The following is a 53,768-nucleotide window of genomic DNA, read 5'->3' on the forward strand; positions in this document are numbered from 1 at the left end:
GCCGTGTGTGGAGAAATCATTACGCAGAACATGATTCAGCAGTTTGAGGAATACAACATTACAAAAGTGTCAGTGCTTGTCAAAGAATAATGCATTTGCTATACTCGAAATGGCATGGTAAACCGTGCTTAGAGATGAACTGCTGATAATGGGATGGATTGGAGGAAATTATGGGAATCGAAAAAGAAAATTATGGTGTAACAAAAGAGGGGAAACAGGTCACAAAATATACATTGACCAATGGACAGGGAGCCAGTGTTTCGTTTTTGGATTATGGTGCAGTGATCCAAAGCATTATTGTACCGGATAAGGATGGAAAATTAGAGGATGTAGTACTGGGCTATGATACATTAAGTGGCTATGAGAGCAATGTGCCGAGTTTTGGATCGCCGGTAGGACGTTGTGCAAACCGTATTTCAAACGCTTGCTTTGTATTAAACGGTAAAGAGTATCCATTGGATAATAATGATGCTACAAACTGTTTGCATGGCGGTTTCTTACGTTACAACTATTTGATGTATGATGCAGAATGTGCGATAAGTCAGGATGATGCAAGTGTATCATTTTCAAGAGTTAGTCCGGATGGCGAGCAGGGATTTCCGGGGAATCTGACATTTACGATCACATATACTTGGAATGATGCCAACGAGTTAATGATTGAATATAATGCGGTGAGTGATGCCGATACAATATTAAATATCACCAATCACAGTTATTTTAATATTGGTTGTGGTGGACAGGCTGCCGGAGATGTGTTGGGTGCACAGGTGCAGATTGCTTCAGCAAAATATACACCGATCAATGAAAAACGACTGCCAACGGGAGAAATTTGTGACGTTGCAGGAACAGCAATGGATTTTAGAGAGTTTCATGACATTGGTTCCAGAATCGGTGAAGATGATGCAAATGTTCAGACAGTATCCGGATATGATCACAATTATATTTTACCGGGCAATCCGGGCGAGATCTGCTATGCAGCTGCTGTGAGAGATCCGGAAAGTAGACGTATTGTGGAAGTGTATACAGATATGCCGGGTGTACAGTTGTATACGGCGAAAGAGCTTGTAGAACAAGGTGGAAAAGGTGGCATTACCTATGGAAATTTCGGTGGTTTATGCTTTGAAACACAGCAGTACCCAAATGGAATTAATGAGCCGAAATTCCCATCACCGATCCTTAAAGCAGGGGAAACCTTTGAATCAACGACAGTGTTCCGATTTGGAATTTATTAGTTGAAGCACGTATTTTTGGAATTTATTTATTGATTTGTGTTTTTTTGGAAGCTACCGGTTGAGGTGTACATTTTTAGCATTTATTAGATGAATTGCGTATTTTTAGAAATCTGTTTGTGGGGTGTGCATTAAATATGTGTTTAAAATGGGAGGGGGACTTGGCGGAGGGAGATCTGCCAAGTCCCATTAATGAAAATGATTATGAAAAAAGTAAGTAATGTAATCAACTTACAGGTAATAAGTTACCGAAAAACTGTGTGCGGTTTGTGGTAAAAGTATGAACATTTTGTGAAAACGTTCATATAAATAATTAAAACTTTCCATACCGGAAATCACTGTCAAAACTAATTGCGGCAAGGCAATTGCTATAGTTTCCTGATGGAAGGACCCATAATATAGTGGCTGCAAAATATGTCAATACTACCGACATAATAAGTAATATGTGGTTGTGGGAGATTTGCGGTATGGAAAGTTTGAATAAATATTATACAAAATGGTGGAAAGTAATGAAAAGTGTATTTCAGAAGTGTTTGCGAAAAGATTTTGGAAAGCATGAGTATAAGAGATATGTTGCGCTAAGTCGCAGAGAGTTGAAAGGACAAAAGCCAAATGAACTTTCTTTTGTCAATAAACCGGTGTACCAAAGAATGTACCGTCATCTGATGGCCGAGTCCCCGGATAGACGTGCACAAAGGGCAGAGGGGCTTCTAAAGGCGTTATATAAAGCACTGCGGATAGGTCAAAGTTTTGTGCCAGTGACAATCGTATATGTGATCGCTAATTTTTTGCTGATCGGATTGAAATTAGATTATGTTGTTACATGCATTAGTCTTACTGTATTAGGCATCAGCTTTTTGTACAAATTAACCGAATATTTAACCAATCGCTATTGTTTTATCGACGCTTACTTGGTAATGGTATACCGTGCCGTTCTTGAAAAGCTAGATAGCTGAAACAGCCCGGAACGGCAAGCTGAAATAACCAAAATTGCAAAAACAGCCAACCAAAGCAGCGCAAAGGCAAGCTAAAATGCCGGGAAATGAGAATTAAGTCACCCCAATTACCCGAAAAGGCAAGCTGAAATAACCAAAATTGCAAAAACAGCCAACCAAAGCAGCGCAAAGGCAAGCTAAAATGCCGGGAAATGAGAATTAAGTCACCCCAATTACCCGAAAAGGCAAGCTGAAATAACCAAAATTGCAAAAACAGTCAACCAAAGCAGCGCAAAGGCAAGCTAAAATGCCGAAAAATGAAAATTAAGTCACCCCAACCACCCGAAGAGGCAAGCTGAAATAACCAAAATTGCAAAAACAGTCAACCAAAGCAGCGCAAAGGCAAGCTAAAATGCCGAAAAATGAGAATTAAGTCACCCCAACCACCCGAAGAGGCAAGCTGAAATAACCAAAATTGCAAAAACAGTCAACCAAAGCAGCGCAAAGGCAAGCTAAAATGCTGAAAAATGAGAATTAAGTCACCCCAACCACTCGGAACGGCAAGCTGAAATAACCGAAATCACAAAATCAGCCAACCAAAGCAAGAAAAATCAGTCATCTTCTAGGTCTACTTGCACATCATCTGTATTTTCGCTATTATGGTTAAGAACTTAAATTGGACATTAACGTTGCACAGGAGGCTGCATATGAATACAGAACGCAAACTGATTTTTTTTGATATAGATGGCACGATTGTGACGGAGGCTCGTGATGGTCGTATTATTCCGGATAGTACACGTACAGCCCTTCGAAAATTACAACAAAACGGCCACTTATGTTTTATTAATACCGGACGAGCGCTTGCTGAGATTGACGAACCTATTTTACAGTTGCAAATGGATGGGCTTGTCTGTGGCTGTGGTACATATATTACGTATCACGATAATGTACTTGCTGAACATACGATACCGTTTGATCTTGGTAATCGCATATTAGCAGCGTTACATGACTGTAATCTGGAATGGATTCTTGAAAGCACGGGGGCTGTATATTATAGTTCACAAACATATCATAGCCACATAGGCGATTTCAAAGAAGAACAAATGGGGGTCATTCCCAATCTTTTTCTTGTGGCACCACAGGATGCACATGATCTGACGTTTGATAAATTTTGTATTTGTGATACACCGGGAAGTGATACGGAACGTTTTCTAAAAATGTTTGAACATGACCTCACCTTTATTGACCGTGGTAATGGGTTTTATGAAGTTGTTCCAATGGGATATTCCAAAGCCAGTGGTATGCAGTTTTTGATGGATCATTTTGCGATTGCAAAAGTGGATACGATTGCCATTGGTGACAGTACAAACGATCTGCCGATGCTGTCCTATGCCGGCACTGGAATTGCCATGGGTGGCAGTGCAGCTTCGGTTTTAGATGCCGCAGACTTTGAAACAGATACGATCTTGCAAGATGGTCTTTATAATGCTTTTCGATATTTGCAGCTTGTGTAGTTTTAACAGACGATCAAACGGAGGATAAGAATGAACGATTATTTACCAATTTCCAAAAAGGATATGCGAAAAAGAGGCTGGGATGAGGTTGATTTTGTCTATGTGTGTGGAGATGCTTATGTAGATCATCCGTCTTTTGGAATGGCAATCATTACACGTGTGTTAGAGGCACATGGTTTTCGGATTGGTGTTATCTGCCAGCCGGACTGGAAAGACGAGCAGAGTGTGCAGGTGTTTGGCAGACCACGTTTAGGATTTTTGGTGTCTGCCGGCAATATGGATTCTATGGTCAATCATTATACTGTTTCCAAGAAAAGACGCCATCAAGACGCCTATACTCCGGGAGGCGTTATTGGAAAACGTCCGGATCATGCAACCGTAGTTTATTGCAATTTGATCCGTAAAGTGTATAAACAGGTTCCGATCATTATCGGAGGAATCGAGGCCAGTCTGCGCCGATTAGCACATTATGATTATTGGTCAGACAGCGTGAAACATTCGATCTTGGTGGATTCGCAGGCGGATATTGCAGTATATGGCATGGGAGAACGCGCGATAGTTGCAGTGGCAGAAGCACTGGACAGTGGGATTGCAGTAGAAGATATTACATTTATTGATGGATGTGTTTATCGTGCTAAAAATTTAGATGCAGTGTACGATGCACAGATGCTGCCATCGTATGATGACATTTGCAGCGACAAGAAACAATATGCAAAAAGTTTTTATATACAATATCAAAATACCGATTCTGTCACGGCAAAAAGATTGGTAGAACCGTACAGCGACCATTTATATATTGTGCAAAATCCACCGGCTGCTCCACTTACGGAATTAGAGATGGATGATGTGTATGCACTGCCATATATGAGGGGGTACCATCCTATCTATGAAAAAGATGGTGGTATTCCGGCACTTAATGAAATTAAATTTAGCTTGACAAGCAATCGCGGATGCTTTGGCGGTTGCAGCTTTTGTGCGCTGACCTTTCATCAGGGACGAGTGGTTCAGGTGCGCAGTCATGAGTCGATCATTGAAGAAGCAAAGCAGATGATAGAAGATCCGCAATTCAAAGGATATATTCATGATGTAGGTGGTCCGACAGCTAATTTTCGGCGTACAGCCTGTGATAAACAGAAAAAATATGGTGTCTGTACCGGTAAGCAGTGTTTGTTCCCAAAACCTTGCAATAACCTTGTTGCAACACATGATGATTATCTGATACTTCTTCGAAAGTTGAGAAAACTTCCCGGTGTGAAAAAAGTATTTATTCGCTCAGGAATTCGTTTTGATTACGTGATGGCAGATAAAGATGATACCTTTTTGAAGGAGCTATGCGAATATCATATTAGCGGACAGCTTAGAGTCGCACCGGAACATGTTTCTGATGCAGTCCTTACGCGGATGGGTAAACCGGAAAATGCAGTGTATGAACGTTTCCTGAAACGCTATCAGAGAATCAACAGCAAAGTTGGTAAAGAACAATTTGTGGTGCCATACCTGATGTCTTCCCATCCGGGTTCGACACTAAAGGAAGCAGTGGAATTAGCGGAATATTTACGAGATCTTGGTTATATGCCGGAGCAGGTGCAGGATTTTTATCCGACGCCATCCACAATCTCGACGTGTATGTATTATACCGGATATGATCCGCGCACAATGGAACCGGTATATGTGCCTAAAAATCCGCATGAAAAGGCAATGCAGCGTGCGTTGATACAGTATCGTAATCCGGACAACTATGATCTGGTCAAGGAAGCCCTGATCAAAGCAGACCGTCGCGATCTGATCGGATATGATGCGAAATGTCTGATCCATCCGCGCAAAGAAAAGTGGATGGAGCATAGCGGGAAGAAGGCATCCCACAAGGGAAAAACAGGAAAACGCTCGAATAATGGGACTAAGTCCGGAAAGCAGCCAGAGAGAAACGGACAAAGGAAATCGAACGTGGATCGTAATCGAAGCGGTGGGCAGAAGCGTTCCGGGCGCAATAGCAGAAGAAAATAGCAAGAATAGAGCGTATTTAGGGTGGAGAGATACAATATCAACTGAATTGGCAAGATTTGGGGCAGCTATTATGGCTTGTCAGGAAAGTAAATGGTTTCGGAAAATTATTAAAAAGTGGGAATTTTGGGAAAATGGTAAATTAGAAGAGGACATCCTAAAGACAACGGAGGAAGAAGAAAAAAAGAGAGGTCGAAAGCTGTATGAGTGATTCGCTGTAAATTGCATTTAAGCTTTTCAATTCAGTTCATATATAAAATTGTATACTTTATTAAAAAAATATTTGACATACAATGATATGTATTGTATAATACAAATTAAAATAGTTTCTATTAAAAATAGTTTCTATTAAAAATAGTTTCTATTAAAAATAGTTTCTATTAAAAATAGTTTCTATTAAAAATAGTTTCTATTAATTCTGTTATATTTATTTTCATTACAAATCAATATGAGGAGGAAATCGTATGAAAAAAAACATCAAAAAAATGGTATCTGTTGTGGCTATTACATGCATGATTGCTAATGTAAGTTTAGCAGGCGCATATGAAACGAAAGGTGGAAAGTTAGGTAAGACATCAGTGACATGTTCTATTTCCCGACAAGGAGGTTCGACTACATATTCCCAAGCTTATTTAAAAATATCAGCCAGAAATAAGGTTGAGAAATTAGGAATTAAAAATATTAACATTGTCAAAAAAGACGGTGGTGGAGAGATGGGGGTAAGCAAGTCGGCGAGCAATGCGTATACCGTATCTTATGCTGGTGAACACTATAAACCAGGCTCAATAAAGAGAATTTCTGCTAAATTTTATGTTACAAGTTCAAATTTTGGAAATTTTAGTGTTAATCTTTCAGAATAATTGCAGAGAGGTTGTTGGAGAAAAGCGGTTGATTTAACAACAAAATCAACCGTGTTTTCTCTTGCGTGGACAGGATAGAGCAATAATTGTAATCTCTAAATATTAATGGAAAATAGGGGGTGTCTTTATGAAAAACAAAAAGATAATTATTGGATTGTGTTGTGGCGTAGTTATCATAATAGGAATATTTTTGGTGCTAATAGCGACGAGAAAGCCGGTGGAAAAAAATGTCCGGCGGGCTGATCATTCAACGAAAACAAAAACACCCATAGCGGTTGATTACAGCGGAATTGGAAATACTTCAGGCAATCTTCAAAATGGTGGAGATCAGGCATATGTACAAGGACGTGGGGTGGTAATAGATAACAGAGATGATAGCGGTTCGCAGATGTTATGTTTTGATGATTCCACACAAAAACTACAATTTTATTGTAATAAACGCTCCTGCTTACATAATGGGACAGATTGCATTACAAATCAGCAATTAAGTTATATGGTTAGCTATGGCGATGTTGTTTTTGCAGTCAGTGGAACAGATAATAGTGAAATTTGGAAAATACAAAATAATGAGATCACCTGCATTTACAGAAGTAAAAATCATATTGGAGGTCTATGGGGCTACCGGAAATATTTATATTTTATGAATGATTTTGGCATTTATAGAATTTCTATCGATGATCCGTCTAAGGAGGAGCAGGTGATTGATAAACCGGTATCATATGAATATGTAACATTTTATAAAGATAAAATATATTTTTGCTTAGAGGATCTGTTACTTTATCAAACAAATTTGGATGGCAGTGATAAAAAACGCTTTTGCGATGAAAAGGCAGCGTCGCCACAGATATGTGGGGATTATTTATATTATCGGTGCATGGAATATGATAAAAAGGGTCGTTTTGAGGTGGAAAATACCTTAAAGCGGATTTCTTTAACAGACCATCACGTAGAAAAGGTGTTGGATGAGGTATATTTATTTAACATTGATGAAAAAAACAACAAGATTTATTATCAGGTGATCTTAAATGATGAGGATGTTTCTTTGAGAGTGTTAGATATTGCGTCAAACAAAAGCAACGAAGTTACAAAGTGCGCGATGGGAGCACTGTACGTGTGCCCGGAGAGTGATTGGCTGGTAATTCAACAATATGAAGGACAGTTAAAAGAGGGGCAAGTGGGTGCGCGTCCTACACATTTGTACTGCGTTAAGAAGGATGGAAGTGGCGAAAAACGTCTCGATTATCCGAAAAAGGTGGAGGGCTAACGATGATTAGAGATAAGATTTTTGTTAAGTTTGCAATTGTATTTGGAATAGGTGTTTTGCTGTTTGGCAGTATAATATTTTTCGTGAACAGGAATCACAAAAATGAGAAACATTTGAACAAAGTACATAAAAGCGTAGATGCAGAGAATACACCTGTAAGTGATGGTCCGATAAAGCAAACTTCAGCGGGGTTTTATTTATACGATAAGGCTGAACAGCCAATTATGAATGATCAAATAATTGAAGTTAGTAGTGATGGGAAATATGAATTTAATCTTGAATGTATCAATAACTGTAACACAACGTTGAACTATATTATAGCGGTTTTTGTGAACGATTGTTATCAAGAAATAGAACATATCGAAGGAGGGGAAGAAAAGGCAGGTGCTTTTTTATTGAACCCAAATTCTTCTGAAAAGTTGAACATTAAATTTTCGGCAAAAAGTTTTAACAGAAAAAATAATCAGCTTAGAATGGTTATGATTTATTATCCGGATAATATTCCGAATGATTCGCTGGATCAAGTGTTGGTTGGAGAGTCCGCCGGTGTATATAAGATAAAGGGAACATTACCTAATATAGCGAATCCTCGCAAAAAGTTCATACATATGAAATCACGCAAGATCGATAAAGAAAATGATTCAGAAGCTGTATGGCTTTCCGAGAAAGAAGAAAAAAGTATGCCGAAATTTGATTATATATTAGATATGGAAAATTCAGATCATATTTATTTAGGGGCATTAGGAAAGTCGAAGGTATATGTTGGGATGATATTTGTAGATGGCTTTCCCATTAAGGTGGATGGCAATTATTCTTTCTTTTGGAGACAAAAACCAAATGAAATAATAAGTAAAAAAATATCTGTGAATTCAGCTAAGAGTAATGTAGTGTTTGCTTATATGTATGAACAAGGGGGTGATGTTGATAGTTCGTATGTTACAGACAAGTATAAAATTCAACCGTAAAGGTGGAGGACTAAGACCATGAAGTTAGAGATTAAAAACATTAGTAAGCAATACGGTAAAAAAACGGTGTTGCAGGGGGTGTCACAAGAGTTTTCAGGAGGAGTATACGGCTTGTTGGGCCCGAACGGTGCAGGAAAAACGACATTGTTAAATATTATCGCCACTGTTTTAAAGGCATCGGCAGGAACAATCTGTTACGAGCAGAAAAATGTGTTTGATGATCTGGCAGGGTATCATTCTATGGTAGGTTATCTGCCACAAAAGATCGGATTCTATACTCATTTTACCGGATATGACATGATGAAATACATGCATTATCTAAAGGGGGGAGATCGTAAGAACACTCGTCAGATTGATGAATTGCTGCAAAGAGTAAATCTATATGATGTAAAAGATAATAAGATCGCCACTTATTCCGGTGGAATGAAGCAGCGTCTTGGCATTGCACAGGCTTTTTTAGAAAGTCCAAGAATACTGCTGTTAGATGAACCGACAGTTGGCCTGGATCTGGAGGAGCGCGCGGAGTTTAAGAGGATGATACAGGAAGCCGGCAAGGAGATGACAGTGATCTTATCCACGCACATTGTTTCTGATGTTGAAGAGACGGCAGATTATATATTAGTTATGAATGAAGGAAAGGTTCTGGAGAATCATGCAATGTCTTATTATATGAAGCAGATAGAAGATAAGGAACTGACCGGCTTAGAACAGTATTATTTGCATTTGACGGGGAGAAAATTACATGATACAGGGAATGAAATTTGAAAGCAAAAAGTATGTGCTTACTTGGGGAACGTTACTTATGCTGCTATTGCTGACGTTTGCGGCAATTGGCTTAATGCATTTTAATGAGTACGGATATGTTTTTGAAAAAAATACAAGGGAAATTTTCTTTACAAAGATGAAAGACCAACAGATTTCCTTAGCTGACAAGCAAAAGCTGCAGGAGGAAGTCGATCAGCTTCAGACAGAGCTTTATCGTGAGGATGGGACACCGATTAAAACAGAAATTAAGAAGCCGGGGAAATATGCCGGTACGAAGCTTGACGAATATGGCTTTTTAGGAGAAGCGATCGATTGCATTGACTGTATCCAAAAGAGAAACAGTAATATGGAGCTGATGGTTTCTGATTATCAGGGAGAATTGGTGGGTTACCATAAAGAAAAAAATACAACAATTGTTGATCAAAAAAAGCTTACGGCTGCCGTTTGTTGTGAACTATATGGCGTACTGCCTTGTTTGTTTGTCATCTTTGTCCTTAGCAATTCTTTTTCCATAGAGTGGGAGAGTCATTTGGCAGATGTTGTCCATGTCACCCGCAAAGGAAGAGAGAGAATTATACTCACGAAGTTATTGCATGGAGTTTTTTGGTCTGTGATTTCCAATTTTTATTTTTGGGGTATTTATTTGGCATATCAATGGTTTGCTGTTGGTATGCGTAGTGAGGACTGGAGCAGTCCGCTCTTTTTGGTGGAGGGGTATCAAATGTGCGCTTCAGGACTAACGATCTTTGGTTATATTTTGCGACAGATCGCAGCATCTGCACTTGCCACGATTGTCATCGCAGTGATCACCATGTTGTTATCCAAATTAACGCGCAAAGGGATCTTTGCACTGTTAGCGGCATTGGTCATTTTTATACTGGGGATCATTCCGGATGTTATGGAAGTGGTACTTTATAACAGCATTTTTTTGGTGGATTCGGGAGAACGGTATTTCCTGCCGAGACCGGAATTTTATCGATTATTAAAAATCGAAAAACTTGGTAATCCGATTTCATTATTTCAGATAAAATATTTTGCGCAGCAGCCGAGGTATATTCAATTAGGACAGTATCAATATTCTATGGTGATCTTCCCGCTGCTTATCGCCGTTATTCTTATTGGGATATGTATTATGCTATTGTTGTGGACCAAAAGAGGTGGTAAAAAATGATATGGTTTGAATGGAAAAAGATCTTAAACGGTAGAGTGCTGCTATGCTTTGTCGTTATCCACCTGGCTTTCCTGATGCTCTTTTGGACACAGAATTCTAGTGTACAAAAGGGAAGAAATACTGCAAAGCAGCAGGAAATATATCAAAAGATCGGTGGCAGATTGACGGCATCTACCGCAAAAGAGATTGAAGAGCTGAAACAGAGAAAGGATGCCGTGTTAGAGGAGGAGGCGCAGAAAGAAGATGAATATGCGCAGGGGAAGATCAGCGTCGATGAGTATATGAAATATCGTGACGAATATCATATGATGAATGATAAGAATGAAGCAATTGATATGATCTATGAAAAATACGAGACAGCACGAAAAAATGGCTCTTGGATGATCTTTGATGGTTATTACGATCAATTATTTCGCATGGATCGAACGCAGTGGGGCTTGATGTTGTCTGTTTTTTTGCTGATCGTGTTGTTAGTATGCTGTGAGCCAAAAGAGTTATTGGCAACGATAAGTGTAACCAGAGAAGGCAGAAGAGGATTATGGGGTGCTAAGCTTAGAACAATCCTTATGGCGACATTGATATTTGTCATTCTGTTTGCCGTGGAGGAACTTATGGTGATACGACAGTTTTCGCCACTTTCTTATTTGGACGCACCCATTCAAAGCATTTCCTGTTTGGCAGGAAAGCATATCACGATCAGTATTGCTCATTGGTATTTGTTGACGCTGTTACTTCGAGTAGTAAATACAATGATCTTTGCAGTCGTGACCTATAGTATTCTATATTTTATACAAAACAAAAAGGTCGGAGCCCTGATTTTGGCAGTGCTCATATTTGGACCGGTATTGGCAGCGGCGTTTATGCAGTACGACACTTGGAATATAATAGCAAAATGGATCATGGTTTATCCGGTTATTTCCTAAAATATAGGATGAAACCAGTCGTTATAAAAAATATAATATCTCCATTGGAGAAAATCCTCCATGAGAGAAAATCGTCCTTGGAGAAAATCTGTCGCTAACTTGAAAAAGTAAATTCCAGTGCAGGAGAATATCCTTCATGGGAGAAAAACTTGACAAACAGAGGTGATAAGGGGTAAAGTAATATTAACTAGAGGTGTTGGTAGGGTAGCACAATAAGTTTGTGTTACTTTTGATAAGGGAGGGATGACGATGTCATTATATACAGGTAATAATAGTGGATTGATGAGTTCGTTATTTGGATCATACAAGAACTCATTGTTTGGAGGTTTGAGCAGCTCTCTGAGCGATTATTCGATGATCCGTAGTGGTGCGTATGGCAAGCTGATGAAAGCATATTATGCAAAAGAGGCTGGTACAACGCAGAAGACAGACAAAACAGACAAAACTAATAAAAACGATAAGACAGCACAGATGAGCACACAGGAAAAGGAGCAGCTTCAGCAGATGCAGGAGCTCAAGACCGGTGCAAAAAGTTTGTCGGATGCGGCATCTGCCTTGCAAAAGGACTCTTTGTATAAGGTTGAGACGGCAGAGGATGGTACGAGTGCGGTGGATCGCAGCAAGATCACATCAGCACTGAAGAGTTTTGTAGGTGCGTATAATACTTACATTGAGCAGACCGGTAAATCCTCGAAGTCAACGGTGCAGAAGCAGAATCTGTCAGCGTTGAAAGCAACAGCTGCTAATTCCAAATTGTTGGCAGAGGTTGGTATTAGTTATGACAAAAAAGGCAACTTGACATTGGATGAGACAAAGGCACAGAAAGCTTCCCTGTCAACGATCAAATCACTGTTTCAGGGTGGTGGTTCTTATGGAGATACGATCGGTGATAAGGCAACAGCAACATATCGGCTTGCCAATAGTGCAAGTTATAAGACTTCCGGAGGAACCAGATATAGCAGCCAGGGAACGTATTCTACTCTTGGCAACACCAGTAATTTACTGGATCAACTGCTATAAATAATGCGTATTTATGTGAAGAAATAGATTGTCCAACTGTTTGGTGCGGTTGGACAGTTTTTCTGTATAGCCAAAATAATGGTAGAGGTGAATTATGTATCGATTTTATGTATCTGCAGACCAGCTTGCAGAAAAAGAAGTGTTCATTTCCGGGGGAGATGTCAACCACATCAAAAATGTATTACGCCTTGAGGTGGGAGACTGGATCGTAGCTTGTGATGGGAACGGAACGGATTATGTATCGCGGATTCAATCTATTTGCAGTGATGAGGTTGTTGCGTCGATCGAGAAGGTTCAGCCCACGGGAACAGAACTGCCGGTGAGGATCACTTTATTTCAGGGAATGCCGAAGAAAGACAAACTGGAACTGATCATTCAAAAGGCGGTGGAACTGGGTGCCTGTGAAATTGTGCCGGTCATGACAAAACGGACAGTTGTTAAGCTGTCTGAGGAAAAAAAGATCAACAAGCGGTTAGAGCGTTGGCAGTCTATTGCGTATGCGGCAGCAAAGCAGTGCGACCGAGGGATCATTCCTACGGTACACAAACCGGTAAGTTATGAGGAAGCACTTGCTATGGCAGACCAACTTGATTATAATGTAATACCATATGAGCTTCAGACAGGGATGGAAGAGGCAAGAAAGATTGTGGATCAGGCGTGTAAGCAGCGGTCTCTTGGCATTTTCATCGGGCCGGAAGGTGGATTTGAACCGGAGGAAGTGGAACGTGCCATGACGAGAAACATACATCCGATGACGCTTGGAAAACGTATTTTACGTACCGAAACAGCAGGAATGGCGTTATTATCCATTCTAATGTTTCAGATGCAGGGTGAATGACTGTCAGGGTGCAGCATTTGACCTAAAGTCGTATGCAGGGGCGGGGGACTTGAAGATTAGTGTTAGGATAACATGGAGGCAGCAATGGAAGCATATTTAGATAATGCGGCAACGACGAGAGTTTTTCCGGAAGTCAGAGAAAAAATGGTTCGTGTGATGGAGGAAGATTTTGGAAATCCTTCCAGTAAACATACCAAAGGAATGGAAGCGGAAAAGTATATTCGTGAAACCAAGGAGATTTTAGCAAAAGACTTAAAATGCACTCCCGGAGAAATTATTTTTACATCAGGTGGAACAGAGTCTAATAATATGGCATTGATCGGTGGCGCATATGCAAATCGACGCGCAGGCAAACATATTATCACGACGAGGATAGAGCACGCTTCTGTACATGAACCGCTTGCCTTTCTGGAGGAGTTGGGCTATCAGGTTACGTATCTGCCGGTGGATAAAAACGGACAGGTTTCACCGAGCGAGTTAGAGAAAGCGTTGACGGAAGAAACGATTCTTGTGTCGATCATGTTAGTGAATAATGAATTAGGTGCAGTGGAGGATGTAAAAACTCTGTCGGAGATCGTGCATTCTTACAATCCTAAGATTTTATTTCATGTTGATGCTATCCAGGCATATGGCAAATATCATATTGTGCCGAAACGTTTGGGGATCGATCTGATGTCTGTCAGCGGTCACAAGCTGCATGGACCTAAGGGAGTCGGATTCCTTTATATGCGTGACAAAGCGAAAGTTCGTCCGCTCATTTACGGCGGTGGTCAGCAAAAGGGATTTCGTTCCGGTACGGAAAATGTTCCGGGGATTGCCGGCTTGGGTGTGGCAGCAGAGCTGTTTTGCAAAAACAGATCAACCTATGTGGAACAGATGTATGCCTGCAAGAAACATTTGATCGAGGGACTGGAAGTACTAGAAGATGTGACGGTCAATGGCGTGTCAGGGCTTCCATTGGAAGAGACAGCACCACATATTGTCAGCGCAAGTTTTGCAGGAGTGCGCAGTGAAGTGTTATTGCATGCACTGGCAGAAAAAGGTGTCTTTGTATCCTCGGGTTCGGCTTGTTCGTCGAATCATCCGGAACTTAGTGGTACGTTGAAGGCTATCGGTGTGGCAGATGAATTACTAGATTCTACGCTGCGGTTTAGTTTCTCGACAGATACAACGATAGAGCAGATTGACTATGCATTGGAGCAATTATGTAATTTACTTCCGATGCTTCGAAGATTTATTAGAAAGTAGGAGGTTATCAATGGCAAAACAGGCTTTTTTATGTAAGTACGCAGAGATTGGAATTAAGGGAAAGAATCGTTATAAATTTGAGAATGCATTATGCGAACAGATCCGCAGACGATTGGCAAAGATTGATGGCGAATTTACCGTTGTCAGAGAGCAGGGACGTATTTTTGTGGAAGCAGATGGAGATTATGATTTCGATGATGCGATCGATGCCATGAGTCATGTGTTTGGTGTATCCGGCATCAGTCCGGTCGATGTCATCGAAGAGAAAGATTGGGATAAACTGACGGTCTGCGTGGGAGATTTTGTGGAGCATCAATATGGCAGCAAACCGTTTACGTTTAAGGTGAAATGCCGCCGCAGTGATAAGCATTATCCGCTGACTTCACCAGAGGTTTGTGTAGAGATGGGAAGTTATTTGCTGGATCGCTTTGAGAATGTCAAAGTTGATGTACATGATCCGGATGTATATATTTGGGTAGAGATCCGTGATAAAGCTTATGTATATTCGAAAGTATACACAGGAGCGTGCGGTATGCCGCTTGGCACAAATGGCCGCGCAATGTTATTGCTTTCCGGCGGAATTGACAGTCCGGTAGCTGGATATATGATCGCCAAACGCGGTGTGTATGTAGATGCAGTATATTTTCATGCACCGCCTTATACGAGCGAACGTGCTTTGCAGAAGGTAGTTGATCTGGCAAAGATCATTTCTAAATATGTTGGTCCGATCCGTTTGCATGTGGTCAACTTTACGGACATTCAGCTCTATATTTATGAAAAATGTCCACATGAGGAATTGACGATCATTATGCGTCGTTATATGATGCGCATTGCAGAAAAATTAGCCTATGACAATGATTGTTTAGGCCTTATTACCGGAGAGAGTATCGGTCAGGTGGCAAGCCAGACGATGCATAGTTTGGCAGCAACGAATGAGGTGTGCACACTTCCGGTATATCGTCCGTTGATCGGATTTGATAAGCAGGAGATCGTAGATATTTCGGAAAAGATTGGAACGTATGAGACATCGATCCAGCCGTTTGAAGATTGCTGTACGATCTTTGTTGCGAAGCATCCGGTTACAAAACCAGATTGCAAGGTAATTCGCAGATCCGAGGAAAATCTGACCGAAAAGATTGATGAAATGGTACAGACTGCATTAGATACGATTCAGATTATTGAGATTGATGAGTAAACATAAGTGATCGCATCCTCGTGGAGCGTTTTTTACATTATAGGAAACGTGAAGTTTCCTATAATGTAAAAAACCTCTTTCCGGCTGGAAAGAGGTGATACTGCTCACACAATATGGTATATAGAGTATTACTCTACAATGTAAGGTGCTAAAACCTTAAGGATCTCATCGGTGTCATCGTCATGGATGTTCAGATCAATGGCTTTAGACAGATCCAAACTGAAGATTCCCATGATAGACTTAGCGTCGATCACATATCTTCCGGATACTAAATCAAAGTCAGTGTTAAACTTAGTTACGTCGTTTACAAATGCTTTTACCTTGTCAATTGAGTTTAATGAAATTTTTACTGTTTTCATATTTTTTTACCTCCTTTTCTTTCTTACAGTTTTATACTAGTCACTATGGAAGAAAAAGTCAATATACAATGTTGCTAAAAAAATAATTTGAAAACGAAAAAACATAGCCAAAAATGAACAGGATTATTTTTTGAGAACAGCATTTTTACATAAAATGGATGAGAAAGGAAGAAAGAATTATGCGGATTGCCTTTTTGACGCTTGGCTGTAAAGTGAATTCTTATGAGACAGACAAGATGAAAAATAAATTTATCGAGGCGGGAGATTATATCGTTTCTTTCGAGGAAGAGGCGGATATTTATTTGGTGAATACATGTACCGTAACAAATATTGCTGACCGTAAATCCAGACAGATGCTTCATCGCGCTAAGAAAAAAAATCCACAGGCATTGATCGTTGCTACGGGATGTTATGTAGACTCTGCACTGGCAAAAGATGAGCAGGATGAAAGCGTGGATCTGTTTGTACCGAATGACCAAAAGAACGCCATTGTAACTTTAGTCAAGCAGGCGTGGCAGCAAAATGTGGCGGATGCGGTACAAAGCGAAAATGGAGTTTCCATAGAGGAGAAAGTGTGGCAGATATCCGGGGAAGAGACCGGAAGAGTTGGCGGTGGTGAATCTTTGATGGCACAGGAAGAAGAGCATACCAGAGCATATCTTACCGTGCAAAATGGCTGTAATCTGTATTGCTCCTATTGCATCATTCCGTATGTTCGAGGACCGCTGACGAGCAAGCCGATCCCGCAGGTCGTACAAGAGTTGAAACAGATGGCTGCGAAAGGTATTCGGGAAGTTGTACTTACCGGAATACATTTGTCTTCTTATGGGGTAGATGACCGCAAAGCAAGTTCCTTTTTAGAATTGAAAGGGCGTCCGCTGTTAGAGCTACTTACAGCTGCCAATGCGGTGGATGGCATTGAGCGGATCCGCTTAGGGTCGTTAGAACCGCGTATTATTACGGAAGAGTTTGTGGCACATTTGGCTGCACTGCCGAAGGTATGTCCGCATTTTCATTTGTCCCTGCAAAGCGGCTGCGATGAAACACTGCGCCGTATGAATAGACATTATACGAGTGAGCAGTATTTGGAAGGCGTGCATATATTGCGGCGTTATTATGAGAATCCGGCGATCACGACAGATATTATAGTAGGATTTCCGGGAGAGACAGAGGAAGAGTTTGCAGAGACATTGGCGTTTGCAGAGACGGCAGCGTTTGCGCAGATCCATGTGTTTAAGTATTCCAGACGCAAGGGAACAGTGGCAGACAAGATGCCGGAACAGCTTTCGGAGCAGGAAAAAGCAGGTCGCAGTGACCGGCTGTTAGCGGTGACAGAGCAGCTTTCGGAAACGTACCGCAGACAATTTATCGGACAGGTAACGCAGGTGCTGTTGGAAGAAATGACAGAAATAGATGGCGAAAATTATGTTGTCGGCTACACATCCAGATACGTTCGCGTTGCTGTGCCGATCGGTGCAGATGGGATGTTTGAAAAGGGTGCAGTAGTCTTTGTAAAGCTGGAAAAACAGGGGCCGCATGATGTTTTGTTAGGGCATTTTGCCGAATGAGCCCACAAAAAAAACTTGTATTTTTCGTTTGATTATATTACTATAGACGATAGGTAAGAGTACGTGAAAAGAGAATGGAGGTTAGAGCCTTTATGCAGGAAGTAAATAATACACAATATTTCAAAGTACAGAAGGACCAGGATATTGAGGTTAAGGATGTTGTAGAACAGGTATACCGTGCCTTGATAGAGAAAGGATATAACCCAGTAAACCAGATTGTCGGGTATATTATGTCTGGTGACCCAACGTATATTACCAGCCACAAGGGCGCAAGAAGTTTGATCCGCCGTGTGGAGCGTGATGAGATGATAGAATTATTGTTAGAAGATTATATCCGCAATAATTTTTCATAGAACCTAATAGCCGGGGATTAAGAGTGCATAAGCAGATAGAAGGAGTAGCATAGCCGTGAGAGTGATAGGACTTGACTATGGATCAAAGACGGTTGGAGTGGCATTGAGTGATGAATTGATGCTGACAGCTCAGCCTCTTACTACGATTCACCGTGACAGACCGACGAAATTGCGTCAGACATTAGCTCAGATTGAACAGATCATAGAACAATACGATGTGGATCGCATTGTGGTCGGCTGGCCGAAGAAGCTGGACAATGAAGAGGGTGAGCGTTGCGAGAAGACAAAAGAATTTGGCGATATGCTTGAAAATAGAACCGGGCTTGAAATAATCTATCAGGATGAAAGACTGACGACAGCACAGGCAGACGGTGTATTAGAGCAGGGGGGCATACGTAAGGACAAGCGTAAGCAATATATTGATAAGATGGCGGCATCTTTGATCCTGCAGAATTATTTGGATACATTGTCTCACCGGTAGAGCAGGTAGAGAGCAGCTATAAAGGTTATAGCGATACGGAGGAGACGAAACGATGACGGAGCAAGTTATCTTTACGAATGAAGACGGAGAGGACATTCGTTTTTATGTTGTAGAAGAAACGAAAATAGCTGGAGTAAATTATTTGCTTGTAACAGAGCAGGAAGATGCAGATTCAGAAGCATATATTATGAAGAAAGTTGCAGAGGACGGCAATGAGGAGCTTGTTTGTGAATTTGTAGAAGACGAACAGGAATTGGACGCGATTTCTAAAGTATTTGCGGAACTTTTAGAGGACGTTTCTATAGAAATGCAAGAATAATTCACCCGAGATAATAAGCTATATTGATAAGCTGTACAGTAATTATCGAGGGTTTGTTTTTTGTGCGCTTAAAAAATGAGAAAGGTAGGTAAGATTTTGAGAAGAGAAACAGATGATTATACGGATTTTGAAGGAGGAGTGCCACGTAAGGCGCCGGTAAGAAGGACACGCAGAACAGCGTCGCCGGCAGCACAGAGAAGAACGACGACCAGACGTGTTGCAGCGCCGAAAGAGAAGATCGAGATCGGTATGGGATTGAAAATCATCCCGTTGGGCGGCTTGGAGCAGATTGGAATGAATATTACCGCATTTGAGTACGAAGACAGCATTATTGTTGTGGATTGCGGATTGTCATTTCCGGGAGATGATATGTTAGGAATCGACCTGGTCATTCCGGATGTATCTTACTTAAAACAGAATATTGATCGTGTAAAAGGTTTTGTGATAACACATGGACACGAGGATCATATTGGTGCACTGCCTTACGTATTAAAAGAGATCAATGTTCCGGTTTATGCGACAAAGCTTACGATGGGACTGATCGAGAACAAATTAAAAGAACATGTTATGCCTAAGCCGGTAAAACGTAAAGTGGTTAAGTATGGACAATCCATCAATCTTGGCTGCTTTCGTGTAGAGTTCATCCGAACTAATCACAGTATTTCAGATGCAGCGGCATTGGCAATCTTTTCTCCGGTTGGAACAGTTGTGCACACAGGAGATTTTAAGGTTGATTTTACGCCGGTCAGTGGAGAGACGATAGACCTTGAGCGTTTTGGTGAACTTGGTAAAAAAGGAGTTCTGGCATTGATGGCAGATAGTACGAATGTGCAAAAGCCGGGTTACACGATGTCAGAGCAGACGGTTGGCAAAGTTTTTGATACGATCTTTGCGGAAAATGAAAAGAGTCGAATTATTGTAGCGACCTTTGCGTCGAATGTAGATCGTGTACAGCAGATTATAAATTCTGCTGAAAAATATGGAAGAAAGGTTGTCGTGGAAGGACGCAGTATGGTTAATGTGATCTCAACGGCGACAGAGCTTGGCTACTTAAATGTACCGAACAATATCATGATCGAAATGGAACAGATGCAGAACTATCCGCCGGAGAAATTGGTGTTGATCACGACCGGAAGTCAGGGAGAGGCGATGGCTGCATTGTCCCGTATGGCAGCGAATATCCATCGCAAAGTATCGATCATGCCGGGAGATACAGTGATCTTTAGTTCCAGACCGATTCCGGGCAATGAAAAGTCTGTATCCAAGGTTATTAATGAGCTGGCGGAAAAGGGTGCGAAAGTAATCGTGCAGGATACTCACGTATCCGGACATGCTTCACAGGAAGAGATCAAATTGATCTATTCTTTGGTGAAACCACAGTATGCGATCCCGGTACATGGTGAATATCAGCATTTGAAAGCTCATGCGGAACTGGCCCAGCAGATGGGTATTCCGAAAGAAAATACGATCATTTTATCGTCCGGTGACGTGTTAGATCTCTGTGAAGATCATGCAGTTTTGATCGGAAAAGTGCAGGCACAGGGCATTATGGTAGATGGTCTTGGCGTTGGAGATGTCGGCAATATTGTATTGCGTGACAGACAGTATTTATCTGAGAACGGGTTGATCATTATCGTTCTTACTTTGGAAAAATATACAAATCAATTACTTGCCGGACCGGATATTGTATCACGAGGCTTTGTTTATGTCAGAGAATCGGAGTATTTGATGGATGAGGCGAGAGAAGTGGTATATTCTGCATTAGAAAGATGTCTCGACAATCATGTAACAGACTGGACCAAGATCAAGACAGAGATTAAAGATAGTCTGAGTGATTATTTATGGAAAAAGATGAAGCGTAATCCGATGATCCTGCCGATCATCATGGAAGTGGAGTAAATACATGAATGAGATGAAACAATTAATGACGGAACTGACAGACAGGCTTAGAAAGACCAATGAATACAATCAGTATATCAATGTTCTTAGCCGTTTGAAGCAAGATCCGGAGCTTTATGAGAGAATCGGAGATTACAGACGACGAAGTCTATGGATCCAGATGCAGGAGGGAGAGGCTTTTATTCAGGGGAATAATGGTCTGCAGAAAGATTTTGCCGATCTCCAGGAAAATGGTCTTGCTAATGAGTTTTTTGCTGCAGAACATCAGTATATCGCAATGGTCAAAGAGCTGCAGGAGCAGTTCTTAGAAGGTTCGGCAGTGGAAACATCCTTTTTGGAGGGATAGAGATGAACGATCCTTATACCAGAAAACTGCAGGTGATGTTAAATTCTGCACGGTACCTGCTTGCAATTTGTGTCAATATATTAGTGCTGGTTCTCATTTTATATGGTGTCAGCCGTGTATGTATTTGCGGGTATCATTTTTGTTATGCGGTTTTTGGAACGGTAACGGTTGATCAGGGCAAAGGACAGGAAAAAGTTTTTCAGGTAGAGACGAACCGGTCTATGTATGAAGTGGCAGACAAACTTCAAAAACAGGGGTTGATCGTTGATAAGTACAGTTTTTATGCGAGAACACAACTGCTGGAGCAGGATACTGTTATCTTGCGGCCGGGAACCTATGTATTGCGTACGAATATGGACTATCAGGAGATTATTGACATTTTAACAGTTAGTATTTAGATTGGAGAGTGCAATGATTGTAAACGAACGTTTGGTGACTTATTTGGATTCACTGACTTGGCAGATACCGGAGCCGATGCAGGAATTAGAGCAGTGGGCACTGCAAAAAGAAGTGCCGATCATACGTCGTTCGATGCAGTCATTGCTTTTGTTTATGCTGCGTCTGCGACAACCGAAACATGTTTTAGAGATAGGAACGGCAGTGGGGTTTTCTGCTCTTTTAATGCGTAGTGAATTGCTGCCGGATGCAACGTTGGATACGATAGAAAAAGTTCCGGCGAGAATTCGGGATGCCAAAGAAAATTTTGCCAAATATCCACAGGGAGACAAGATCAGATTGTTAGAGGGAGATGCGGCAGATATACTTGCGGCACTGGTGCGCGAGCAGAAACAATATGATTTCATATTTATGGATGCAGCAAAAGGGCAATATGCTGCTTTTTTGAATCCTATTTATGATTTATTGCAGCCGGGAGGACTGCTTGTGACTGATAATGTTCTTCAAGAGGGAGATATTATTGAGTCACGCTATGCGATCCGCCGTCGAGACCGCACGATTCATGGGAGGATGCGGGGGTTTTTATACGAAATGACACATTCGGAACAGTGGGATAGTGTTATATTGCCTGTTGGGGACGGTGCTTTGCTGTCTTATAAGAAAACGAATGTAAAGCAGATGTAAGAGTACGGTAAGATAATGCTTGTAAACTGCATAATTGTTAGATATAATGAAATTTAGCGAGTTCTTAGGAGGAACCTATATGTTAGAGAATGGAAAGCCGGAGTTATTGGTACCGGCAAGCAGCTTGGAAGTGCTGAAAGTGGCAGTAATGTACGGTGCAGATGCGGTTTATATCGGTGGAGAAATGTACGGACTTCGCGCAAAGGCTAAAAATTTCTCGATGGAGGATATGGCAGAGGGAATCCGTTTCGCCCATGAACATGGAAAACGTGTTTTTGTAACGGCAAATATTACTGCGCATAACCGTGATCTGGAGGGGGTGCGCAAGTATTTCAGGGAGCTGCATAAAATCGGACCGGATGCGTTGATCATTTCCGATCCGGGTGTATTTACCATTGCAAGAGAGGTGTGCCCTGAGATAGAAGTTCATATTAGTACACAGAGCAATAATGTCAATTACGAGACATATCTTTTCTGGCAGAGACTTGGTGCCAAACGAGTGGTTTCGGCGCGGGAATTGTCCATTAAAGAAATTGCAGAGATTCGGGCTAATATTCCGGATGACTTGGAGATTGAAACATTTGTACATGGAGCGATGTGTATTTCCTACTCCGGTCGTTGCCTTTTAAGTAATTATTTTACCGGCAGAGATGCTAACCTGGGGGCATGTACGCATCCGTGCCGCTGGAAGTATTATATTATGGAAGAAAACAGACCGGGAGAATTCCTACCTGTGGAGGAAAATGAGAGAGGAACTTATATTTTCAATTCCAAAGATTTGTGTATGATAGAGCATATTCCGGATCTGGTGCAGGCAGGCATTGATAGTTTTAAAATCGAGGGACGCATGAAAACAGCTCTTTATGTGGCTGACGTAGCGAGAACCTATCGACAGGCAATTGACGATTATTTTGATTCACCGGAGCTGTATGCGGCTAATCTGGATCACTATCGGGATGAGATCTCTAAGTGTACGTATCGTCAGTTTACGACAGGATTTTTCTATGGACCGACAACGCATGAATCACAGATATATGACAACAATACGTATGTTAAAAAGTATACGTATTTGGGGTTGGCAGGCAGTTCAGATGAGCAGGGATTTGTAAAGATGGAGCAACGTAACAAATTTGCGGTAGGTGATCAGGTAGAGATTATGAAGCCTTCCGGTGAAAATGTGCTTGTTACCGTTGAAAAGATGAAGGATGAAGATGGCAGATTCATTGAGAATTGTCCGCATCCGAAGCAGAAAATACACGTGTTGTTTAGTCAGAAACCGGATGAGTTGGATTTGATACGCGTCCGCGAAGAGCAGTAATGGAGGAAAGAAATGGTAAAGAATGTACGTATGAGATTGTTGCTGGTGATGCAGGTTTTGACCGAGCAGACGGATGAGAAGCATGGACTGACCATGAAAGAAATCTTGGAATGGATCACAGAGAAAGGAATAGCCGGAGAGCGTAAGAGTGTCTATGAGGATATTCATGCTTTGCAGGAATTTGGACTACCGATCGTGTATTGCACGGAGGATAAGACATACCGATTTCAGCAATAAAAGTGATGCAGTGCGGTCAGAATGATTATGAGAAAGGAATTTGACGACATGACAGTACAGGAGAAATATTTAAAAATTGCGGATGATGTAATTGCAGCAGGTCCTTACAAACCGGATTGGCATTCGTTGGCTGCCTATGAGGCACCAAAATGGTTTCGAAATGCGAAATTTGGCATTTTTATTCATTGGGGTATATTCAGCGTACCCGCTCATAATAATGAATGGTATTCCCGTAATATGTATATTCAGGACATGGAAGAATGGGAATGGCACCGCAAAAACTTTGGAGAACATACGAAATTTGGATATAAGGACTTTATACCAATGTTTACGGCGCCAAAGTTTGATCCGAAACAGTGGGCAAAACTATTCAAAAAAGCCGGTGCAAAGTATGTTATGCCGGTCGCAGAGCATCATGACGGATTTCAGATGTATGATTCCGAGATCAGCGATTGGACAAGCGTGAAAATGGCAATGAAGCGTGACGTCTTAGGTGAATTGAAAGAGGCGATCCAAGAGGAAGATATGATCTTTTGTGAGTCTAATCACCGTGTAGAACACGCATTTTTTATGGGACATGGTTGTGAATTTGACAGCGATATCAAGCAGCCAATGAAATTGGGTGATTTTTATTATCCGGCTATGCCGGAACCGGACAATCAGGATCTTTTTAGTCCGGCGCCACCACAAGACTTCATGGAAGACTGGCTTGCACGAAATGTGGAGTTGGTTGAGAAATATCGTCCTGCCATGGTTTATTTCGACTGGTGGATTCAGCATGAATCGGTAAAACCATATTTGAAAAAGTTTGCAGCTTACTATTATAATCGTGGTGTAGAATGGGGAATGGATGTGGCTATTTCCTATAAGCATGATGCAATGATGCTTGGCACAGCGATCTTAGATATGGAACGCGGTCATTTCTCAGAGGCAAAGCCATTTTATTGGCAGGCAGATACTTCTATGGCGTTTAATTCTTGGTGTTATACGGAGCAGAACCGTTTTAAGCAGACCAAAGATATTTTGCAGGATCTGGTAGACATTGTCAGCAAAAACGGCTGTCTGTTGTTAAATGTCGGACCAAAGGCAGATGGCAGCATTTGTGAGGAAGAGGTGCAGATGCTCAATGAGATCGGAGAATGGCTTGATGTCAACGGAGAGGCCATTTACGACAGTCATCCTTGGCGTGTTCAGGCAGAAGGCAATACGGAAGTGGTTGAGGGAATGTTTTCGGAAGAGGGAAGAAAAGACTTTGATTCCACGGATGTACGTTTCACCTGTCGTGAGGATTGCATTTATATTATTCCAATGCAGCAGCATGGCGAAGACGTGATCGTCAAGAGTATGGGTGAAGAAAGCAAAGATTTTCATGGTATTATCACAGAGTTTAGTGTACTTGGTTACGATCAGAAACCTGTGTATACACGCGAAGCAGATAAGATGATCATTCATGCGCCATTTGTCGACAGTGATAAACCTGTTGTATACAGAATGCGTTTGAAGTAAAGGGGTTTTACAATTTTCGTATTCGATAAAAAAGACGGAGAAACAGCATTGACACCCCGACTATTATGTGGTACTTTAAGTGTGTTGTTTGTTTCCGGGGAGATTACTTCGGGAACATAGATTATATTTAGTTTTTTAGGAGGCAGTACAATGAAGGGTACAGTGAAATGGTTTAATGCAAAAAAAGGATTTGGCTTCATCTCAGATGAAAATGGAAATGATGTATTCGTACATTTCTCCGCTTTGCAGATGGATGGATTCAAGGTTCTTGACGAAGGCGAAGAGGTAGAATTCGACGTTGTCAATGGTGAAAAAGGTCCTCAGGCATCTAATGTGGTAAAGATTGGCTAATTGCTTTCTTTATCAAGAGTTATAATCAATGCATGAATCATTCTGATTTTTATAGATAATTATTTGTTTATTAAAGTTAAGAAATTTATCACAGGTTGTAACCACAAAGGAGCAGTCCTCTTAAGAGGCTGCTCCTTTTCTCTTTCCTAACGCAAAATTCATTTCAGACCCAGTTCTTCCGCAAGCTCTTCCAGATACATCCAGCGATCCATTTTTTGCTCCAAAGCCGCTTCTATTTCAGATTTTTGTGCAGTTAGTTCGTTTAGTCTGACAAAATCTGTTGCAGCGCCGACAATATCCTGCTCCAGCTGCTCCAATTGTTCTTCTAAAGAGGCAATATCCTGTTCGATCGTTTCATAGTCCTTTTGTTCCTGGTAGGACATTTTTTTAGTATGGGTATGTCCTTTCTTCCAGTTATCACGTGTGTTTTTGGAAGGACCATCGGATGAGACCACTGCCTGAGTATCAGTATGCCCCTGTGCTCCGGCATCGGCTACGGTTATGACTTCATTGGTATGAGCGAGATAATCGGTATATCCGCCCTCGTACTGACGGATCACGCCACCTTTTTCAAAGGCAAAGATGCGGCGGACAATACGATCCAAAAAGTAACGGTCATGGGAAATTGTGATCACAATCCCGGCAAATTGATCCAGATAATCTTCCAAAATCGTCAGGGTTGCAATATCCAGATCGTTGGTTGGCTCGTCGAGCAGCAGTATGTTAGGTGCCTCCATCAAAATGCGGAGCAGATACAGTCTTCGACGTTCTCCACCGGATAATTTTGCAATCTTGGTGTATTGTTGATCTTTTGGAAAGAGGAAACGTTCCAACATAGCTGAAGCGCTGATTGTTCCATCGGCAGTTTGTACAAGCTCGCCACCTTCTTTTACATAATCGATCACGCGCAGAGAGGGATCCATTTCTGTACTTTCTTGTGAGAAATAGCCGATTTTTACAGTTTGTCCAATGGTGACGGTACCTTTATCGGGCGTGATCTGTCCTAAAATGATTTTAAGAAGTGTGGATTTGCCACAGCCGTTAGGTCCAATAATCCCAATACGGTCATCACGTAAAAAGGTATAGGTGAAATCCTGCATTAGCACAGCATCTTCATATGCCTTGCTTATATGATCCAGTTCGATCGTTGTGCGTCCCAGTCTGGAGGAGACAGAACTGATCGTGACGGTATCATCTGTGACGGGTGCATCCATATCGCGCAGGGCCTCATAGCGTGCAATATGTGCTTTTTGTTTGGTGGAACGTGCTCTGGCACCGCGTTTCATCCATTCGATCTCTACCCGCAGGATACTTTGGCGTTTGCGCTCGGTTGCCCGTGCAATTTCCTCGCGCATGGCTTTATGCTCCAGATAATACAGATAGTTGCCTTCATAGCGGTATAGTTTGCTTTTATCGATCTCCACGATGGCATTGGTCACACTATCTAAAAAATAGCGGTCATGCGTGATCATGATCAGAGGACGCGATTCGGCACGCAACGTCTTTTCGAGCCATTCTGCCATTGCACTGTCTAAATGGTTTGTCGGTTCATCCAAGATCAGGACATCGGCAGGCGTCAGCAAAGTTCGTACCAGAGCAATGCGTTTGCGCTGTCCGCCTGACAATTCTGTGATCGGTTGGTCATATCTTGTAAAGCCGAGCTGATGCAGCATGGACTTTGCCTGTGGAATATAGTTTTCCGGCTGATCACTGATCTCTTCTGTGAGCGGAAGCGCACCGGAAAGAGTCGTATGTGTGTCTGCAAATTCCGGGATCTGAGGTAGATAAGCAATACGCAGATCACGTTGCATAATGATGTCAGCACGGTCAGCTGTTTCTTTGCCGGCAATGATCTTTAAGAGGGTGGATTTACCGGTTCCATTGATGCCGATCACACCAACCTTATCCTTGTCACTCAAATAAAAAGAGACATCATCAAAAAGCAGTCTCTCTGTAAAAGAATGTGTCAAATGTTCAATATTGATAATATTCATCAGAATACCTCCGTGCTTATTTATTACTCAAACCGCCCACTTTTTGGTCCGTTTCATGACAACATAATAAGTATTATGTGGTTAATGCTTCACTTCGGAAGGTGTCAAGTTTGAGTACTGTCATATTTGGATGAAATATGGTATACTGGTACAGTGGATTGTTCCTGGTAATGTAGAAATGTTAGGATTTGCTGTACCTGCTTATGATACAGGCAAATTCATATAATGTCAAAAGGAATGGAGGATTTCGATGAGTAAAAACATTGGAAATACAATATACGACCGAAGTATTAATTATTATGAGACAGATCAGATGGGTATTGTTCATCATTCCAATTACATACGATATTTTGAAGAGGCGAGACTGGATATGATGGAACAGGTAGGATTATCCTATGCTGCAATGGAGGAACATGGTTTGATCATTCCGGTGTTATCGGTAGCGTGTGAATATATTAAACCGGTTTTGTTTGGAGATAAAGTGCAGATACATACCCGTTTGGTAAAGTTTGATGGGATCAAAATGCAGTTTGTCTATGAAATATATTGTGAGGGAGAGCTTCGAACCAAAGGGGAAAGCAGACATTGCTTCCTAGATAAGGAAATGAAGCCGGTCCGCATGAAGCGGCAGTTCCCGGAGATTTATCAGCGAATGAAAGAACTTGTGATTACGGCAACAGACAAATAGGATTGGCGTTGTCAGTGTGGAGATACCTGATGGTCTGAGAGATCGGCTTATCAGGAATATGGAGGATTAAAGTGAAGAAAATATTGCGAGTGGTAGCGATCACGAGTACGGTCATGGTCGTAATCTTAGGTACGTTCCTGTGGAACATGAACCGTTTATCAAAGCAGAAAGCAGCTAAACAGGAGAAGCTGCTTGCGCAGGAGAGGGATCTTTTGCCTGACAGCCGGCAAAAAGCAATTGACAAGGTTGAAAAAGTAAATATAAAACAACTCTATCTAAGCGGCGATAATAAAAATGTCGTAACGGTACCGTCCACAGGGCTTCAGCAGGTATATGACGGCAGTCAGAGCACGAAGGCGGAAGAGATGTTGACGACGGTAAAAAAGAACAAGCAGTTTTCTTTTGATAAGCCGTTGTGGGCATATAATCCATATGGAACAAATTCGCAGTCTATGTATTTGTATTTTAAGAGTGACGGGAAGGGATACTGTCGTTATACAGTATCTGTGGATGATCGTAATATTGCGGATTTTACACGTACACCATTTAATGGCGGCGCAGAAAATGTTACGAAGGAACATGAATATCAGATCATCGGTCTGCTTCCGGGACGTGTAAATTATATAACTGTTAATTTCTATAGTCCCAAAGGAGAGTTATCGAAGACGGGAACATGGCAGATCACACTTCCGGCAGATGATAGCGGTCTGGCAGGGCGCTTGTCAGTTGAAGAAGGTTATAGCAAACAGACGATCAGTAATGGGTTGTATGTGGTTTTTGCAGATGGCAGGAAAGGTAAAGATGGAAAGAAACATTATGCGATTACCATGTATGACAATTCCGGTATACTGCGTGCTAATATTCCAACGGATGGCTATGTAGGCCGCAATGTGCAGATCATTTATGACTCGTTAGTTGTTCAGAGTAGTAAAAATTGTTTGGTGCGCATTAACAGGCTTGGACAGGTAACACATTCGTATCCGGTATATGGATACCATTTCCAAGGAGAATATGCATACGATGGCAGTGCCGGAGTATACCTGTTGGCAACAGCTGATCGTAAAAATATGACCGTGGGCAGCAAGGTGTTAAAAATCGATCTGGAGAACAAAAAGGTTAGCCAGGTGTTGGATATGGATACACTGTTAAAGTCTGTGTATGCCCGTGCCAAAAAGAAAGGCAATGCAAAAAATTGGATCTCGCTGGATTCGATCCAGTGTACCGGGACAAACCAGTTGTTACTTAGTTCGTCTAAGCTATCCAGTGTCTTCAAGGTAAGCCGCGTGGGCAGTCTGCTGCCGTCGGTGGACTATATTATTGCCGATGCCTCACAGTGGAAAAGTTATAAAGGATTGAAGAAGAAGGTTTTGACCAAGACGTTGGCAGACGGAGAAGATCCGGATCCAACGCAGACACCGGTTATTCAATCAATTTTACAGACGCCCAAGCCGGCAGAGCTGTTCCGTTCCCATTATGGACAAAACAGTATTGTATATACGAAGGGATCCGGAGAGGGTTTTTATCGGCTGGAATTATTAAATAACAATGCGGGAAAAGGCGCGGGCAGCAAGAATAGTTCTTATTATTGCCGTTATTTGGTAGATGAGACGTCGCACACCTATCAATTGCAGTCAGAAAAGGCATTGCCTCATACAGAGACGGAGGGAAATGTTACCGTCGATAAGAAAGTGGTGATCTACTGTGACAGTGATTCTAAGTCGATCAATGAGACAGACAATGGTGCCAAATTGATCCGAAAATATACGGCGCCGATGAAATTATACCGTGTTTACAAAGACGACTGGAAAGGTTTTTTGTTTTATTAAAGAATGAAGAAGGGCAAAACGCTGGTTTTGCCCTTTTTGGTTGGTCGAAATACGTGATGCAGGATAGCGATTTTATTTGACCGTATACACAAAATGCGGTATACTGAAAACAGTGTTTTATGTTGCAGCAGATGGGGTTTGCTGCATCCATTTTATATTTACAGGAGGAGATTATTTATGAAGTTTTTCGTTGACACAGCAAAGATTGAAGACATCAAAAAGGCAAACGATATGGGAGTGATTTGTGGTGTTACAACAAATCCGTCTTTAATTGCGAAAGAAGGTGGCAAGAGCCAGGAAGAAGTACTTAAGGAGATCGCATCAATCGTAGATGGACCGATCAGTGGTGAAGTTAAGGCAACAACCGTAGATGCTGAGGGAATGATCGCAGAGGGTCGTGAGATCGCAAAATTACATCCAAATATGGTTGTTAAGATCCCTATGACGGTAGAAGGATTAAAGGCAACAAAGGTATTATCTTCTGAAGGTATCAAGTGTAATGTAACATTGATCTTTTCTGCAAATCAGGCATTGCTTGCAGCAAGAGCCGGTGCAGCTTACGTTTCTCCGTTCTTAGGCCGTCTGGATGACATTTCCATGCCGGGTATTGATTTGATCGAGCAGATTTCTGATATGTTTGCAAACTATCCGGATATCAGCACAGAGATCATTGCGGCAAGTATCCGTAATCCAATCCATGTAACAGATTGTGCATTAGCCGGCGCTGACATCGCTACAGTTCCATATGCGGTTATTGAGCAGATGACCAAACATCCATTGACAGATCAGGGAATCGCAAAATTCCAGGCAGATTACAAGGCTGTTTTTGGTGAATAGATCAGAGCATCGTTACGCAGACAGGCAAGGAGGTAGTTATGGACACATTAGCATTAAAGAAAATGGCAAACGAGGTTCGTAAAGGAATCGTTACAGCAGTACACAGCGCAAAGTCCGGTCATCCGGGTGGATCGTTATCTGCTGCAGACATTTTAACTTATTTATATTTTGAAGAGATGAATATTGATCCGAAGGATCCGAAGAAAGCAGATAGAGATCGTTTTGTGTTATCAAAGGGACATATTGCACCGGCATTATATTCTACGTTAGCACATAGAGGTTATTTCCCGGTTGAGGATCTTACGACGCTGCGTCATGTAGGTTCTTATCTGCAGGGACATCCGGATATGAAGCATATTCCGGGTGTTGATATGTCCAGTGGATCTTTAGGACAGGGAAGTTCTGCAGCAGTTGGAATGGCACTGGCCGGCAAGCTCGATAATGCATCTTACCGCGTATATTGTGTACTCGGAGATGGTGAGGTGCAGGAAGGTCAGGTATGGGAAGCTGCGATGTTTGCAGGTGCCAGAAAGTTAGATAATCTGGTGTTTGTTGTTGATAACAATGGCTTACAGATCGATGGAGATATTGAGGATGTATGTTCTCCATATCCGCTCCCGGACAAGTTTAAGGCATTTAATTTCCATGTTATTGAGATTGATGCACATGACTTTGAGCAGATTGATGCTGCATTCCGTGAGGCTCGTGAGACAAAGGGAATGCCAACGGCGATCATTGCCAAGAGTGTCAAAGGAAAGGGCGTTTCTTTCATGGAGAATCAGGCAAGCTGGCATGGTTCTGCACCGAACGATGAGCAGTATGCACAGGCAATGGAAGAGTTAGAGAAAGCCGGAGCAGCATTATAAGGCAGAATGGAGGATTAAAATGGCAGAGGTTAAGAAAATTGCTACAAGAGAAAGTTATGGTAATGCCCTTGCAGAACTTGGTAAAGAATATCCAAATCTGGTCGTATTAGATGCAGATCTTGCTGCAGCAACTAAGACCGGCATTTTCAAAAAGGCATTTCCGGATAGACATATTGACTGTGGTATCGCAGAGTGTAACATGGTAGGTATTGCGGCAGGACTTGCAACAACAGGCAAGATTCCATTTGTTAGTTCTTTCGCAATGTTTGCGGCAGGACGTGCTTTTGAGCAGGTTCGTAATTCCGTAGGATATCCAAAGCTGAACGTAAAGATCGGTGCAACACATGCCGGTATTTCCGTTGGTGAAGATGGAGCAACGCATCAGTGCTGTGAGGATCTGGCGTTAATGCGCACGATTCCTGGAATGGTTGTGATGAATCCATCCGATGATGTAGAAGCCAAGGCAGCCGTTAAGGCAGCACTTGATCACGAGGGACCGGTATATATCCGCTTTGGCCGTTTGGCAGTGCCGGTGATCAATGATAATCCGGATTACAAGTTTGAGCTTGGCAAAGGTGTTGTTCTTCGCGAGGGTAAAGACGTTACATTGATCGCAACCGGACTGGAAGTTTCGGAGACATTGGTTGCTGCTGAGAAGTTGGCACAGGATGGCATTGACGCACAGGTCATCAATATTCATACGATCAAGCCGTTGGATGAGGATCTGGTTGTCAGCGCAGCTAAGAAAACAGGCAAGGTAGTTACAATTGAGGAACATTCCATTATTGGCGGACTTGGCAGTGCGGTTTGTGACTGTCTGTGTGCTAAGGCACCGACACCGGTATATAAGATTGGTGTCAATGATACCTTTGGTGAGTCTGGTCCTGCAGTTGAGCTGCTCAAGAAATATGAGTTAGACAGCGAGGGCATTTACAAGAAGGTAAAGGCTTTTGTAGAAGCGTAAGCAAAGTAGATGATAATATAACGAAAAGGCAGGAAATGCAATAGCTTTCCTGCCTTTTTTGATTGATAGGAAATTGCTGTTATGTGGCGTGACATTGTCAAGATTGTGTTTGATCCGAATGGAGATTGTGATGTCCGTTTTGTGCTAAAATATGTCGCAAAAGTTATGGCGACAATGGCAGGTTTAAGATATAGTAGACGTATGATCAATTTTTTCAAAGGGAATTTTTTCAAAGGAGGAACAAATTATGGTAGTTAGTAATCCAATTGTTAGAGGCTTTTGGCCGGACCCAAGTGTCTGCCGTGCAAATGGCAAATTTTATTTGGCTTGCAGTTCATTTCAGTATTTTCCGGGAGTGCCGATTTTTGAAAGTGATGATCTGGTCAACTGGAAGCTGATCGGACATTGTCTGACACGCAAAACACAGGTGAATTTACATAAAGTAAACAGTTCCGGTGGTGTGTTTGCGCCGACACTTCGTTTTCATGATGGACGTTTTTATATGGTTACCAATAATAATACATTTCAGAAAAACTTCTATGTATATACAGATGATATTTATGGAGAGTGGTCTGATCCGATCTTTGTAGATCAGGATGGTATTGATCCATCTTTGTTTTTTGAGGATGGCAAGGTATACTTTACATCCAATGGCAATGGACCGGATGGCAAGGGATGTATTATGCAGTGTGAGATCAATGTTGAGACCGGAGAAAAATTAACGCCAACGAAACCGGTTTGGAGTGGTAATGGTGGACGTTATCTGGAGTCTCCACACCTGTATCATATCGGTGACTGGTATTACATGATGGTTGCTGAGGGCGGTACAGAATATGGTCATATGGTAACTTATGCGAGAAGTAAAGATCCATATGGACCATTTGAATCCTATCCGGGCAATCCGGTACTTACCAACCGTAATTTGGGTGGTAATGAGAACCGTATTCAGGGTATTGGCCATGGTGATCTGGTACAGGATGAGGAAGGCAATACATTTATGGTCTGCTTAGGATTCCGTCAGAATGGTGAGTGGTCTCCATTCCACCATTTAGGCAGAGAAACGTTCTTGGTAGGTGTTCATTGGCGTGAAGACGGCTGGTTTGAAGCCGGAGAAAATGGAGCCGTATATCCGGAAATGGATATTCCGGGCATTAAAGCAGTGCAGAAACGGGATGGCATTTATGATGTTTCCTTGGACACACTTGGTGAAGGAGATCCAAGATGGTGTTATATGAGAGATTATGATGAGACCCGCTATGAATTTGGTGACCATTCGATCACTTTGACCGGAAGTGAAGTAACTCTGGAAGAGGAGGATATTCCGACATTTTTGGGAATCCGTCAGTCAGAGTTTGAGACAGAACTTCTTGTTGCCTTAAAGACAGATGCAAAAGAGGCAGGTATCACCTGCTACATGGATGAGAGCCAGCATTACGATGTGGCGATCTTCCGGGAAGAAGATGGTGTGAAAGCAAAACTTCGTTTACGTACAGGAGATGCGATCGGTATTGCGGGAGAAGTAACACTTCCACAGGATCTTTCTGAATATCATCTTCGCATTGTGAGTGAACACGAATGGTATCACTTCTATTGTGGACAGGGAGCCGATGCAGCTTATTTAGGCAAGGCAAGAGCAAAATATCTATCTACGGAAGTTGCCGGAGGTTTTACAGGAGTTCTTTTGGCAATGTATGTTATTGATGAAACAGGTAAGAAGGCTGAGTTTACAGAATTTACCTGGACGCAGAAAGGACACTGATAGTTAGAGAATCAGTTGACACAATAAATTAGTATTCTTAAAAAAGTTGATATACAGCAAAAGGCGTTCTGTCCCTTATACAGGTGTACAAGAGCGCTTTTTGTGTATTAGATTTGACAAAAGCTCTTATACCGATTATTCTAAAAGGTAGGTTGCAAAAAGAGATAAAAAGTGAGGATTTACATGGATACATATAAAGTAAAGCCATTGGAAGAACCGATGGAGGTTTGTGTACAGGTACCGGGTTCTAAAAGTATGACAAATCGTGCACTATTGCTTGCGGCAATGGGGGAGGGAATGACTCTGTTACACGGAGTTCAATTTAGTGAGGATTCCTTGCATTTTCTTACAGCTTTACAGGATTTAGGATTTGATGTACATGCTGATCAGGAGGCATGTACCGTTCGGATTCGAGGGTTTGGAGGACAGATCCCGAAGGAGCAGGCAACAATTTATGTTGGGAGTGCGGGAACAGCAGCCAGGTTTTTGACCGCTTTTGTTGCAATGTCAGCGGGCAGATATCGTTTGAATGCATCCGACCAAATGAATAAACGACCGATGCGGGAGTTATTGCGGGCACTGGAGGAGTTAGGCGCACGCTTTACGTGGCTTGGTGAGCCGTATCGCTTTCCTATGGAAGTTTATGGAATGGGGCAAAGATACGGGGAGTACCGCGTGCAGCTAAATATTGATCAAAGCAGTCAGTTTTTAAGTGCATTATTGATGACAGCGCCGACTGCGATCGACATGCTTACGATAGAACTTACCGGTAAACGCAGTGCAAGATCTTATGTGGAAATGACGGAACATATGATGTGTCAGTTTGGACATTCCGGGGTATTAAAGCATGAAGCGGATTGCTATCAGGTGCGTAGAGGAGACTATGAGGCGAGAGAGTACGTTGTGGAGCCGGATGTATCTGCAGCCTGCTATTTCTATGCGGCGGCAGCAGTGACCGGAGGAAGCACCGTGGTACGTTTTATGAAAAAGGATTCGCTGCAAGGAGATATGCGCTTTTTGGACGTATTGGAACAGATGGGCTGTACCAAGCAGTGGGGACACATGGAAGAAACCGGAGAGCCGGCACTTAAGATCTCCGGACCGGTTAATGGGGTGCTGCATGGTATTGATATCAATATGAGTGATTTTTCGGATCAGACGCTTACGTTAGCAGCGATTGCACCGTTTGCCGATTCTCCGGTGACGATACGGGGAGTCAGCCACATACGGGAACAGGAATCGGATCGCTTGTACGTGATCGTGACAGAGTTAGAGCGTATGGGGATTCGCTGCGATATGTTTGAAGATGGTGTCACAATCTATCCGGGAGAGCCAAAGGGCGCACAGATCGAAACGTATCAGGATCATCGCGTCGCCATGGCGTTTGCAGTGACAGGACTGCGCACACCGGGGGTTGAGATCTTGAATCCGGGATGCTGCAGAAAAACATTTGCAGATTATTTTAATGTATTTTCAATAATATTTAATCAGAAATGATGGAAGGAAAGGAATAGAAACAATATGAAGGGAATCATTGATGTATTACAGGAAGAAGTAAAGCAGGCATTTGAGAAGGCAGGCTATGATGGGAAGTACGCTAAGGTGACGATTTCCAATCGCCCGGATTTGTGCCAGTACCAGTGCAATGGTGCACTTGCCATGGCAAAAGAGTATCACAAAGCACCGATTCAAATGGCAGAGCAGATTGTTGAATTATTAAAACAGAGTGATACATTTGCAGCAATTGCGGCACAGGCACCTGGATTTATCAATATGACAGTCAGTGGAGAATTTTTGGCAGCGTATATTAATGAGATGCGCACTGCAGACAAGTTTGGTTTGGAACAGCCGGCTAAGAAAGAGACGATCGTGATCGATTACGGCGGAGCAAATGTTGCAAAGCCGCTGCATGTGGGTCATTTGCGTTCTGCAGTCATCGGCGAGAGCATTAAGCGTACTGCACGATACATTGGTCATAAAGTAGTTGGTGATGTACATTTGGGTGATTGGGGGCTGCAGATCGGTCTGATCATTACAGAGTTAAAGCATCGCAAACCGGAGTTAGTCTATTTTGATAATACTTATGAGGGGGAATACCCGACAGAGCCGCCATTTACCATGAGTGATCTGGAAGAAATTTATCCGTATGCAAGCGGATATTCCAAAGAGCATGAGGATTACAAAGAAGAGGCACAGGAAGCAACTGCACAGCTACAGGCAGGCAGAAGAGGTTATTTGGCGCTTTGGAAGCATATTATAGACGTATCGGTTACAGATCTGCGTAAGATTTATACAAAGTTAAATGTTGACTTTGACCTTTGGAAGAAAGAATCTGATGCGCAGCCATATATCCCGGATATGGTGCAGGGAATGAAAGATGGCGGATACGCACATATTGATGACGGTGCACTTGTTGTGGATGTAAAAGAAGAGACAGACACGAAAGAAATCCCGCCGTGTATGATCTTGAAATCGAATGGTGCGACACTTTATAATACGACCGATTTAGCAACGATCGTTGAGCGTCGTAAATTATTTGATCCAACCCGTATTATTTATGTGGTAGACAAGAGACAGTCTTTGTATTTTGAACAGGTATTCCGTTGTGCTAAGAAGACCAAGATCATTGGTGATGATGTTGATCTTATCTTTGTCGGTTTTGGTACTATGAATGGTAAAGACGGTAAGCCGTTTAAGACGAGAGATGGCGGTGTGCTTCGACTGGAGCATCTGCTTGCGGATGTGACCGCACAGGTATCGGATAAGATGGCTGACCGAGATATGGACGATGAGACGAGAGCTGATGTTGCGGCCAAAGTGGCGCTTGCAGCAATCAAATATGGTGATCTGAGCAATCAGGCATCCAAAGATTATGTGTTTGATCTCGACCGCTTTACGTCATTCGAGGGTAACACAGGTCCATATATTATGTATACAATCGTTCGTATCAAATCTTTGATTGCCAAGGTAGCACAAAATGCAATCGAAGTAGATGAGCAGGTGTCAATTCTTCCGGCATCCGATAAGAGTGCAACAGATGTTATGCTGTCTCTGTCAAAATGGGGTGAGATCGTGCAGGCAGCTTATGAGGAGCAGGCACCGCACAAGATTTGCCAGTTTATTTATGAGTTATCTGATGCTTACAACAAGTTTTATCATGAGAACAAGATCGTTGCAAATGAAGATGCAGCACTAAGAAATTCTCATATCTGCCTTAGCAAACTTGTCGTGAATGTATTGGAGACTGCAGTTGATCTGCTTGGATTAGAAGCACCGGAGCGCATGTAGTATATATTTGGATATGAATGAGTTGATTGGAGGAATTGGATGTACCGTTTAATATCAAGATTGGTTATATACCGCGGCATGGAAGAAGATGGCATTTTATTGCGTTTGTCCGATATTTGCCAAAGGTTTTATAGTGGTGATTACGACAAGGACAATCTGATAACGGAAATTTATGAGCAGATTCACAGTTTGTTGGATTTAGCGACTCGTTATGGATTTAACAAAAATCTATGGCACAATTATCTTGCTTTTCAATTGGCAATGAGTGAAAACCCTTTTACAATGGTATCGGAAAAGGTTGGCGGCAATGATGGTACGGTCAATGCATTTGCCAAAGCAGATTTTCAGATATTCAAGAAATTGTTTGACTATGATTTTTCACCGATTGAAAAAGCATTAGAGATCAATTGCTTTTCCGTGATCTGCAATTATGAGGCAGTGGGTAAAAGTGAACAGATCTTCAACAAGAGTGTGAGCGAAAAAGTGCAGGAATTAAGTGCTGCCATTGAAAAAGCGGATGATGAGGATGCACTGTATCGTATCGTAACGGACTTTTACAAAAAATATGGTGTTGGTAAGTTTGGACTTAACAAAGCTTTTCGTGTCGCAGGATCGGAGGCAGAGGATATTCTTACACCGATTACAAATACCGGTGATATGCTGTTATCAGATATTATTGGTTATGAAAGTCAAAAACAGAAATTAATAGAAAATACAGAGGCATTTGTATCAGGCAGACAGGCTAATAATGTACTGTTATTTGGTGATGCAGGTACCGGTAAATCAACCAGTATCAAAGCAATATTAAATGAATACTATAGCAGGGGCCTGCGCATGATCGAAGTGTATAAACATGAATTTCAGTATTTGTCACAGATCATTGCAGAGATCAAAAACCGCAATTATCGTTTTATTATTTATATGGATGATCTTTCTTTTGAAGAATTTGAGATTGAGTATAAATATCTCAAAGCGGTGATCGAAGGCGGTCTGGAAACTAAACCGGATAATGTTTTGATCTATGCAACTTCGAACCGCAGACATTTGATCCGCGAGACCTGGAGCGATCGCTCTGATATGTCGCAGGATGAACTGCATCGTTCGGATACAATGCAGGAGAAGTTGTCATTAGCAGCGAGATTTGGTGTGACGATCGGATATTATCGTCCAAAGCAGCAGGAATATTTCGAGATTGTTAAACAATTGGCTAAAAAATATCCACAGATCACCTTGTCGGAAGAGGAACTCTGTTTGAAAGCTAATCAGTGGGAGCTTAGCCATGGTGGTATTTCCGGACGTACGGCAACACAGTTTATTGCCAATCTGGCGGGAAGTGTGCTGCAGGATGAGGTCGATTGATGAGCCGGCTTAGTAAGACAGTGCGCCAGATGCTTGTGATCTGTGTGGTACTGTTTATCGGGGGGATATCGTCAGTCAGAGCAGCGGCTGCTCCAAAAGCGGACATTGCAGGAGCCAAAAGAGCGGTGATATTGGCCTTTCAGAATTATGAACGTCAGGTAGATGTGTCGAAATATCATTTGTACAACAAACGCGACGACAAAGCGGTGAGTAATATGATGACGGAAATCGCGACACAGACATCGTATCTCTTTTACAGTGGGCAGGAATATACGAAGGTTGTCAGCGCATCTGACGGACAGGTGCGCCAGATGAAACTGAGTTATATGAAAATATTTCGGAAAGCAGATGGTGCGCCGGATCGGACCAAGATCCAGAAGGTTCGGCGAAAGATCCGAGCCAAGGTTGATCGGATCGTGGCAAAAGCACCGTCTGGAATGACAAAGCTTGAGAAAGCGTTGTATTTTCATGATTATCTGATCCGGAATACGGCATATTCAGATCAGAATACAACATATTGCACCAGTGAATGGGGTGTATTTCTGAAAGGAAAGGGGAACTGCCAGGGATATGCAAAGGCATACGCATTGTTATTGCAAAAGGTGAATATCCCTGTAAAATTTGCCAATTCCTATTCAATGATGCATATGTGGAATGTGGTACGATTAAAGGGAAAATGGTACCATGTTGATCTGACCTGGGACGATCCCTTAAATCCAAACACGCACAAGGATCAGCCGGGGCTGGTACTTCATGAAAATTTTTTATGCAGTACGTCCTATCTGAAAAAGAAGGGTTACCGAGGGATTCGCTGTAAGCTAACAACATCTTCAAAATATGACCACAAATATTGGAAGCAGGTAAACAGTGCTTTTTATTATCAGAAAGGCAGATTTATCTATCAGACAGATCGGGCGGTCAGACAAAGAAAGCGGATCGCCGGAGGTGCTGCTCGTACTTTGGCGAGGGCTGGTGGAAGTTTATTTGTCAAAGGCAGCAAAGGGAGATTTTATTTTATCAACTTCAACCGCATATACTATTATAATGGGCGGACACACCAAGTGAAGCTTGTGTGGGAAGGCGGTAAAAAATATGCCTCTTATCAGGCAGCACAGTTGAGCTTCGCAAATGGCAGATTAAAGGTCGGATTGCTGCGAGGCAAAATATGCAAAATAATAACGGTAGCCGGGTGATTCCGACTACCGTTTTTTAGTATAGGAAAATACTTGTATAACGCTGGTTTTTGATCCTTTTTACAGATGCTTTTATATGGTATTACAGTATACCGGTAGAGAAAACAATCTGCGGTATTAAGATCAGTAGCAGACTACAATACCGCCATCGGCTGCGTAGAGGGAGCTGATGCCTCCGGTCTCTGTAATTTGTACATCCTTAAATGAAAGGCGTTTCAAGATCTCTTCTTTGACAAATTCAGCACGTTTGCGATTGTTGCAATGTGCGATCATTAATGTGTGGTTTTGTGGATCAACAGCATCCACCTTGATCGCATCAGCCATCTTCATGATTGCCTTTGACATACCACGTGCCTGCGTTACTTTATCAATCTCACCATTACCATTAGATGTCATTACCGGCTTGATGTTGAGTGCACTTGCCAGCGTAGCGGTTACCGTAGAGAGGCGACCGTTTTTACGCAGAGTCTCAAGAGATTCTAAGACAAATTTTGTACCCATCTCATGAATAAACTGTTCGGTCTGTTTTATCACTTCGTCGAAAGAAAGTCCACTGCCGGCGAGTTCATTTGCTTTGAGTGCGACTAATGTCTGCCCGGAAGAGGCAGACAAGGAATCAAATACATGGATATGTTTATTTGGATGATCTTCCATATACATATTGGCTGCCAGCATGGCACTATTATAAGAACCACTCAGATGACTGGATAACGTTACCATATAAATGTCATCAGCCATCTCAAAGTGTTTAAGATATTCATCCGGTGCCGGGCAGGAAGATTTGGCACATTCGGGATAAGCATCGATGCGTCTGAGAAAATCCTGCTGATCAAAAGTATCATCATCAATTATATCGTAATCACCAATATGGATCGTCAAGGGAATATGGGCAAAATGCGGATCCTGCTTCATATCCTCCGTAAAATCTGTGCAACTGTCACATAAAATCAAATAGGACATAGTTCTCTCCAATCTGCCTGCAGAAGTCTGCGGCTGTCTACTATCAGTATGTCCGTTCATATCCAAAATAAACCGGCTTTATATTGCCGATCACCTTAAAAAGTGCCAAAAACGAACATACACAATTCTAAAACTTATAAAATGTAGTTTTTAATACTACATATATTATCATTCTTACCTTATAAAGTCAACTAAAAAGGCTTTCGAGTGAAAAATATTCACGGGATGATTTCTTGACAAATAAGAAGCATATTGCTACAATCAGTTTTAGTGTATTTAAGAGTTACATTGATGCACGGAAAGAGGTATTTCATGAAGAAGAGGATTTTATCAATTTTAGTGGATAACACTTCGGGTGTATTAAGCCGTGTTGCCGGTTTGTTTAGCCGAAGAGGTTATAATATAGACAGTCTGACAGTTGGAGAGACGCAGAATCCTGCATACTCCCGAATGACCGTAGTTGTCCGTGGGGATGACCAGGTTTTGGATCAGATTGAGAAACAGGTGGCAAAGTTAGAAGACGTTCGTGCCGTGAAGGTATTAAAGCATGGTGAGCGCGTATGCCGAGAGTTGATTTTAGTGACGGTTGCCGTAGAAGCAGATCAAAGACCGGCAGTAGTGGCTATTGCTGATATTTTCCGTGCTAAGATTGTTGATGTCGGAGTAGATACTCTGATGATCGAATTGACAGGTAACCAGAATAAGCTGGATGCATTTGTGAAGCTTTTAAATGGTTATGAGATCAAGGAGATGGTTCGGACAGGCATTACCGGACTGAGTCGTGGAGCCAGAGATATGTTTGATGAGTTTGATGTGGACTTCGACAGCTAATACATAAGTGAAACGCCATTACTTGGATGAATTTGTACTGAGACAGAATGTATCAGGGAGGTCATGCAAGACAGCGCTTTGCATAAATTACATTTTATATTTAGGAGGAAAATATAATGGCAGCAAAGATTTTTTATCAAGATGATTGTAACTTGTCCTTATTGGATGGAAAGACGATCGCTATCATTGGATATGGTAGCCAGGGTCATGCACATGCATTGAACTTGAAGGAATCCGGATGCGATGTCATCATCGGCCTTTATGAAGGTTCTAAGTCATGGGCTAAGGCAGAGAAGCAGGGCTTTAAGGTATACACAACTGCAGAGGCTGCTAAGCAGGCTGATATCATTATGATCCTTATCAATGATGAGAAGCAGGCTGATATGTATAAGAAGGACATTGAGCCAAACTTGGAAGCAGGTAATATGTTAATGTTCGCTCATGGTTTCAATATTCATTATGGATGTATCGTACCTCCGGCTGATGTTGATGTTACAATGATCGCACCTAAGGCTCCAGGTCATACAGTACGTTCTGAGTATCAGGCTGGTAAGGGAACACCTTGTCTTATCGCTGTAGAGCAGGATGCTACAGGTAAAGCACAGGATATCGCACTTGCATATGCACTTGGTATTGGTGGAGCAAGAGCCGGTGTTCTTGAGACAACATTCCGTACTGAGACTGAGACAGACCTTTTCGGTGAGCAGGCAGTACTTTGCGGCGGTGTTTGTGCATTGATGCAGGCTGGTTTCGAGACATTGTGCGAAGCTGGTTATGATCCTAGAAACGCTTATTTCGAGTGTATCCATGAGATGAAGCTGATCGTAGACTTGATCTATCAGTCAGGTTTCGCAGGAATGAGATATTCTATCTCTAACACAGCAGAGTATGGTGATTATATTACAGGACCAAAGATCGTTACAGAGGATACGAAGAAGGCTATGAAGCAGATTCTTTCTGATATTCAGGATGGTACTTTTGCAAAAGACTTCTTATTGGATATGTCCCCAGCAGGTCGTCAGGTTCACTTCAAAGCTCTTAGAAAGCTTGCTTCTGAGCATCCTTCAGAGAAGGTTGGCGAGGAGATCCGTAAGCTTTACAGCTGGAACAATGAGGATGACAAGCTCATCAATAACTAATTTGAGAAGAAAGGAGAGAATACTATGGCGGCAGGAGTATTAGTGATAGCAGTTGTTGTGGTAGCGGTTGTTGTCGTTGTTGCGGCAACGGCTGCAATTGTAGCGGCTGTAAAGAACACTTTACATGACGAGGATGAGTAGTATACTCTCTTATAATACGGAAGGGGACTGTCTGACTAAGGATCAGGGATTCAATGACGCTTAGTACGACAGTCCCTTTTATTTAAAGGATTATTACAGTTCAATAGGAAGGCAATAGATTTATGTATACATTGGAGTTTGATACAGAAATACCGAAAATATGTATTCCCATCGTTGGAACGAAAGAAGAAGAGATTATAAAGACAGCAGAGGATCTGGTTGCAGCGAAGGTGGATCTGATAGAATGGCGCGCAGATTATTGTTCGTGTATTTTAGAGGATGAGCGTCTGTGCTTGTTTCTGCGGAAACTGCGACGCAGCACGGGGTCTACACCGTTACTGTTTACGATACGTACTACTGCCGAGGGTGGTGAGCTGACAATATCTTTTGAACAATATATACATACGCTTCAAGTAGCGGCACAGTCTGAATGTGTGGATTATATTGATGTGGAGATGTTTTGGTGGGACAGAGCGCTTTCGGAATCTGAGTCTGTAACAGAAGGAACGATCCGAGAGGCAGTTCAGGCATTACAACAGCATGTGCAGGTGATTGGATCCTATCATGACTTTCAGGGAACGCCACAGGAGATGCAGATTACAAAACGTCTTTTGGCAATGCATGACAATGGTGCGGATATTCCTAAGATGGCTGTGATGCCGCAGAGAAAAGAGGATGTGTTGACGTTAATGTGTGCAACGCTGCAGGCGAAGAGACAGATACCGGACACACCGGTTATTGCTATGTCGATGGGCGCACTAGGGGCAGTCAGCCGCGTAGCAGGTGCTAATTTTGGATCAGCAGTTACATTTGGCTGCTATGGAGAAACAAGTGCACCGGGGCAGATTCCTTTGGAGGAGCTTCGGGTTGCGTTGAAGCGATTACAGATTTCATAGAAGAAGCTGTTTGTGCGCTGCATAGCGGTGTAAAATGGCATAATGATATAGTAGAAAGAAATGGAGGAGCACGGTGAAAACACAGTTAAAAGAACATATATTTTTGATCGGTTTTATGGGCGTAGGCAAAACGGCTACATCTCATGTGCTTAGTAAATTATCGGGCACAAAGGAATTTGATACCGATCAAATGATTGTGAAACAGGAGCATAAATCGATTCCGGATATTTTTGCTGAAGAGGGGGAGGAATATTTTCGCCAGAGAGAGACAGAAATATTGACAAGGCTGCGTGATCTGGAGCCGGGGATCATTTCGTGTGGCGGTGGCATGGTGATGCGCGAGGTGAACGTGGACAAGATGAAGGAGCAGGGCAAGATCGTGCTTCTTACGGCAACGCCGGAGACGATTTATGAGCATGTTAAAGACAGTACAAACCGTCCGCTCCTTAATGGAAACATGAATATACCGTATATTACAAAGATGATGGAAGCAAGAGAATCAAAGTATCGCGCAGCGGCTGATATTGTTATAGAGACAGATGGCTGTACGCCGAAGCAGGTTGCACAAAAATTACTTGAAAAATATGCTCAAATAGGATAAACTGTATACAGGATTTTGCGTAGTAATCAAGACGCATATACAATTAAGGAGGATTTTTATCATGGTATCAGCAGGTGATTTCAGAAATGGTTTGACCATTGAATTTGAGGGAAATGTATATCAGGTTATTGAGTTTCAGCATGTTAAGCCTGGTAAAGGTGCAGCATTTGTCCGCACAAAGTTAAAGAATATTAAGAGTGGTGGAGTTGTAGAGAAAACATTCCGTCCGACAGAGAAGTGCCCACAGGCGCATATTGAGCGTGCAGATATGCAGTATTTGTACAGTGATGATATGTATCACTTTATGAATGTCGAGACATATGATCAGATTGATATGACGGCGGATCAGGTTGGCGATTCCTTGAAATTTGTCAAAGAGAATGAGATGGTTAAGATGCTTTCTCATGGTGGAGAGGTATTTGCAATTGAGCCACCATTGTTTGTTGAGCTTGAAGTAACAGAGACAGAGCCAGGATTTAAGGGCGATACAGCAACAGGTGCTAATAAGCCGGCTACTGTTGAGACTGGAGCACAGGTAAATGTGCCATTGTTCGTTGAGACTGGAGATAAGATCCAGATTGATACTCGTACAGGTGAATATTTGAAGCGTGTATAATTATTACGCATAGGATAGGAGGCGCAATTCATAAGGGATCATGTATTCCTGGGGGTTGCGCCTTTTGTGCAGAAATGAGAAGAGGATAGACATGAAATATAAATTAGTCATTTTTGATATGGATGGGACGATACTAAATACGCTAGAAGATTTGACTGACAGCACGAATGCAACGCTGGAGCATTTCGGGTATCCGGTTCATTCCATAGAGGATGTCAGACATTTCGTGGGCAATGGGATCCGTAAACTGATCGAAAGGGCCGTGCCATCGGGACTTAGTACAGAACGGATTGATGAAGTATATCGATATTTTTTGGACTACTATGCGAAGCACTGTGCGGACAAGACTAAACCGTATGATGGGATTTTAGACTTGATCCGTACGTTGCGAAAAGAAGGCTGCAAAACGGCAGTTGTGTCCAATAAAGCAGATATGGCAGTGCAGGAATTGTGTAAAGATTATTTCGATGGTCTGTTTGATTTCGCTGTCGGAGAGAGAGAAGGTGTCAGACGCAAGCCGGCACCGGACGCAGTAGAGCATGTTTTGGATACCCTGCAGATCACAAAGAAAGATGCAGTGTATATCGGTGATTCAGAGGTTGATGTGCAGACGGCGATCAATGCGGGATTAGACAGTGTGATCGTTTTGTGGGGCTTCCGAGAGAGAGAACTACTAGAACAGTATGGCGCCAAAGTCTTTGCACAGGATACGAAAGAATGCCTGCGCTTGTTACAATAAAAAGGATTGGAAAAGAGGAAAAGATGAGAACAAAAAGAAAGAAACAGATCATATGGGAAGTAATAATTTTGTTTGTGCTGGTAGCAGTTGCTGTTGGTGCAGTGCAGTTCAAACGGATCCATGAACAAAAGATGGCAGAAAAGAATGCCGTACAGAAAGTAAAATCGGTAGATGATCTTGCGGGCCGTAAGATTGGTGTACAGATTGGTACAACGGGAGATATCTATTCAACGGATTATGCCAAGGAAAATAAAGGTACCGAGGTAGAGCGTTACAACAAAGGAGCCGATGCTATTCAGGCACTGAAAGTTGGCAAAATCGATTCTGTTATTATTGATGAGCAGCCGGCAAAAGCCTATTGTGAAAAGAATCCGGAATTAAAGATCTTAAAAGATGAGTTCGCAAATGAGGACTATGCAGTATGTGTTGCCAAAGGAAATGATACGCTGCGCGAGCAGATCAATCAGGCGTTGGACGAGATCACAAAAGATGGCACGATGCAGAAGATCAATGATTACTATATCGGTGTGAATGCCGGCAAAGATCGTTATCAGGCAGATCCAAAAAATCCGAAAAAGAAAAAATTGACGATGGCGACCAATGCAGAATTTCCACCATATGAATACTATGATAAGGGAAAAATTGTTGGTGTTGATGCGGATATGATGCAGGCAGTATGTGATCGCCTTGGTATGGACCTAGAGATTCAGAACATGGATTTTGATTCGATCATTACGGCAGTTACTTCCGGTAAAGCAGATGTAGGTGCCGCCGGAATGACTGTGACAGAGGATCGTCTTAAAAATATTGATTTCACCAACAAATATACAACAGCCAAACAGGTTGTTATCGTAAAAGGAACTAAGTCGGTTGTGAAGAAACAGACTTTCCGAGAGGCATTTTATAATAACTTTGTCAAAGAACATCGTTATGAATATTTGTTAAAAGGTTTTGGCAATACACTGGTTATCACATTCTTTGCAATCATTATTGGTATTGTATTTGGCCTGATCCTTTCCCTGATCCGTACCAGCCATGATCGTAACGGTTCTTGGCCAATATTGAATGCGCTGTGCAAGATCTATATCACAGTAATGCGAGGGACGCCTGCTGTTGTACAGTTGATGATCATTTATTACGTTATTTTGACTTCGGTACAAAACAAGATATTAGTGGCGATCATTGGATTTGGATTGAACTCTGCAGCATACGTTTCAGAGGTTATGCGTTCCGGTATTATGTCCGTCGATCAAGGACAGTTTGAAGCGGGACGAAGCCTTGGTTTAAACTATTGGCAGACAATGCGCAGTGTCATTATTCCACAGGCATTTAAGAATATTTTGCCGGCACTTGGTAACGAGTTTATCGTACTGATCAAGGAGACTTCTATCAGTGGATATATTGGCATGATGGATCTGACGAAGGGTGGAGATATTGTCCGTAGTATTACGTATGAAGCATATATGCCACTATTTGCCGTAGCTATTGTCTATCTTGTGACAGTAATGATCCTGTCGGCCGGTGTCAATAAGTTGGAACGTAAATTACGAAACAGCGAACGTTAATGCAGCAACAGGGGAGAATAAATATGAGTAATAAAATAGAAAAAGATAATGTTTTGATCGATGTACATGATTTGCATAAAGCCTTTGGAGAACACCAGGTTTTAAAGGGGATTGATATTCAGATCTGCAAAGGTGAAGTGATTGCGATCATTGGCCCATCCGGTTGTGGTAAATCAACCTTTCTGCGGTCATTAAATCTGTTAGAAGTACCGACAGATGGTATTATTTCCTTTGAGGGAACGGATATTACGGATGCATCTGTTGATATTGATGTCATGAGAGAAAAGATCGGAATGGTATTCCAGCAGTTTAATCTGTTTCCGAATATGACGATCAAAGAAAATATTATGCTAGCACCGGTAAAGCGGAAGAAGATGAGCAAAGAAGATGCCGAAAAGAAGGCCTTGGAGCTGTTGACACGCATAGGTCTGTCCGATAAAGCGGACAGCTATCCGTCACAGCTGTCCGGCGGGCAGAAACAGCGTGTTGCCATTGTGCGTGCACTTGCTATGAATCCGGATGTCATGTTGTTTGATGAGCCGACGTCAGCTTTGGATCCTGAGATGGTAGGTGAGGTACTTGCTTTAATGAAGGAGCTCGCTGCAGAGGGAATGACGATGGTTGTAGTAACGCATGAGATGGGTTTTGCGAGAGAAGTGGCAAGTCGTGTCCTCTTTATTAATGATGGTACTATTCAGGAAGATGAAACACCGGAAGAGCTGTTTGATCATCCTAAAAATACGAGATTACAGGAGTTTTTATCCAAAATATTATAATTGTCTTATGAAGAAAGTATTATTGGTAACGAGGGTGAGTGGTTTCATACCGCAGCATGAAATGAAACATGTGCGTATACTACAGGATATGGGATATGAGGTACATTATGCATCCGATTTTGATAATGTAGTGTATGGCAAAGATAATCACAGATTGGACGGGACCGGAGTGATAAGGCATCAGATCGATTTTGTCAAGTCACCGTTTTCACGTCAAGTGAAGAAAAGCTATCTGCAATTGGTAAAGCTTCTTATGGAAGAAGAGTTTGCAATGATTCACTGTCATATGCCGATGAGTGGAGTTGTAGGCCGCTTGGCAGCGCAGAAGGTATATCGACAGACCGGACGTCATGTGCCGGTATTATATACGGCACATGGTCTGCATTTCTATACCGGAGCGCCGCTTCGCAATTGGCTGTATTATCCGGTGGAGTATTTTTTGGCACGTTATACGGATCGGCTGATCGTCATCAATCACGAAGATTATGATAGAGCTCAGTCATTTCCGGTGCGCGGATGCGTGGTATATGTGCCCGGTGTCGGTGTGCCGCTGCCTGAAGAAACTGCTCCGAATGCCAGAGTAATGCGGGAAACGACGCCAAAGATGTTATTAAGTGTAGGGGAGTTGTCCGCACGTAAAAATCATCAGCTTATGATAGAGGCAATGGCATTGCTTCGTGATCTGGACCTGAGATATGTTATTTGTGGAACCGGTGACAAGCAGAAAATGTTACAGCAGCGTATCCTAGAGCTAGGGTTGGAGCACCGGGTCTTTCTGGCAGGATATCAGGAGAATATTTCAGAATGGCTTGCCCGTGCAGACTGTTTTGTACTGCCTTCCTATCAGGAGGGGCTTCCGGTAGCGGTGATGGAAGCAATGGCCGCAGGGCTGCCGGTGATCGCATCGGATATCCGCGGAGTGAATGATCTGATCGAGCATACCAAAGGCGGTTATTTGGTACAGGGATTTGATCCGGAAGATTATGCGGTTAAGATTCGCCGCATGTTTACGGAAAAAGATGCAGAAAGTGCAGTTCCACGTGATGTACGCAGAAACTTGATGGGAGAGTGGAACAAAAAGCGTGTGAAACAATTTTCTACACAAGTGGTGGATCAACAAATGAGAGCACTGTATCAAGAAGTGCTGCAGGAAGACAATGCAGGAAGGAGAAGGCGTTGATGGCACATACAGCAAAAGTATTGACCATTGCGGTTGCGGCATACAATGTCGCACCATACATTGCACAATGTTTGGATTCTTTTGTGGATGAGAAACTCCTTCCGGCATTGGATATTGTGGTGATCGACGATGGATCTACGGATGCTACGGCACGCATAGTGAAAAAATATATCAACAGATTTCCAGAGTCTTTTCGTCTTGTTTCGCAGGAAAATGGTGGTTATGGTGCCGCGGTCAATCATGCGCTGGCACTGGCACAGGGAGAATATTTCAAGACAGTAGATGGAGATGATTGGGTAGATACAAAAGAACTCTTGACAGTTGTATGCTATTTGATGGATAATAGAGAAAGATCAGATGTTGTCGTGACAGATTATTGTTGGGTACGTCATCGTGATGGAAAGGAAATACGCCGGATCAAGACTGATTTCGCACAGAAGCAATATCAACATATCTATTCCTTTGATGAAATAGCAGATAAGGTTTATCTTAATATGCATGCAGTGACGATTCGAACCGCCTTGCTGCAGTCGCACAATATTCAGTTGGATGAGCATTGTTTTTATGTAGATGCACAGTATGTTTTGAGACCGGTGCCTTATATCGAGACAGTTGTATTTTTGCCGGGGATAGTATATCAATATCGACTGGGAACAGATGGTCAGAGTATGAATTTAGAGAGTATGCAGAAGAATTATTTGCAGCATGAAAAGGTACTACAAAGCATTATTCGTTTATATGAACAGGAAGACAAAAGTAGTTTGGCGAAAAGAGCATATCTTGCCAAAGGGGCAGCAAAATTAATGACAAGTCAAGTTAAAATTTATTTGAGTTTTCGATCAAGCCGCCGCTGGAAAATGAAGATCAAACAGCTTGTAGACACAATCGAAGCGAACAATCCCGAAATATTTCATGCCTGCAACAACCGTGCAGTAAAATTATTATATCGCACAAACTATAGGATCTATCCTGCAGCAAGTTTCTTGTTGAGACTGCAACACACATTGCATTATAGATAAGTCACATCATGTTAGAGTTACCAAAATACAGTGAGGAGAGGACATATGGCAAGTAAGATCGAGGAGATACAGGGTAAAACGTTAGACAGAACAAAAACGGTTATTCATCATTTTATATTCCCGGATAATGAGGACATGGATTCTAATTACGCCCAGATCTATTTTCGCTGGACCAGACAGCAGCCGGAATGCAGACATGGAAAAGTTAGGATACCGGCCGATTGTTCGTTGTCGACGTGTTCCTTTTTTAATATCTTTCCAGCTGGAAAATGGAATAAATATGCGGATATTCACACTTATACATTTCAGATTTTATTGCGTGGATCGGCAAAGATTTATTTATGGGAGACCGGTTTTGATGAGGAAGAGGGGGTAGATCGTAAATTATTGGGGATGAAACGTACGATTTCCGATGAAACCAGATTATATGAATTTGGTTTTATGGCTGATGCACTGGATAATAATATATTTATTGTAATTGATGCGGAATCAGATTGTGAATTGTACGGTGGACAGGTTGTGGCAAGAACATGCTATGAGGCCAAACCGGTCAATCTTGCCATTGGAATATGTACATATCATCGGGAGGAAAGTGTGCGCACGATCCTTCAACAGATCTATACCACATTTTTTGAACAGAGTATTTTAGCGGATAACATAGGTGTATTTGTTGCGGACAATGGGGGTACGCTGACAGAAAGTGATTATCCGGACCGTGGTGTCAAAGTTATGAAAAATAAGAATGTCGGAGGGACCGGTGGCTTTGTGCGGTGTCTGTTGGAGGCGCTTGAGGATCCTAATAAAAAATGGACACATATATTGTTTTTGGATGATGATATCCGTTTGGAGCCGGAAAGCATTTATCGAACGTATATGCTATATTCTTTTATCCGACCGAATTTCCGCTGTAGTATACTTGGTGGATCGCTGATGCGAATGGATTATCCGTATATTCAGCATGCCAAAGGCGAAAGATGGATGTTTGACCATGTAGAATTCGGCAGAAACGGATTTAATCTTCTTTGTGAAGAAGATCTTATTGTCAATGAGTTGGAAAAAGATGTAGAATATAATGGTTGGTGGTATTGCGCAATGGTTTTAGAAAACAAAAAGAATGAACTTCCACTGCCATTTTTTATACATATTGATGATATAGAGTACGGAAGAAGGATGGGATGGCCGATCATGACGATGAATGGTATCGGGGTATGGCATGATTCCTTTGAGAATCGCAAACAGTCTGCGATGGAGTACTATGATATGCGTAACAGCTTGATTATGAATGCTTTATATGAACCACGTCGACCGGTAGAGGATACGTGTAAGCGTGTGTTCCGCCATTTGGTACATCAGATGCTCAAATATCGGTATGATGATCAGCTGCTGACATTGCGTGCGGTAGAAGATTTCTTGGAGGGATCGGAATATTTCAAGACACATGATCCGATCCTCGTGCATGAGGAAATCATGGAGATGGGCTACCATCCGAAAAATGTAGTCAAGAAGCTTTATGAAATGAAGGCAAGCAGAGATCCGATACGGAAGGAAGATCTGTACCGCAAGTACACGTTTTCGCTCAAACATAAGCTGACTTTGAATGGATGGCTGTTATTTGGCAAGAAGGAGTTGACGGCACTGCCAATGGGGTGTCATGCTACACATCTATATCGACTCAAAAATGTATTGTACTATGATCCGCAGAGTGGTAGTGGATTTACGGTAAAGCGTAAGAGAGGTATGGCATTTGTGACGCTGCTTCGTTATGCAAAGGCTGCTTGGAAACTAAAGAGAAAATACGAGGACACGGTTCAGGACTATGTGTTAAACAACGCAGAACTCTGTTCCAGTGATTTTTGGAAAAAATACCTGAGTATAGGTTAGAGAGGAATTATCATGCGGTTGTTTATAGCAAGAATACAGGGATTTATCAAATACAAAGACCTGATGGGACAATTGATCTTCCGAGATCTGAAACTCAAGTATCGTCGAAGCGTGCTGGGGTATTTATGGAGTATTTTGAATCCATTGTTTATCATGGTCATTATGGCAATCGTGTTTTCACATATGTTTCATCAGAAGAATATACCGAATTATCCCGTGTATTTAATGAGCGGACAAGTGTTATTTAATTTTATGAATATATCTACCCATCAGGCTCTTGGGGCAATTACCGGGAATGCAGCACTGCTTAAAAAGACGTATCTTCCGAAATATGTATTTACCGTCTCTAAGATCACCAGTGGATTAATAGACTGCATTTTTTCCTTTGGAGCGCTGCTGATCGTTATGTTATTTACAAAAGGATATTTTTCGTGGTACCTGCTGCTGTTCCCTATTGTAGTAGCACAGTTATATGTGTTCAATATTGGTCTGGGAATGTTGTTAAGCGCAGCAAACGTATTTTTCCGGGACATCCAGTATATTTATAATGCGATAACGACAGCATGGATGTATTTGACTCCAATGTTTTATCCGGTAGAGTATTTGCCGGATAAGCTGCACTGGCTCGTCGTTCATCTCAATCCAATGTATGCATATGTTACACAGCTTCGATGCCTGACTCTGTACGGAGTATTTCCGGATCCGCATATGGTGCTGTACGGATGCATTGATGCCTTCCTAATGCTGCTATTTGGAACATGGATCTTTACGAAAGGACAAGATCAGTTTATCCTATATATATAAAACACACACTTCACACCTCCAAAATTTGTTCAAGGACCACATAATAAGTAACTCATACTTCCCATACCGGAAGTTATTTCAAAACCACATATTGCTTATTA

At 42.1% G+C, this 53,768-nt stretch carries 53 protein-coding genes (1 of these 53 only partly in view); 50 read left to right on the top strand and 3 right to left on the bottom strand.

Annotated features, from left to right (window positions below):
• From DXB73_RS08590 to thiI, 16 genes are all read left to right on the top strand, one after another.
• Positions 1 to 90 carry the end of an amino acid decarboxylase gene (locus tag DXB73_RS08590; protein ID WP_118690857.1) on the top strand. The gene continues 1,350 nt to the left of window position 1, outside the view, so 90 of the gene's 1,440 nt are visible here — the last part of the coding sequence; the start codon falls outside the window, past its left edge; the stop codon is at positions 88 to 90.
• Between the two features lie 80 nt (positions 91 to 170).
• Positions 171 to 1,232 carry an aldose epimerase family protein gene (locus tag DXB73_RS08595; RefSeq protein ID WP_118690823.1) on the top strand — a complete coding sequence of 354 codons (1,062 nt, stop codon included), beginning with the start codon at positions 171 to 173 and terminating at the stop codon, positions 1,230 to 1,232.
• Between the two features lie 464 nt (positions 1,233 to 1,696).
• Positions 1,697 to 2,185 carry a hypothetical protein gene (locus tag DXB73_RS08600; protein ID WP_147354468.1) on the top strand — a complete coding sequence of 163 codons (489 nt, stop codon included), beginning with the start codon at positions 1,697 to 1,699 and terminating at the stop codon, positions 2,183 to 2,185.
• Positions 2,186 to 2,871: 686 nt separating this feature from the next.
• A complete protein-coding gene (locus DXB73_RS08605; protein ID WP_182448278.1) occupies positions 2,872 to 3,678 on the top strand; it encodes an HAD family hydrolase in 807 nt (268 codons plus the stop codon).
• Positions 3,679 to 3,708: 30 nt separating this feature from the next.
• Entirely contained in the window at positions 3,709 to 5,682 is a 1,974-nt protein-coding gene (locus DXB73_RS08610) for a YgiQ family radical SAM protein (protein ID WP_118690826.1), read from the top strand.
• 70 nt (positions 5,683 to 5,752) lie between these two features.
• Positions 5,753 to 5,890 carry a hypothetical protein gene (locus tag DXB73_RS14545; protein WP_182448279.1) on the top strand — a complete coding sequence of 46 codons (138 nt, stop codon included), beginning with the start codon at positions 5,753 to 5,755 and terminating at the stop codon, positions 5,888 to 5,890.
• A 253-nt stretch (positions 5,891 to 6,143) separates the two neighbouring features.
• The gene (locus DXB73_RS08620) at positions 6,144 to 6,539 is read left to right on the top strand and encodes a hypothetical protein (protein ID WP_022025714.1); all 396 of its coding nucleotides are present in this window, start codon (positions 6,144 to 6,146) and stop codon (positions 6,537 to 6,539) included.
• 127 nt (positions 6,540 to 6,666) lie between these two features.
• On the top strand, positions 6,667 to 7,803 hold the full coding sequence (locus DXB73_RS08625) for a DUF5050 domain-containing protein (protein WP_118690828.1): 1,137 nt from the start codon (positions 6,667 to 6,669) through the stop codon (positions 7,801 to 7,803).
• 2 nt (positions 7,804 to 7,805) lie between these two features.
• Positions 7,806 to 8,768: a hypothetical protein gene (locus DXB73_RS08630; protein ID WP_118690829.1), complete on the top strand. Its 963-nt coding sequence runs from the start codon at positions 7,806 to 7,808 to the stop codon at positions 8,766 to 8,768.
• Between the two features lie 18 nt (positions 8,769 to 8,786).
• Positions 8,787 to 9,533: an ATP-binding cassette domain-containing protein gene (locus tag DXB73_RS08635; protein ID WP_022025711.1), complete on the top strand. Its 747-nt coding sequence runs from the start codon at positions 8,787 to 8,789 to the stop codon at positions 9,531 to 9,533.
• Positions 9,511 to 10,704, top strand: a complete 1,194-nt coding sequence (locus tag DXB73_RS08640) for a hypothetical protein (protein ID WP_118690830.1) — start codon at positions 9,511 to 9,513, stop codon at positions 10,702 to 10,704. The genes DXB73_RS08635 and DXB73_RS08640 overlap by 23 nt, the downstream gene beginning before the upstream one ends.
• Positions 10,701 to 11,627 carry a hypothetical protein gene (locus DXB73_RS08645; protein ID WP_118690831.1) on the top strand — a complete coding sequence of 309 codons (927 nt, stop codon included), beginning with the start codon at positions 10,701 to 10,703 and terminating at the stop codon, positions 11,625 to 11,627. Before DXB73_RS08640 ends, DXB73_RS08645 begins: the two co-directional genes overlap by 4 nt.
• 249 nt (positions 11,628 to 11,876) lie before the next feature.
• Positions 11,877 to 12,647, top strand: a complete 771-nt coding sequence (locus DXB73_RS08650) for a hypothetical protein (protein WP_118690832.1) — start codon at positions 11,877 to 11,879, stop codon at positions 12,645 to 12,647.
• A gap of 94 nt (positions 12,648 to 12,741) precedes the next feature.
• Entirely contained in the window at positions 12,742 to 13,485 is a 744-nt protein-coding gene (locus tag DXB73_RS08655; protein WP_022025707.1) for a 16S rRNA (uracil(1498)-N(3))-methyltransferase, read from the top strand.
• Positions 13,486 to 13,569: 84 nt separating this feature from the next.
• Positions 13,570 to 14,733, top strand: coding sequence for a cysteine desulfurase family protein (locus tag DXB73_RS08660; protein ID WP_118690858.1), 1,164 nt, complete (start codon positions 13,570 to 13,572; stop codon positions 14,731 to 14,733).
• Between the two features lie 10 nt (positions 14,734 to 14,743).
• Positions 14,744 to 15,928, top strand: coding sequence for a tRNA uracil 4-sulfurtransferase ThiI (thiI, locus tag DXB73_RS08665; RefSeq protein WP_118690833.1), 1,185 nt, complete (start codon positions 14,744 to 14,746; stop codon positions 15,926 to 15,928).
• A gap of 128 nt (positions 15,929 to 16,056) precedes the next feature.
• Here the strand turns inward: thiI and DXB73_RS08670 are convergent, their stop codons facing one another.
• Positions 16,057 to 16,287: an HPr family phosphocarrier protein gene (locus tag DXB73_RS08670; RefSeq protein ID WP_022025704.1), complete on the bottom strand. Its 231-nt coding sequence runs from the start codon at positions 16,285 to 16,287 to the stop codon at positions 16,057 to 16,059.
• Between the two features lie 179 nt (positions 16,288 to 16,466).
• On the opposite strand from DXB73_RS08670, the gene mtaB reads away from it, so the two are divergent.
• The 12 genes from mtaB to DXB73_RS08730 all read left to right on the top strand — a co-directional run bounded on the left by mtaB (position 16,467) and on the right by DXB73_RS08730 (position 25,745).
• A complete protein-coding gene (mtaB, locus tag DXB73_RS08675) occupies positions 16,467 to 17,855 on the top strand; it encodes a tRNA (N(6)-L-threonylcarbamoyladenosine(37)-C(2))-methylthiotransferase MtaB (protein WP_243104007.1) in 1,389 nt (462 codons plus the stop codon).
• Between the two features lie 92 nt (positions 17,856 to 17,947).
• On the top strand, positions 17,948 to 18,208 hold the full coding sequence (locus DXB73_RS08680; RefSeq protein WP_022024663.1) for an IreB family regulatory phosphoprotein: 261 nt from the start codon (positions 17,948 to 17,950) through the stop codon (positions 18,206 to 18,208).
• Between the two features lie 55 nt (positions 18,209 to 18,263).
• A complete protein-coding gene (gene ruvX / locus DXB73_RS08685) occupies positions 18,264 to 18,689 on the top strand; it encodes a Holliday junction resolvase RuvX (RefSeq protein WP_022024664.1) in 426 nt (141 codons plus the stop codon).
• Between the two features lie 52 nt (positions 18,690 to 18,741).
• Positions 18,742 to 19,008, top strand: a complete 267-nt coding sequence (locus DXB73_RS08690) for a DUF1292 domain-containing protein (protein ID WP_022024665.1) — start codon at positions 18,742 to 18,744, stop codon at positions 19,006 to 19,008.
• Positions 19,009 to 19,257: 249 nt separating this feature from the next.
• Positions 19,258 to 20,907 carry a ribonuclease J gene (locus DXB73_RS08695; protein ID WP_118690859.1) on the top strand — a complete coding sequence of 550 codons (1,650 nt, stop codon included), beginning with the start codon at positions 19,258 to 19,260 and terminating at the stop codon, positions 20,905 to 20,907.
• 4 nt (positions 20,908 to 20,911) lie between these two features.
• Entirely contained in the window at positions 20,912 to 21,253 is a 342-nt protein-coding gene (locus DXB73_RS08700) for a YlbF family regulator (protein ID WP_118690835.1), read from the top strand.
• A gap of 2 nt (positions 21,254 to 21,255) precedes the next feature.
• Entirely contained in the window at positions 21,256 to 21,651 is a 396-nt protein-coding gene (locus tag DXB73_RS08705; RefSeq protein ID WP_022024668.1) for an endolytic transglycosylase MltG, read from the top strand.
• A gap of 13 nt (positions 21,652 to 21,664) precedes the next feature.
• A complete protein-coding gene (locus DXB73_RS08710) occupies positions 21,665 to 22,333 on the top strand; it encodes an O-methyltransferase (protein ID WP_118690836.1) in 669 nt (222 codons plus the stop codon).
• A 79-nt stretch (positions 22,334 to 22,412) separates the two neighbouring features.
• A complete protein-coding gene (locus DXB73_RS08715; RefSeq protein ID WP_118690837.1) occupies positions 22,413 to 23,651 on the top strand; it encodes a U32 family peptidase in 1,239 nt (412 codons plus the stop codon).
• A gap of 12 nt (positions 23,652 to 23,663) precedes the next feature.
• Positions 23,664 to 23,888, top strand: coding sequence for a hypothetical protein (locus tag DXB73_RS08720; protein WP_022024671.1), 225 nt, complete (start codon positions 23,664 to 23,666; stop codon positions 23,886 to 23,888).
• Between the two features lie 27 nt (positions 23,889 to 23,915).
• Complete coding sequence (locus DXB73_RS08725) at positions 23,916 to 25,394, top strand: alpha-L-fucosidase (protein WP_347559530.1); 1,479 nt, start codon at positions 23,916 to 23,918, stop codon at positions 25,392 to 25,394.
• Between the two features lie 150 nt (positions 25,395 to 25,544).
• Positions 25,545 to 25,745, top strand: coding sequence for a cold shock domain-containing protein (locus DXB73_RS08730; RefSeq protein WP_022024673.1), 201 nt, complete (start codon positions 25,545 to 25,547; stop codon positions 25,743 to 25,745).
• A 158-nt stretch (positions 25,746 to 25,903) separates the two neighbouring features.
• On the opposite strand, the gene DXB73_RS08735 is transcribed toward DXB73_RS08730, so the two are convergent.
• A complete protein-coding gene (locus DXB73_RS08735; protein WP_118690838.1) occupies positions 25,904 to 27,739 on the bottom strand; it encodes an ABC-F family ATP-binding cassette domain-containing protein in 1,836 nt (611 codons plus the stop codon).
• Positions 27,740 to 27,989: 250 nt separating this feature from the next.
• Here DXB73_RS08735 and DXB73_RS08740 point away from each other — a divergent pair, with 250 nt between their 5' ends.
• From DXB73_RS08740 to DXB73_RS08785, 10 genes are all read left to right on the top strand, one after another.
• Entirely contained in the window at positions 27,990 to 28,427 is a 438-nt protein-coding gene (locus DXB73_RS08740) for a thioesterase family protein (RefSeq protein WP_118690839.1), read from the top strand.
• Between the two features lie 71 nt (positions 28,428 to 28,498).
• Positions 28,499 to 30,253, top strand: a complete 1,755-nt coding sequence (locus tag DXB73_RS08745; protein ID WP_118690840.1) for an aryl-sulfate sulfotransferase — start codon at positions 28,499 to 28,501, stop codon at positions 30,251 to 30,253.
• 177 nt (positions 30,254 to 30,430) lie between these two features.
• The gene (gene fsa / locus DXB73_RS08750; protein ID WP_022024068.1) at positions 30,431 to 31,090 is read left to right on the top strand and encodes a fructose-6-phosphate aldolase; all 660 of its coding nucleotides are present in this window, start codon (positions 30,431 to 30,433) and stop codon (positions 31,088 to 31,090) included.
• Between the two features lie 38 nt (positions 31,091 to 31,128).
• On the top strand, positions 31,129 to 31,956 hold the full coding sequence (locus DXB73_RS08755; protein ID WP_022024069.1) for a transketolase: 828 nt from the start codon (positions 31,129 to 31,131) through the stop codon (positions 31,954 to 31,956).
• Positions 31,957 to 31,975: 19 nt separating this feature from the next.
• Complete coding sequence (locus DXB73_RS08760; RefSeq protein WP_022024070.1) at positions 31,976 to 32,920, top strand: transketolase family protein; 945 nt, start codon at positions 31,976 to 31,978, stop codon at positions 32,918 to 32,920.
• A 247-nt stretch (positions 32,921 to 33,167) separates the two neighbouring features.
• A complete protein-coding gene (locus DXB73_RS08765; protein WP_118690841.1) occupies positions 33,168 to 34,679 on the top strand; it encodes a glycoside hydrolase family 43 protein in 1,512 nt (503 codons plus the stop codon).
• 183 nt (positions 34,680 to 34,862) lie between these two features.
• Positions 34,863 to 36,176 carry a 3-phosphoshikimate 1-carboxyvinyltransferase gene (gene aroA, locus DXB73_RS08770; protein ID WP_118690842.1) on the top strand — a complete coding sequence of 438 codons (1,314 nt, stop codon included), beginning with the start codon at positions 34,863 to 34,865 and terminating at the stop codon, positions 36,174 to 36,176.
• A 24-nt stretch (positions 36,177 to 36,200) separates the two neighbouring features.
• On the top strand, positions 36,201 to 37,967 hold the full coding sequence (gene argS / locus DXB73_RS08775; protein ID WP_118690843.1) for an arginine--tRNA ligase: 1,767 nt from the start codon (positions 36,201 to 36,203) through the stop codon (positions 37,965 to 37,967).
• A 39-nt stretch (positions 37,968 to 38,006) separates the two neighbouring features.
• Positions 38,007 to 39,326 (top strand): ATP-binding protein, encoded by a 1,320-nt coding sequence (locus DXB73_RS08780; RefSeq protein ID WP_118690844.1) that lies wholly within the window; start codon positions 38,007 to 38,009, stop codon positions 39,324 to 39,326.
• A complete protein-coding gene (locus tag DXB73_RS08785) occupies positions 39,326 to 40,519 on the top strand; it encodes a transglutaminase domain-containing protein (RefSeq protein ID WP_118690845.1) in 1,194 nt (397 codons plus the stop codon). Before DXB73_RS08780 ends, DXB73_RS08785 begins: the two co-directional genes overlap by 1 nt.
• 123 nt (positions 40,520 to 40,642) lie before the next feature.
• Here DXB73_RS08785 and DXB73_RS08790 read toward each other — a convergent pair whose 3' ends face one another.
• The gene (locus DXB73_RS08790; RefSeq protein WP_022024079.1) at positions 40,643 to 41,479 is read right to left on the bottom strand and encodes a DegV family protein; all 837 of its coding nucleotides are present in this window, start codon (positions 41,477 to 41,479) and stop codon (positions 40,643 to 40,645) included.
• A gap of 312 nt (positions 41,480 to 41,791) precedes the next feature.
• Between DXB73_RS08790 and ilvN the strand changes: the two genes are divergently transcribed.
• From ilvN to DXB73_RS08850, 12 genes are all read left to right on the top strand, one after another.
• The gene (gene ilvN / locus DXB73_RS08795) at positions 41,792 to 42,310 is read left to right on the top strand and encodes an acetolactate synthase small subunit (protein ID WP_022024341.1); all 519 of its coding nucleotides are present in this window, start codon (positions 41,792 to 41,794) and stop codon (positions 42,308 to 42,310) included.
• Positions 42,311 to 42,426: 116 nt separating this feature from the next.
• Positions 42,427 to 43,449: a ketol-acid reductoisomerase gene (ilvC, locus tag DXB73_RS08800; RefSeq protein WP_118690846.1), complete on the top strand. Its 1,023-nt coding sequence runs from the start codon at positions 42,427 to 42,429 to the stop codon at positions 43,447 to 43,449.
• A gap of 263 nt (positions 43,450 to 43,712) precedes the next feature.
• Positions 43,713 to 44,486, top strand: coding sequence for a type I 3-dehydroquinate dehydratase (aroD, locus tag DXB73_RS08805; protein WP_118690847.1), 774 nt, complete (start codon positions 43,713 to 43,715; stop codon positions 44,484 to 44,486).
• A 73-nt stretch (positions 44,487 to 44,559) separates the two neighbouring features.
• Positions 44,560 to 45,087 carry a shikimate kinase gene (locus DXB73_RS08810; RefSeq protein ID WP_118690848.1) on the top strand — a complete coding sequence of 176 codons (528 nt, stop codon included), beginning with the start codon at positions 44,560 to 44,562 and terminating at the stop codon, positions 45,085 to 45,087.
• Positions 45,088 to 45,148: 61 nt separating this feature from the next.
• Positions 45,149 to 45,703 carry an elongation factor P gene (gene efp / locus DXB73_RS08815; protein ID WP_022024346.1) on the top strand — a complete coding sequence of 185 codons (555 nt, stop codon included), beginning with the start codon at positions 45,149 to 45,151 and terminating at the stop codon, positions 45,701 to 45,703.
• Positions 45,704 to 45,794: 91 nt separating this feature from the next.
• On the top strand, positions 45,795 to 46,442 hold the full coding sequence (locus DXB73_RS08820; RefSeq protein WP_118690849.1) for an HAD-IA family hydrolase: 648 nt from the start codon (positions 45,795 to 45,797) through the stop codon (positions 46,440 to 46,442).
• 23 nt (positions 46,443 to 46,465) lie between these two features.
• The gene (locus tag DXB73_RS08825) at positions 46,466 to 48,007 is read left to right on the top strand and encodes an ABC transporter substrate-binding protein/permease (protein WP_118690860.1); all 1,542 of its coding nucleotides are present in this window, start codon (positions 46,466 to 46,468) and stop codon (positions 48,005 to 48,007) included.
• Positions 48,008 to 48,060: 53 nt separating this feature from the next.
• Entirely contained in the window at positions 48,061 to 48,783 is a 723-nt protein-coding gene (locus DXB73_RS08830; RefSeq protein ID WP_182448281.1) for an amino acid ABC transporter ATP-binding protein, read from the top strand.
• Positions 48,784 to 48,790: 7 nt separating this feature from the next.
• Positions 48,791 to 49,963 (top strand): glycosyltransferase, encoded by a 1,173-nt coding sequence (locus DXB73_RS08835; RefSeq protein WP_182448280.1) that lies wholly within the window; start codon positions 48,791 to 48,793, stop codon positions 49,961 to 49,963.
• Positions 49,963 to 50,982: a glycosyltransferase family 2 protein gene (locus tag DXB73_RS08840; RefSeq protein ID WP_118690851.1), complete on the top strand. Its 1,020-nt coding sequence runs from the start codon at positions 49,963 to 49,965 to the stop codon at positions 50,980 to 50,982. Before DXB73_RS08835 ends, DXB73_RS08840 begins: the two co-directional genes overlap by 1 nt.
• 45 nt (positions 50,983 to 51,027) lie before the next feature.
• On the top strand, positions 51,028 to 52,863 hold the full coding sequence (locus DXB73_RS08845; protein WP_118690852.1) for a glycosyltransferase: 1,836 nt from the start codon (positions 51,028 to 51,030) through the stop codon (positions 52,861 to 52,863).
• Positions 52,864 to 52,875: 12 nt separating this feature from the next.
• Positions 52,876 to 53,667, top strand: a complete 792-nt coding sequence (locus tag DXB73_RS08850) for an ABC transporter permease (protein ID WP_118690853.1) — start codon at positions 52,876 to 52,878, stop codon at positions 53,665 to 53,667.
• Positions 53,668 to 53,768 lie beyond the last annotated feature (101 nt).

Origin of the sequence: Clostridium sp. OM05-6BH (genome assembly GCF_003481635.1) — a bacterium.
Classification (GTDB): domain Bacteria; phylum Bacillota; class Clostridia; order Lachnospirales; family Lachnospiraceae; genus Butyribacter.

Coding starts and splice junctions, on each gene's coding strand:
- DXB73_RS08595 (WP_118690823.1), top strand. CDS start 171: ATGGGAATCGAAAAAGAAAATTATGGTGTAACAAAAGAGGGGAAACAG.
- DXB73_RS08600 (WP_147354468.1), top strand. CDS start 1,697: ATGGAAAGTTTGAATAAATATTATACAAAATGGTGGAAAGTAATGAAA.
- DXB73_RS08605 (WP_182448278.1), top strand. CDS start 2,872: ATGAATACAGAACGCAAACTGATTTTTTTTGATATAGATGGCACGATT.
- DXB73_RS08610 (WP_118690826.1), top strand. CDS start 3,709: ATGAACGATTATTTACCAATTTCCAAAAAGGATATGCGAAAAAGAGGC.
- DXB73_RS14545 (WP_182448279.1), top strand. CDS start 5,753: ATGGCTTGTCAGGAAAGTAAATGGTTTCGGAAAATTATTAAAAAGTGG.
- DXB73_RS08620 (WP_022025714.1), top strand. CDS start 6,144: ATGAAAAAAAACATCAAAAAAATGGTATCTGTTGTGGCTATTACATGC.
- DXB73_RS08625 (WP_118690828.1), top strand. CDS start 6,667: ATGAAAAACAAAAAGATAATTATTGGATTGTGTTGTGGCGTAGTTATC.
- DXB73_RS08630 (WP_118690829.1), top strand. CDS start 7,806: ATGATTAGAGATAAGATTTTTGTTAAGTTTGCAATTGTATTTGGAATA.
- DXB73_RS08635 (WP_022025711.1), top strand. CDS start 8,787: ATGAAGTTAGAGATTAAAAACATTAGTAAGCAATACGGTAAAAAAACG.
- DXB73_RS08640 (WP_118690830.1), top strand. CDS start 9,511: ATGATACAGGGAATGAAATTTGAAAGCAAAAAGTATGTGCTTACTTGG.
- DXB73_RS08645 (WP_118690831.1), top strand. CDS start 10,701: ATGATATGGTTTGAATGGAAAAAGATCTTAAACGGTAGAGTGCTGCTA.
- DXB73_RS08650 (WP_118690832.1), top strand. CDS start 11,877: ATGTCATTATATACAGGTAATAATAGTGGATTGATGAGTTCGTTATTT.
- DXB73_RS08655 (WP_022025707.1), top strand. CDS start 12,742: ATGTATCGATTTTATGTATCTGCAGACCAGCTTGCAGAAAAAGAAGTG.
- DXB73_RS08660 (WP_118690858.1), top strand. CDS start 13,570: ATGGAAGCATATTTAGATAATGCGGCAACGACGAGAGTTTTTCCGGAA.
- thiI (WP_118690833.1), top strand. CDS start 14,744: ATGGCAAAACAGGCTTTTTTATGTAAGTACGCAGAGATTGGAATTAAG.
- DXB73_RS08670 (WP_022025704.1), bottom strand. CDS start 16,287: ATGAAAACAGTAAAAATTTCATTAAACTCAATTGACAAGGTAAAAGCA.
- mtaB (WP_243104007.1), top strand. CDS start 16,467: ATGCGGATTGCCTTTTTGACGCTTGGCTGTAAAGTGAATTCTTATGAG.
- DXB73_RS08680 (WP_022024663.1), top strand. CDS start 17,948: ATGCAGGAAGTAAATAATACACAATATTTCAAAGTACAGAAGGACCAG.
- DXB73_RS08690 (WP_022024665.1), top strand. CDS start 18,742: ATGACGGAGCAAGTTATCTTTACGAATGAAGACGGAGAGGACATTCGT.
- DXB73_RS08695 (WP_118690859.1), top strand. CDS start 19,258: ATGGGATTGAAAATCATCCCGTTGGGCGGCTTGGAGCAGATTGGAATG.
- DXB73_RS08700 (WP_118690835.1), top strand. CDS start 20,912: ATGAATGAGATGAAACAATTAATGACGGAACTGACAGACAGGCTTAGA.
- DXB73_RS08705 (WP_022024668.1), top strand. CDS start 21,256: ATGAACGATCCTTATACCAGAAAACTGCAGGTGATGTTAAATTCTGCA.
- DXB73_RS08710 (WP_118690836.1), top strand. CDS start 21,665: ATGATTGTAAACGAACGTTTGGTGACTTATTTGGATTCACTGACTTGG.
- DXB73_RS08715 (WP_118690837.1), top strand. CDS start 22,413: ATGTTAGAGAATGGAAAGCCGGAGTTATTGGTACCGGCAAGCAGCTTG.
- DXB73_RS08720 (WP_022024671.1), top strand. CDS start 23,664: ATGGTAAAGAATGTACGTATGAGATTGTTGCTGGTGATGCAGGTTTTG.
- DXB73_RS08725 (WP_347559530.1), top strand. CDS start 23,916: ATGAGAAAGGAATTTGACGACATGACAGTACAGGAGAAATATTTAAAA.
- DXB73_RS08730 (WP_022024673.1), top strand. CDS start 25,545: ATGAAGGGTACAGTGAAATGGTTTAATGCAAAAAAAGGATTTGGCTTC.
- DXB73_RS08735 (WP_118690838.1), bottom strand. CDS start 27,739: ATGAATATTATCAATATTGAACATTTGACACATTCTTTTACAGAGAGA.
- DXB73_RS08740 (WP_118690839.1), top strand. CDS start 27,990: ATGAGTAAAAACATTGGAAATACAATATACGACCGAAGTATTAATTAT.
- fsa (WP_022024068.1), top strand. CDS start 30,431: ATGAAGTTTTTCGTTGACACAGCAAAGATTGAAGACATCAAAAAGGCA.
- DXB73_RS08755 (WP_022024069.1), top strand. CDS start 31,129: ATGGACACATTAGCATTAAAGAAAATGGCAAACGAGGTTCGTAAAGGA.
- DXB73_RS08760 (WP_022024070.1), top strand. CDS start 31,976: ATGGCAGAGGTTAAGAAAATTGCTACAAGAGAAAGTTATGGTAATGCC.
- DXB73_RS08765 (WP_118690841.1), top strand. CDS start 33,168: ATGGTAGTTAGTAATCCAATTGTTAGAGGCTTTTGGCCGGACCCAAGT.
- aroA (WP_118690842.1), top strand. CDS start 34,863: ATGGATACATATAAAGTAAAGCCATTGGAAGAACCGATGGAGGTTTGT.
- argS (WP_118690843.1), top strand. CDS start 36,201: ATGAAGGGAATCATTGATGTATTACAGGAAGAAGTAAAGCAGGCATTT.
- DXB73_RS08780 (WP_118690844.1), top strand. CDS start 38,007: ATGTACCGTTTAATATCAAGATTGGTTATATACCGCGGCATGGAAGAA.
- DXB73_RS08785 (WP_118690845.1), top strand. CDS start 39,326: ATGAGCCGGCTTAGTAAGACAGTGCGCCAGATGCTTGTGATCTGTGTG.
- DXB73_RS08790 (WP_022024079.1), bottom strand. CDS start 41,479: ATGTCCTATTTGATTTTATGTGACAGTTGCACAGATTTTACGGAGGAT.
- ilvN (WP_022024341.1), top strand. CDS start 41,792: ATGAAGAAGAGGATTTTATCAATTTTAGTGGATAACACTTCGGGTGTA.
- ilvC (WP_118690846.1), top strand. CDS start 42,427: ATGGCAGCAAAGATTTTTTATCAAGATGATTGTAACTTGTCCTTATTG.
- aroD (WP_118690847.1), top strand. CDS start 43,713: ATGTATACATTGGAGTTTGATACAGAAATACCGAAAATATGTATTCCC.
- efp (WP_022024346.1), top strand. CDS start 45,149: ATGGTATCAGCAGGTGATTTCAGAAATGGTTTGACCATTGAATTTGAG.
- DXB73_RS08820 (WP_118690849.1), top strand. CDS start 45,795: ATGAAATATAAATTAGTCATTTTTGATATGGATGGGACGATACTAAAT.
- DXB73_RS08825 (WP_118690860.1), top strand. CDS start 46,466: ATGAGAACAAAAAGAAAGAAACAGATCATATGGGAAGTAATAATTTTG.
- DXB73_RS08835 (WP_182448280.1), top strand. CDS start 48,791: ATGAAGAAAGTATTATTGGTAACGAGGGTGAGTGGTTTCATACCGCAG.
- DXB73_RS08840 (WP_118690851.1), top strand. CDS start 49,963: ATGGCACATACAGCAAAAGTATTGACCATTGCGGTTGCGGCATACAAT.
- DXB73_RS08845 (WP_118690852.1), top strand. CDS start 51,028: ATGGCAAGTAAGATCGAGGAGATACAGGGTAAAACGTTAGACAGAACA.
- DXB73_RS08850 (WP_118690853.1), top strand. CDS start 52,876: ATGCGGTTGTTTATAGCAAGAATACAGGGATTTATCAAATACAAAGAC.